A 56,800-nucleotide genomic window follows, 5' to 3' on the forward strand; every position below is an offset into this window, starting at 1 on the left:
TCAGAGGCTGCTACAATGCTACAACCAAGAAACTTAATTGTAGTTGATGAAAATGCACACGTGCAAATTATAGAACGTCATCAAAGCTTAACATCAAACGCAGTTTTAACGAATGCAGTAACAGAAATTTATGCAGGCCGAAATTCTACTGTAGATGTTTATAAAATTCAGAATGATAAAATAAACGCTTCTTTAGTTGACAATACGTATATCAATCAAAAATCGAACAGTGTAGCTTCTGTGCATACTTTTTCTTTTGGAGGAAATATCACCAGAAACAATTTAAACTTCTATCAAAATGGAGAACATATTGATTCTATTTTAAAAGGAATTACCATTATTGAAGGAAAACAGCATGTAGATCATCATACTTTAGTGCATCATATAGAACCAAATTGTGAATCTCATCAAGATTATAAAGGTATTTTTGATGATCGTTCTACAGGTGTTTTTAACGGAAAAGTAATTGTAAATAAAGAAGCTCAAAAAACAAACGCTTATCAACAAAATAACAACGTTTTAGTAAGCGATAAAGCAACCATTAATGCAAAACCTCAGCTAGAAATTTTTGCTGATGATGTAAAATGTTCTCATGGTTGTACTATTGGTCAATTAGATAATGATGCTTTATTTTACATGCAACAACGTGGAATTCCGCAAAAAGAAGGGAAAGCCTTATTAATGTTTGCTTTTGCAAATACGGTTTTAGAAAGCGTAAAAATACCAGAAGTAAAAAGTAGAATTACTAAATTAATAGCGAACAAATTAGGGGTTCAAATAGGCTTTGATTTGTAAGCATATAAGTTAAATTAATTTTTGATTGCAATAAATACTAGCCCTTTTATTTCATAAGTTTGTAATCAATCTTTAAAACAACCAAATTATGAACAAAACAATAAAAGCGGTATTACTAGTTATAGGTATTATTTTACTGGCTTATGGAGTTTACACAATGGTAGTGCCAGAAACTCAAGTTTCTATTGGTGATGTTAGTTTAATAGAAGTACAAGACAACACAAACTCATTTATAATTATAAGCCTAGGAATTGTAGCTGTAGTTTTAAGTTTAATAAAAGGAAAAAATTAGAAAACGTTTATTTATAATATTACATAACCACTCAAGTTTGAGTGGTTTTTTTATTGAATACTTTCTAAAACACCTTTTAAAAATTCATTTTCTTCCATCCATGAAAGCGCCATTCTTACAATTACCAAATCTTGATCTGGTAAAATATAAACACGCTGACCTTGATACCCATCTGCAAAAAACATATTTTTTGGTACGTCTTTAAACTGACCTTCTGCATTTAACCAAAATTGAGCTCCATAAGTTCCGTTCGAACCTGGTGTTGGTTGCGTAACATAAGTTACCCAATCTTTTGCAAACACTTGCTCTCCATTCCAATAACCTTTGTGTAAATACAACAAACCAAATTTCCCCCAATCTCTTGGAGTTGCCCAAGCATAAGAAGAGGCTACATAATTTCCAGCCAAATCTGTTTCTAAAACCATGGAGTTCATCCCAATTTTATCAATTAAATTTGTGTACCAATAATCCAAATATTCTTGGTGCGTTTTAAACTGATTTCTAGCTATGCCAGACAATAAATTAGAAGTTCCAGATGAATAGTTCCAAGAAGTATTCATTTCGCCTGTTAAAGGCTTATTTTCTTGTGCTTTTGTCATGTCTCTTTCTAAAAACAACATTTTTGTAGCATCAGAAATTTCATCATAATTTTCATCCCATTCTAAACCAGAGTTCATTTGTAATAAATTGTGAATTGTAATGTTTTTACGCTCATCATTTTGCCAAGAATCAATTGGAGCTTTATCGTATACATTTATTTTTTTTTGATATTGCATTACCCCATAAACAGTACTTAACACACTTTTGGTCATAGACCATCCTAAAATTTTAGAATCTTTAGTAAATCCATCAGCATATTTTTCTGCTATAATTTGGTCTTTATAAATTACAACAACTGCTCTGGTTTGGTTTCTTCCAAAAACGGATGACACAGTTTCATTTAATTTAGCATAATTAACGTTTTCAAAAAGGGTGTCCTTTTGAGGTGCATTTCCATAAGGATATGGTGTTATGGTATCTTCTTTTAATCTTTTGGGTGATAAATAACTAGCAGTTTCATCTGCTTCTATTAATGTTAAAACGGTTCCTAAACCTTCTCTATAAATTGCTTTTCTAGTTAATAAGCCAAAAGCGGAAGATGTAGCAATTTTATTTTCTCTATCAACTGAATCATCAGCTAAATTTACTGGCGAAAAATTATTATCTGTTTTATCTGTAAATTCTAAACTTCTATGAGCAACAAAAACAGAAGAAGCCATATTTTTAGCAGAATAACCAGCGAGTATATTCAATTTTGGATAATTGAAAAAAACCAATAATATAATTGTTACAAATAATAAGAGAAGAATCCTTTTTAACATTTTCATAAAATAGCCTTTAGTTTTGTAAAAATAAGAAAATCCTATCGTCTTTTTAATAGGTTTAAAAAATCAACCTTTATCTTTGTAACTAAAATAGATTTTTATGTTTAATGTTGATAAAATTCGTGAAGATTTTCCGATTCTAAAAAGAAAAGTACATGGAAAACCTTTAGTGTATTTTGATAATGCTGCTACTTCTCAAACTCCTCAAATTGTAATAGATACCATTGTAGATTATTATAGTAATTACAATGCAAATATTCACAGAGGTGTGCATACTTTAAGCCAAGAAGCAACAGATAAATACGAAGAAGCTCGTATTAAAATACAAAAACATTTTAATGCAAAAGAGGCTTATGAAATCATTTTAACCTCAGGCACAACCCATGCAATAAATATGGTTGCTGCTGGTTTTGAATCTCTTTTAAAAAAAGGAGATGAACTTATTGTTTCTGCTTTAGAACATCATTCAAACATAGTTCCTTGGCAAATGTTATGCGAAAAAACAGGTGCTGTTTTAAAGGTTATTCCAATGACAGAAGAAGGTGCTTTGGATATGGAAACCTATCATAATTTATTAAATGATAAAACAAAATTGGTTTTTTGCAACCACGTTTCAAATGCTTTAGGAACCGTAAATCCAATCGTAGAAATTATTGATGCTGCTCATAAAGTAGGTGCTGCTGTTTTAATTGATGGTGCTCAAGCAACACCCCACATAAAACCAGATGTTCAAAAATTAAATGTCGATTTTTACGTAGCTTCTGCTCATAAATTATGTGGACCAACAGGAGTTGGATTGTTATATGGAAAACAAGAATGGTTAGAAAAAATCCCTCCTTATCAGGGTGGAGGAGAAATGATTGCTACTGTAACTTTCCAAAAAACTACGTATGCAGGCTTGCCTCATAAATTCGAAGCAGGAACTCCAAATATTTGTGGAGGAATTGCTTTTGGAGCTGCTATAGATTATATGAACGCGATTGGTTTTGATGCTATTTCAACATACGAAAATGAGCTTTTAGAATATGGTACATCAGAATTATTAAAAGTAGAAGGGCTAAAAATCTACGGAACTTCGTCTATAAAAACAGCTGTTATTTCTTTTAATATTGATGGTATTCATCCTTATGATATGGGTTCTATACTCGATAAATTAGGTATTGCTGTAAGAACTGGGCATCATTGTGCACAACCAATCATGGACTTTTATAAAATTCCTGGAACAGTTAGAGCTTCTTTCTCTTTTTACAATACAAAACAAGAAATTGATGTTTTGGTAGCTGGAGTAAAAAGAGCAAAAATGATGCTTTCTTAAAAAATTAAACTTTTACGAAACAAAAAAAAGGTTGAGAAAATTCTCAACCTTTTTTTATTAGTGTAATATTAAATTATCTCAAAGTTGGTGAGTAATTTGTCTGATAATCATCTGCTTTTGCCAAACCATTTGTAGCTACTGTAAAATTAGAACCGAATTTAGTATCTATAGCTCCTAAAATTTTATTTGCCATTAAAGCATAACCTCTACTTGTTAAGTGTACACCATCTAAACTTACCAATCCACCTCTAACTAAAGCAGTTGTCATTGTATATTGATCAAATGTAATACCGGTTCTAGCTTGTTGTAAAATTGCATTTAAATCTATTAAAGCAACATTTGCATTAGAACTTGCAACACTGGTAATAGTAGCATTGTAAGAAGCTGTAGCAGCTTGTACTTGAGCTAACTCTGTTTCAGTTAATACCCACTGATCAGCTAAAGCAACTCCAACTCCATTTACGCTTGCTGGGTTGTTTGGAACTGCTAAAGTTCCAATAAAAGAAGAACTAGGTAATACTAATAAATCTTTAGCTGTTGTTTGTCTTAATTGAGGTAAAGCCGCAAAAGCTGGATTAATAGCGCCTAAATTTGTTAAGTGTTCATCTACTATAACCACTGCATTTTGACCTGCTTTAAAATTAATTGTTCTTTTTAAAACTTCTGCATCTGCTTGAGCTTTAGTCATTACATTTAATTGTACCAAAACACCAAAAGCTTGTTGTATTCCTCCATTATATGCTGCATAAGCACTATTAACAGATGCTGCTGTTGCTGCATTCATAGGCACTGGGTTGTAAGGTACTGTAGTAAAATATGGTAATAATGTAATATCTGGCACAGTGGCAATAACTCCTTTTGCTCCACCAGCTGTCATAGCAGTTACCATTCCTCTAAATACTTGATCGAAAACTACTGGACTTGTAATATCATTTGGTCCATACGTTGCTGGGTTAAAATTGTTTTTTTGATCTACTCCAGAACCTCCAGAAGTTGCAAATCCTAAAACATCATTTCCTCCAACTTCAGATAATGTAAAAAATGTTGGTTGTTGAGCCATTGCATCTCCTAAAACAGTAGCAGATGCACTTGATGCCATTCTACCAAAGTAAGGATTTAAAGCTCCATAACCTGGAAAGGTTAAATGAAAACTTTTTGCTCCTGGAATACCATAATTGTTAAATGATGTTCCAGCAGCTCTTCCTGTTAAACTTGTTGTAGAAGTTGCATTTAATCTTACTGGTCCAGCTCCATTAAAATAAAGTCTTGGCAGTAAGCTTGGAATTTGTTGACCTCCCATCATAAAACCGCCAATGTTGTCTCCCATTAATGGTTGATTAAAATCACCTCCACCAACTAATTTAAATTTAGATGCCATAATATTTGGAAAAGAGTTTTCTTGTCCTTTAATAAAAAGCGCCCCATCTAAATAACCACCTGTAAAAGATGCACCAACTGCTATGTATTTAGAAAAATCTAATCCGTTTGCATTTGGAGTTATTTGTTCTACTTGTGGACCTTGAATTTCATCTAGTTCGTTATTTACATCACAAGATGCAAATCCGATAGATAAAACAAGTAATCCTATATATTTATAATTTTTCATAAAATATTCTATTTTTTATTAGTTATTAATTGTCCAAGAAAGGTAGTATTGAGAACCTACTGCTCCAACACCAGGTGCACTAAAATATTCTTGACCTGTTAAATTTGCTCCTCCTAATTTAAACACAGATTTAATTGATGGAACTGTATAATTTACTTGCGCATCAATAACAGTTCTAGCGTCTACAGTTGCATCTAAGAATGTAGATTCCCATAAAAATTCTGTTTGCCATCTTGCATTAACATTAAAACCAAAGTTTTTAAATAAGTCTGTTTTACCAAATTCGATTTTTACTTTGTGTTCTGGTGTGTTAAACCCTGCTTCAAAATCTGGATCTGATGCTTGATCAAAATCAAATTTAGCATACGTATAATTTAAACCAATATCAAAACCATTAAATATTTTTGAGTTTAAACCGATAGAAGCACCATAAGAACTAATTTCGGCAGCCGTATTTGTATATACTTGAAAAGCTTTAAAGTCTCCATTTTGAAGAGCTAAAAGAGATAAAGAATTATCCCCAACTGTTCCATAGAAAGGAACTAAAACGTTTTTTGCAGCGATAAAATCGTTATATTGATTGTAGTATGCGCTAACGTCTAACGTAATTCTGGAATCTCCTGCATTTATTAAACCTCTATACCCTAATTCGAAAGCAGTTACTTCTTCTGGTTTTACCAATTCAGCAATAGATGCTGTTGGAGCACCAGCTATAACAGAACTTGCTGCAAAAGAATTATCATAAGCCAATCTACCAGATAAAGTAGTTGTTGGACCTCCTAAAATTCCTTGACCTGCTGTACTTACATTTAAAGGTGTACTTGTATATCTATCTAAGTTATCTGGAGCAGAACCAACCAAAATAGCAGAACCTGCGTCTAAACCAATGTACTGATCCTGTGTTGTTGGGTTTCTAAATCCTTTTTGAAATGAAGCTCTAAAGTTATCATTTTTATTTTCACCAGCTGCATAAGCTAAAGAAACTCTTGGAGAAAAATTACCATCAAAGTTTTGTGCTTTGTCATAACGCACTGAAGCTGTTAATTTTAAACGGTCGTCTTCTAAAAAATTCTTTTGCATTTGGGTGTAAACACCATATTCATCATAATCAATAGGACCATCAAAATCTGTAAAAATACTTCCATTAGAGTTTAAAGAATATCTTCTGTAAGAACCCCCTATTTGAAATTCTGCCCAGTCTATAACATCTTGAAAATTATAATTTACATCTCCATGATATAATTTTGTTTGATCTTGAAATCTTGAACCAGTTGCTAAATTTGGATCTGAAGTAACATCATCGAAAGTTGCTTTAAATTCTGGAGTTCCAGGAATTAAACGCCCTGTGTCTGCTGCTGCTCTTGCTGCAACATGAGAGCCAGTAACAAAATAAGTTCCTGCATATTGTGTAAACCAAGCTGTATCCGATTTCCATCTTCTGTTAATGTTAATTGCAGCAAAACGTGAATCGTAAGAATTACCAGCATCTTCAGTAGTCATGTAACCTCTAACGAAAAAGTTCTTCCCTCTGAATTCTAGTTTATGTTGTGCTAAATAAAAATCTCTAATATTATATCTGTTTGCACCTTGATAAATTGTGTTTCCAGTTCCAAACTTAGAGTTGAAAATTACTTCTAATCTATCATCACCAAAAGGTCTATAATGTAAAGCAGTATTTAATTTTACACTTCTTGCTTGATAATCTAGCATTAAATCTTGCTCTTCATAACCTGTTCTACTTACTCTACCTGCAGCACCACCTAAACTAGTAGCAACCTCATCACCATAAATATTTAAACCATCAAAATCATTTAAAGATCTATCTCCAACAGCATATTCTCCATTTCTTGTATTTCTATGGTCTGTAGCAAACCATTCTGTACCTTGTAAGTAAGCTAAAGTTGCTTTTGCAGCAAATTTATCAGAAAAGGCATATGCCATTCTAATATTATAGTCATAAACATCATTTGTGCCTGCTGCTGCTTGCGTAGTAACTCCTTGTTTGTAAGAAAAACTAATTCCTTGATCGTTAAAAGGACTTCTACTAGTCATAAACATAATACCATTAAAAGCATTTGCTCCATAAAGTGCAGAAGATGCTCCTGGTAATAACTCAACCGTATTCACGTCTAACTCAGACATTCCTAAAAGGTTACCAATTGCAAAGTTTAATGCAGGTGATGAGTTATCCATTCCATCTACTAGCTGCATAAAACGAGTATTCGCAAAAGTTGCAAAACCTCTCGTGTTTACAGATTTAAATGTTAAACTGCTCGTGTTTATATCAACTCCTTTTAAGTTTTCTAAACCATCGTAAAAAGAAGGAGAAGAGGTGTTTTTAATAGCTCTTGCATCCATTCTTTCAATAGTTACTGGAGACTCCATAATACGTTCTGGAGTTCTCGACGCTGAAACAACAATTTCATCTAAAGAAGTTTCGTTTTCTGTTAAACTAACTTCGACTTTTTGATTGTTTTTTGTTATTTCTACTTGTTCCATTTTGTACCCTAACATCGAAATTTCTAATGTAAAAGGAGGGCTGTCTGTAACTTTTAACTCAAAATTTCCATCAAAATCAGTAGTTGTACCTACAGCTTTTCTAGAAACTTTGATATTTGCACCAGGGAGGGTATCTCCCGTTTTTGCATCTGTAACTATACCAGTAATAGTAGTTTGTGCTACCATTGCTAAACTGCTGAAAGCTATAAACGCAACTAATAAAATCTTTTTTGTCATAATTTGAATTATTTGTTAACTACGTGCAAAATACAAATTTTTTTGAATTTCTGAATATTTCATCACTTATTTTATGACTTTAACAAAAGAATAGTGATAAAATTGTTATTTAAACATCTAAAAAGCGAATATTTTTATTGTTTTTTTAAGACTCAGTTATTGTACATTTGTGATATAAATTATTGTTTTTTTGAAAATAATACAAAATACTTCTCAATTTTCGTCCAAAGAACAAACTTTTGTTACTATTGGCACTTTTGATGGCGTGCATTTTGGGCATCAAAAAATTATAGAAAAATTGGTTTTTGAAGCTAAAAAAGCAGGTAAAAAATCGGTGGTTTTAACCTTTTTTCCTCACCCAAGAATGGTTTTGCAAAAAGATGCTTCTCTAGAATTGATAAACACGATTGATGAACGTGCAAAACTTCTAAAAAAAACAGGTTTAGATTATTTAATTATCCATCCTTTTAGTAAAGAATTTTCTAGAATGTCTGCTTTAGAGTTTGTAAGAGACCTTTTGGTTAATCAATTAAATATATCAAAATTAATAATTGGTTACGATCATCACTTTGGAAAAAATAGAGAGGGAAATATTACACAACTTACAGAATATAGCCACCTATATGATTTTAAGGTTGAAGAAATTCCTGCACAAGATATTGACGATGTTTCTGTAAGCTCTACAAAAATAAGACATGCTTTGGTCTCTGGAAATCTAAAAACTGCGAATAGTTATCTAGGATACAATTTTATGCTAACAGGTAAGGTAGTAAATGGAAAACAATTGGGTGGAAAAATTGGCTATCCTACTGCAAATATAGATGTAAAAGAAACCTATAAGTTAATTCCAAAAACAGGTGTTTATGTTGTAAAATCTACTATTGATGATAAAACTATTTTTGGAATGATGAATATTGGAAGCAGGCCCACTGTAAATGGAAATCATCAAACTATTGAGGTTCACTTTTTTGATTTTAATCAAGATTTATATCGCCAAGAATTAACTATTGAATTGATGTATTTTTTGCGTGATGAACAAAAATTCGATTCTGTAGAATTGTTGATTCATCAGCTGAAAAAAGATGAAGAAACAGCCAGAGATTACTTAAAAAACAATCTATAAAACTACATTGCCAAAGTCTTAATCTTACTTTATCTTTGCGCTTTCCAAAACATCAAAAAATGTTACAAGTACAATTTATTAGAGAAAACAAACAGACTGTTTTAGAGGGTTTAGCAAAACGTAATTTTGCAAACGCAGAAACAATTATTGAACAAGTTTTAACTGCGGATGAAAACAGAAGAGCAACACAGGTTGAGTTAGACAATACTTTAGCAGAATCTAATAAACTATCCAAAGAAATTGGAAATCTTTATAAAACAGGACAAGCCCAAAAAGCAAATCTTTTAAAAGAAAAAACGGTCGAATTAAAAGAGAGTTCTAAAGAATTATCAGAAAAATTAACTCTTTTTACTGATGAGCTTCAGGCGCTTTTATACCTAATACCAAATGTACCTCATATATCTGTTAAGGCTGGGAAATCTGCAGATGATAATGAAGAAATTTTTAAAGAAGGTGCAATACCTAATTTAGGAGAAAACGCACTTCCTCATTGGGAATTGGCAAAAAAATACGATATTATAGATTGGGAATTAGGCACTAAAATAACTGGTGCTGGTTTCCCTGTTTATAAAGGAAAAGGAGCTCGATTGCAGCGTGCCTTAATAAATTATTTTTTAGATAAAAACACAGCAGCTGGTTATACAGAAGTACAAGTACCACATTTGGTAAACGAAGAATCTGGTTTTGGTACAGGACAATTGCCAGATAAAGAAGGGCAAATGTATCATACAGCTTTAGATAATTTATATTTAATACCTACTGCAGAAGTGCCAATTACAAATCTATTTCGTGGCAACTTAATGCAAGAAGCAGAATTTCCTATTTGTGTAACTGGTTATACACCTTGTTTTAGAAGAGAAGCAGGGAGTTATGGAGCGCATGTTAGAGGTTTAAACAGATTGCATCAATTTGATAAAGTAGAAATTGTACGAATTGAACATCCTGAAAATTCTTACCAAGCTTTAGATGAAATGGTAGAGCACATCAAAAATATTTTAAGAGAATTAAAATTACCCTATAGAATTTTGCGTTTGTGTGGTGGAGATACAGGTTTTACATCAGCATTAACTTTCGATTTTGAATTATTTTCTACAGCACAAGACAGATGGTTGGAAATTAGTTCTGCATCGAACTTTGAAACTTTTCAAGCAAACAGATTAAAATTACGTTATAAAAATAAGGAAGGAAATAGCGAATTGGCACACACATTAAATGGAAGCTCTTTGGCTTTACCTCGTGTTTTGGCTGGTATTTTGGAGAATTATCAAACAGAAAATGGAATTCAAGTTCCGGAAGTCTTGATTCCTTATACTGGTTTTGATATTATTAACTAATTTGCTACAATAGCAACCATTAATCTTTTGTATTTATTCATCTCTATTAAAGAATTTAAATAGGCACTAATTTGTCCGTTTTTCATAAACTCTATTGAGTTTTGTTTTGCGATTTCGTATTTGTTGGCTAGGTCTAACATAATTTGTTGTTTGATTCGTTATTTATTATATAGACAAGATTCATGCCAAAATGTTACAGACAAGTTTATGAAATAAGGCTGGTTTAATAAAAAATTAACATTTTTCTTACCTATATTTGAAACTCTATGAGATGTATTGTTTTTATTTTTTTCTTTTCTATAAGTAGTTTTCTTACTGCTCAAGAGTTTACTCAGGCTAGCTCTGAAAACGATTATTTCTTAGCAGAAAGCTATTACAGGCAAGGAGAATATGAAAAAGCAACACAAGTTTACAAAGGTTTGTATGAAAAAAGTCCTTTTAATACAACTTATTTAAGTCGTTTACTTTCTTGTTACCAAGAAACAAATCAGTTTTTAATTGCAGAAAATTTATTGAAAGATAGAATTCAGAAAAATGCAACACAAACTTATTTGTATGTTTTTTTAGGCTATAATTTTGAGAAACAACAGCTCCAAGAAATTGCAAATAGCAATTACGAAAAAGCTTTGAATTCTCTAGATATAAATGCTTCTTATGCTGGTATAATTGGAAATCTTTTTAAAGAATATAGCTTGCTAGACAATGCTATTTTAGCTTATGAAAAAGCGATGGAAAATAATGAAAACACCAACTACAATTTTCAAATTGCACAGATTTATGGAGAAAAAGGGGAGTTTCAAAAAATGTTTGAATCGTATATAAATTTAGTTGATAAAAACGAAAGTTACCTTAACTTAATTCAAAGATATGCAAGCAGATACATCACTGATGATGCAGAAAATGAAACGAATATATTATTCAGAAAAACCCTTTTAAGAAAAGCAGTTAGTAATCCAAAATACGAATGGAACGTGCTATTAAGTTGGTTATTTGCGCAACAAAAAGAATATGGAAAAGCACTGGTTCAAGAAAAAGCTTTGTACCAAAGAAGCCAATCATCGGACTTAACAACCATTTTTGATTTAGGTAAACTTGCCTTCGAAAATAAAGAGTATGAACCAGCAAAAAACTGCTTTGTTTTTGTTGATGAAAACGCCTCTCTACAAGAAGAAAAAATAGATGCAAACTTGTATTTAATAAAAATTTCTGTGGTTACTAAAAACCCAGAAACAGAAACTTTATTTCAAAAATTATTTACACAATTTGGCAAAGGAGCGCAAACTATAGAACTACAAGTAGAATATGCAGATTATCTAACTTTTAGTAAAAACGAACCAGAAAAAGCAACAGCTATTTTAGAAGAAGCAATTACTTACTCTAAATCTAAATTCGATGAAGCTCGCATTAAATTAAAATTAGGAGATGTGCTGGTTTTTAGAGGGCAATTTAACAAGGCGCTCATTTACTTTTCTCAAATACAAACGCAATTAAAAGGATCAGAATTGGCACAAGAAGCAAGTTTTAAGGTGGCACAAACCAGCTATTTTAAAGGTGATTTCGATTGGGCAAAAGCACAGCTAAAAGTACTAAAAGGCTCTACAACACAACTTATTGCAAACGATGCTGTAGATTTATTTTTAAAAATTACAGACAATGAGCCTGTAGATTCTATTCCATCAGGTTTAAAACAATTAGCAAGATCAGAATTACTCTCTTATCAAAATAAAAATAATGAAGCTTTAGAAGAGATTTCTAAACTATTTTCATCCAAAGAAATTCTTGCAAATGGCTTGATTCCTGGAGAGGTGATTTATGATGATGTGTTGTATTTACAAGCAAAAATTCTTATAAAACAAGAAAGATATTTAGAAGCAATTGAAAGTTTAGAGAAAATTATTGTAGCAGACAACCAGGGTTTTTTAACAGATGATATTTATTATTTAATGGCAGAAACATATAACCTTAATTTAAATAATGTTGAAAAAGCAAAAGAATATTATCAAAAAATTATCTTTGAGCATCCTTCTAGTATTTATTTGGTTGATGCAAGAAAAAAGTTTAGAAAATTAAGAGGAGACTCAATTAATTAAGCTGAAACCAACTTTATTTTTAAAAAAAATGAAAAAACTATTAAATGGAATAATTGGTGGATTTTTAGGAGGAATCATAGGTTTTTTCGTTATTTTAATTTTTTCTTGGAGTTATGATAAAATAAATCCACCTGAAAATAATACAGGAGGAATGATATCAGTAGGATGGATTTTTACGCTTTTCACAGTTCCTTTTTTTGGGATTATTGGATTTATTTGGTTTCTAATTTCATCTCCTTTTAAATCAAAAAAAAGCACAAAATAGGAGCAATTTTGTGTTTAATTTCAATAACATTTTTAAACAACTAAACGATTACAAAAAAATGTACATATATAACGTAACTATAAATATAGATGAAGCTGTTCATAAAGAATGGTTAACCTGGATGGAAACCCACATTTTAGACGTTTTAAATACAGGTAAATTTATATCCGCAAAATTCACAGAAGTTTTAGTAAAAGAAGATTTGGGTGGTAAAACGTATTCTGTTCAATACACAGCAAATACTAAACAAGATTTGGAAGATTATTACAAAGAAGATGCTGAGCGTTTAAGAATGGAAAGTGTCAAAAAATTTGGTAATAAAATCCTCGCTTTCAGAACGGAATTAAAATTGATCAAAGAGTTTTATCCAACTAATGTGAGCAATTAGACTTCAATAAATTCAAAGTAAACTTATTGAAGTTTTATAAGCTTTTAAAAACTAACCTCAACACCCAAAGAAAAAGTGTTAATTTTAGAAACACCTAATCTGTAATATTCATAGCCAGAAGAAATTCTATAATTATTAATGTGATATTTTAAAAGTAATTTTGTGTTTTTAATTCTTTCATTATTAATCGCTGTTGTTCTGTGAGAAAGCAATAAACTAATTGGTTTTTTAATAAACCATTCTCCTCCAAAACCAAAAGTAAAACCAGTTTCGTTTACACCACTTGCAACATGCGTTGCTCCCAAACCAAACCAAGCATCCAATTTCTGGGTTCTAATTCTATGGTATTTTAATAAGGCTGAATACATATTAAAATTATCTTTTTTACCATCCATGTTTTCAGAAAAAGTTACATAATCTGCATTGAAAGAGAAACGTTTAAAAAAAAGAAAATCGAAACCAAAATTATTTCCATATAAACTACTATTTTCTATCAAAAAACGATTGTAAATATCAAATCTGGTAATATTATAATTTATAGAATCTGTATAAATAAAATTTCCTTGATGAGGCAACTCGTAAGGAAAATGAGCAATTTCTGCACTATGCATGTTGCCTTTAAATTCCCAAGGACTTTCAAATGCAGCTCCATAAGCTGTGTAAGCTAGAAGTCTTCCAATAATATCTACAAAAAGAACTTGCAATAAAGTTCTGTCTTGATTATTTGTAGATATAGTTGTTGTGGTTGAAGTAGGTATTCTTAATGTTGCTGAGGTTGAAGAAGTTGTTTTAGTTTTCAAACTCTCTTTTCCTTTATCTAATTTAGCACTTTGAGAAAATCCTGAGATAGAAAATAAGAAAGTAACTAAACTTACTAGAAGTAATTTTTTAATCATTTTAGTTGATTTTATAAAACCAAAACCACCAATAATTATGCCGATTTTAGCTGTATCTTTGTTTTCATCCATTAAAATAAAAACAGTGTCTGTAAAAGCAAAAAAACATTTAGGTCAGCATTTTTTAACAGATGAAAGCATTGCAAAAAATATTGCAGATGCTTTAACAGAAGTAGGTTATGAAAATGTTTTAGAAATTGGGCCAGGAATGGGTGTTTTAACCAAATATCTATTACAGAAAAAGCCGAAAATTACGGTTATGGAATTAGACAGAGAATCTGTAGCTTATTTAAAAGATGTTTTTCCAATAGAACAAATCAACTTAAACACATCTAAAGGGAAGTTTGAAATTATAGAAGGCGATTTTTTAAAGAAAAATATTCCTGAAATCTTTAACAAAAAACAAGTTGCCATCATTGGTAATTTTCCATACAATATTTCTACACAAATTGTTTTTAAAGCCATAGAATATAAAGATTTTGTGCCAGAATTTGCTGGCATGTTTCAAAAAGAAGTAGCTATGAGAATTGCAGAAAAAGAAGGCTCTAAAGTGTATGGAATTCTATCTGTTTTAACACAAGCTTTTTTTGATGTTGAGTATTTATTTACTGTGCCTCCAAACGTATTTAATCCACCTCCAAAAGTAGATTCTGGCGTAATTAGGCTCATCAGAAAAAAAGATTATTCTTTACCTGTAGATGAAAAACTATTTTTTAGAGTGGTAAAAACGGCATTTAATCAGCGTAGAAAAATGTTGCGTTCTAGTTTAAAATCATTCAATCTTTCGGATTCTTTAAAAGAAGAACCTATATTTGCGAGAAGACCAGAACAATTATCGGTTTTAGAGTTTATTTCTCTCACGCAAAAATTAGCAGATCATGGTATTTGAAATTACTGAAGACTTTTTAGAAAACCTTTCTCAGCTTATTCAAAAGAATAACGAAAAAGCAATTACAAAGCTTTTTAAAGAGGTTCACTTTGCAGATATTGCAGAGGTTTTAGACGAAGTAAATTTCGAGGAAGCCATCTATATTATCAAACTTTTAGATAGCGAAAAAACTTCTGAAATTCTTACAGAATTAGATGAAGATATTCGTGAAAAAATTCTTGAAAATTTATCAGCTCAAGAAATTGCAGACGAAATTGGTGAAATGGATTCTGATGATGCTGCAGACATTCTTGGCGAACTTTCAGACGAACGTCAAGCAAATGTAATAAAAGCCTTAGAAGACGATGAATTAGCTGCAGATATTAAAGAATTACTTTCTTATAAAGAAAATTCTGCTGGTTCTTTAATGGCCAAAGAACTTGTAAAAGTATATGAAACTTGGACAGTAGCTGGTTGTATGCGAAGAATTCGTGGGCAGGCAAAAGAGGTTACAAGAGTGCACTCTATTTATGTAGTGAATAAAGAAGATAAACTCGTTGGACGTTTATCTTTAAAAGATTTAATAATTGCAAAATCAGATCAGCAAATTGCAGATATTTTAAAAGCACAAGTAGATGCTGTGAATGTAAATGAGGATGATGAAGAAGTTGCAAAAATAATGGCAAAGTACGATTTAGAAGCCATTCCTGTTGTAGACGACAATAACGTTTTAGTGGGTAGAATTACCATTGATGATATTGTAGATGTTTTAAAAGACGAAGCAGATAAAGATTATCAAATGGCAGCTGGTTTAACCCAAGATGTAGATTCAGATGATAGTATTTTAGATTTAACAAAAGCACGTTTGCCTTGGTTGTTTTTAGGCTTAATTGGTGGAGTTGGAGCATTCTTAATTATGGAAGGTTTTCAAGGCGTTTTCGAAAAATATGCAGCATTGTTCTTTTTTACACCCTTAATTGCAGCAATGGCTGGAAATGTTGGTGTGCAATCATCAGCAATTATAGTGCAAGGTTTGGCAAACGATGATGTAAAAGGAAGTATAAATAGTAGATTGCTTAAAGAAATGCTTTTAGCAGCTTTAAATGGCTTTATTTTAGCCCTTTTTCTATTCATTTTTGTGTGGGCTTATGAAGGCAGTATAAACACGGCTTTAGCAATCTCTGTTTCTTTAGTCGTTGTTATTATTGTGGCTGGTTTGGTAGGTACTTTTGTGCCATTATTTTTAAATAAAAGAGGCATAGATCCTGCAATTGCAACAGGTCCTTTTATAACCACTTCTAATGATATTTTCGGAATTTTAATTTACTTTTTAATTGCAAAAATGATTTTAGGGATATAGTTTTTGGAGCTATTTCCAGCTTTGAATTTATCTTGAGCGAAGACGAAAGGCTATATCTTTTTTCCGCGGTTCTCGATACAAATTTGTTCATACTTCACAAATTCACTCGAACTAACAGAAAAAAGGATGTCGTTTCAATCTGGGCTAGACAATTTTTCAAGCAAAAAGATTACTACAAAGAAATTTACAATTTATTTATTTTCGTAAACAAATCCCAAAGAACAACTCCAGTAGTTACAGAAATATTTAAAGAATGTTTGGTTCCTAATTGTGGAATTTCGATGCAAAAATCACTGGCATTTACCACTTTTTGTTGCACACCTTTTACTTCATTTCCCATAACAATAGCATATTTCTGACCTTTTTCTGGATAAAATGTATCTAGTTTTGTGCTGTTTTCTGCTTGTTCAATAGCTAATATTTGAATCTTTGAATCTTTCAATTCTTTAATAAGCGTAAGCGTATCTTCAGCATATTCCCAATCTACAGATTCAGTTGCACCCAAAGCAGTTCTATGAATATCTTTGTTAGGAGGCGTTGCAGAAATACCACACAAATATATTTTTTCTATCAAAAAAGCATCACTGGTTCTAAAAACAGAGCCAATATTATTTAAACTTCTAACATTGTCTAAAACTACAATTAAAGGTGTTTTTTCTACAGCTTTAAATTCCTCAACTGTAATTCTATTTAGTTCGTTGTTTTTTAATTTTCTCATAAATTTTAGTTTGTGGTTAATGGTTTTTAGTTGTTGGTGTCTTAACTAACAACCAAAAACTAAACACTAACAACTATATTTTATATCTTCGCAAAACTAACTGAAAATTTCTAAAAACTTGGCCAAATCCAATCCAAAAAAGGTAACTCCTTTAATGAAACAGTATAATGCCATCAAGAAGAAATATCCTGATGCCATGTTGCTTTTTCGTGTGGGAGATTTCTATGAAACCTTTGGAGAAGACGCAAAAAAAGCGGCTGGAGTTTTAGGAATTGTACTCACAAAACGTGGAGCAGGTAGTGAAACCGAAACTGCTTTAGCAGGTTTTCCTCATCATTCTTTAAATACCTATTTACCAAAGTTGGTAAAAGCAGGAATGCGTGTGGCAATTTGCGATCAATTAGAAGATCCAAAAATGACCAAAACCATTGTAAAACGTGGTGTTACAGAATTAGTAACTCCTGGAGTTTCTTTAAATGACGAAGTTTTACAAAGCAAAACCAACAACTTTTTAGCAGCTGTTCATTTTGTTAAAAAACAGCTCGGAATTTCCTTTTTAGATGTTTCTACTGGCGAATATTTAGTAGCGCAAGGAACTGCAGAATACATAGACAAATTACTGCAGAATTTTTCTCCAAGCGAAGTTTTAGTGCAAAAACAAAACAAACAACAATTTTTAGAATTGTTTGAGAACCGATATTATACTTTTTATTTAGATGATTGGGTTTTTCAAAAAGAATATGCTAATGAAACATTGCAAAATCATTTTGAAGTAAAAAGTTTAAAAGGATTTGGAATTGAGGATGTTAAATACGGAATTATTGCAGCTGGTGCTGTTTTATATTATTTGTCAGAAACGCAACACAATCAATTAAAACACATACAATCTATTAGCAGAATTGCAGAAGATAATTATGTTTGGATGGACAGATTTACAGTTAGAAATTTAGAACTTTACAATCCAAATTCTGTAAATGCAGTAACGCTTTTAAATGTTATTGATAAAACCATTTCACCTTTGGGTGGTCGTTTGTTAAAACGTTGGTTGGCTCTCCCTTTAAAAAATATAGATGAAATAAAAAACCGTCATGAATTGGTAAAATTCTTTATCAATTCTAATGATTTTTCAAAGACGGTTACCTATCAATTAAAGCAAATTTCAGATTTAGAAAGACTCATTTCTAAAGTAGCAACAGGTAAAGCTTCGCCAAGAGAAATTGTATTATTAAAAGATTCTTTAAAAGCCATTTTTCCCATAAAATTAGCAGCAGAAAAAAGTGAAAACGAAGTCGTTAAAGACCTTGGAAATCAATTACATGCTTGCAAAGATTTAATAGCAAAAATTTCTGAAACGTTGTTTGATGATGCTCCTGTAAACATCAATAAAGGAAATGCCATTGCCAAAAATGTGCATCAAGAATTAGATGATTTACGTGCTATTTCATCTACTGGAAAACAGTTTTTAGATGATATGTTGGCTCGCGAAACTGAACGCACAGGAATTACAAGTTTAAAAATTTCTTTCAACAATGTTTTTGGGTATTATATAGAGGTTAGAAACTCTCATAAAGACAAAGTTCCTACAGAATGGATTCGAAAACAAACGTTGGTTAATGCAGAACGATATATTACAGAAGAATTAAAAGAATACGAAACTAAAATTTTAGGTGCAGAAGAAAAAATAGCCAAATTAGAACAAGAAATTTTTTCTAAATTATTGCAATATGTAATTCAGTTTGTGCAAAAAGTGCAAGAAAATGCACAAATTATTGCAAAAATTGACTGTTTATTATCTTTTTCTGTTTTAGCTGTTGATAACAATTATGTGCGTCCAATAATGGATGAAAGCACAGATTTAGAAATTAAAAACGGAAGACATCCTGTGATTGAAAAGCAGCTTCCCATAGATCAAACCTATATTGCAAACGATGTTGTTTTAAATAGAAATCTGCAACAAATTATTATGATTACTGGACCCAACATGTCTGGTAAATCTGCCATTTTAAGGCAAACAGCTTTGATTGTTTTGTTAGCACAAATGGGCAGTTATGTGCCTGCACAAAATGCAAAAATTGGGATTGTAGATAAAATTTTTACAAGAGTTGGTGCCAGTGATAATATTTCTATGGGAGAATCTACATTTATGGTAGAAATGAATGAAACTGCCTCAATTTTAAATAATGTTTCTGAGCGTAGTTTAATTTTGTTAGATGAGATTGGTAGAGGAACTTCTACTTATGATGGAATTTCGATTGCTTGGGCCATTACAGAATTCTTGCATGAACATCCATCAAAAGCAAAAACATTGTTTGCCACACATTATCATGAACTGAATGAAATGACCACCACTTTTGAGCGTATTAAAAACTTTAATGTTTCTGTAAAAGAGTTAGAAGACAATATTATTTTCTTGCGTAAACTCGTTTCTGGTGGCTCTAATCACAGTTTTGGAATCCATGTTGCTAAATTAGCTGGAATGCCAAATATGGTGATTAACAGAGCAAATAAAATACTAGCCCAATTAGAAAAAAACAATAAAAACGCAGAAGTAAAAGACGTTTTAAAACAATCGCAACATGAAGATATGCAACTCAGTTTTTTTCAGTTAGATGACCCACTTTTAGAAAACATTCGAGAAGAAATACTAAGGATTAATATTGATACTTTAACACCTATTGAAGCGTTGATGAAATTAAATGAAATTAAAAGAATGCTGGTGAAGAAATAAAAAAAATAGCAGAAAAGTACAAAATTTATAGTTTTGACTTAACTGCTATTTTTTATATACGTGGTTATGCCACGTTATCTTGCTTAATTAACTTTAATAATTTATATCCAGAAAAAATGATTCCGAAAAAGATAATAGTATTAATTAAGTCAATCTTTAAATCTCTAATTATCAAAATTATTAAGCAACCTAAAAGAGATATTATTTCTAAATAAAAATAAACCTTCGTATTCCTTTTCATAAATTAACTATTAGTTGCAACACACGCTATAAAACCTATTGATCCTAATGCTGTAATTGCTCCACCTACAAAAGCGCAAGGCACGCATCCAAAAAAAGAACCGAACGCAATAACTCTTCCAGCTGCTGCAACTGTTGCAGCACCTGTTTTACAGTCGATTACATCGTAATCTGTCTTTGCATATGAATTGTTTGTGTTGCTTTTTGCCCATAAAATCTCATACTCATCATTAATAGAATTATAATTTGAAATATCAACTTCAATAGTATTAAATCTTATTCCAAATTCTTTTAAATATCCTGTTGTTACTTTTGTCATGTCAATATTGCCAAAAACATGTTGCATTCGGTTATAATACGCATTGTTTTGACCGTTAATTTGTAATAAAAGCGTACAAAGTATGCAAGATAAAATAATCTTTTTCATAGTTTTTTTGTTTTAAATTAATTGATTTATATGTATTATGGGATATACTTTAAGTCAAAAACCCCTTGAGTAATCTTAATATCCTCACAGTCGTCTGTTTTTGTGGAGAATTCGAATGTTCCCGAAATTATATAATTTACCCTATCGATTTTAGTAAATTTAACAAAGCCTTCATATGTATCTTTGTATTCGTAGAGACAGAATTTATTTTCTGATACTTTAGTTGTGTATTTTGCTCTAGAAACTCCTTCACCAATATCTTTAAATTCATAAGAGACACCTGTAGTAAAAGGGTCTAAAGCTACAATATAAACACCTGCAGAACCAAATTGTATAAACCCACCTTGGTAAATTGCAACTTGTGCAGAAGTATTAGTAATATTAACAACTTCTCCATTTACTATATACCCAAATGTACCTTTACCACTCTGTGTGGCTTCTGGGAGTTGAGGAGTATCGTTGTCTTCTCCAAAAAGTTCGCAGTTTTGAAAAAGTAATGCAATAGAAATAAATAAAACGTGGTAAATTTTGTTTTTGTGGTTTAAGTTTTTCATAATAATTTATTTTAGTTTCTTAAAATCAAATAATTTGTTTAATTAATTCGTGTTTTTATTTTAACTTATTGTTAAGGTTTTCTTGCATAATCTAAATTTTCGTTGGCTTTCCTTTACGAGGGATGCCTACAACCATTTATATCATAACAAAAACTTCTTTTATCCTTTTTAATTTTCGACATATTTTACTCTTAATTTTTAAAATAAAATACCCATTTTTTAAAATTGAAAAAAGCAATGTTTTTGTGTTTTGCTTTTTTATAAATTTTGTTTTATAAACTTAGCCGATAATTAGGTTGGTGCCAATACCTGTTTATGGTGAAATTTTCATCTCCCTGTAAACAGGGAGATGAAAAAAATTAAACTATTAATAATCAGAATATTATAAAACTTTAAAATCACTTTTTTTGCTCTTAAAAAAGTATGTTTTTACTCACCTTTTTAAAAAAGATTCTTAAAATGGTTTTTAAAGAAATTAGAAATCGAAAAAAAATACTGGCCCAATTAGAAAAAAACAATAAAAACGCAGAAGTAAAAGACGTTTTAAAACAAACGCAACATGAAGATATGCAGCTCAGCTTTTTTCAGTTAGATGACCCACTTTTAGAAAATATACGTGAAGAAATATTAACAATTAATATTGATACGTTAACACCTATTGAAGCATTGATGAAATTGAATGAGATTAAGAGGATGTTGGTGAAGAAATAGTTTATTCTTTATTTAAATTTTTTTTAAGTTCTCTATTCTTAAGAGTAAAAAATCGAATTGCTTTAATTAGCAACCAAACCATTAAAACCGCAAAAAGGAGGTAAAATGTCTGTGTGATGATAAGCATAGGGCTCATGTCATTTAATGATTCTTCCATTTTTAAATTTTTTTTAAATATAAAAAAATAAAACCTAAAAGCAATGTTTAGCCTTTAGGTTTTAGATTCTATGGGTACAAAAATTTTTTTTTATATAGACCTTTTTAAATCTAACAATTTGTTTGTAGACTTAATGTAGCTATTATAAATACTCTCGTATTTAATAAGGTCATTAAAACAATAAGGCATATTTACAGCACTTACCATTACTTTATCTCCAGTTAACATTTGTAAATCTTTTCCACAATCGCTAACAGTCACTTCTCCTTCAAAAATCATTGTAGTTCCTTCAAAATTAGGAACTTGAATAATTTCATTAGACAATAAACTTCTTTGGCCTGATTTCCTGTTTAAAACAAATACTTTGGCGTCAATGGAGTTAGAACCTCTTTCTTTTTTAATAAGACTTGTTTCTACGTAAAACATGAAATCAGATGTTGGTCTACATTCGTAACCTTGTTCTGAAAGCAGAGCAATTACGTTAATTTCTTCAAGATTTAAGTTGGTTTCTGTTGTAGTATTTTCTGCTTTGTTAAACGAAAAAATACCAATAAGTAGCATAAGAAGCGCTACAGCTTTTTTTAGGGGTTTCATATTAAGGGGTTTAATATTATTGGGTAAAAATACAAAATGTTTTTTATTTATCAACAAATAAAAAACAAATATTTTTATTACAATTAAAAAATGGTTTTAAGTTATTCATTATTAGTGTTTTAAAATTTTGTAAGGAAATCGTAAATTTTTATTTTGTGCATTCGTCAAAATAATTTTTAATAAAAACCACTTATAAAATATGAAATTTTAACTTTAACAAATTAAAATATATATTAGAATAACTATTATCTTTGTCTGCTATATGAATACAACATTTTTATTTATTAGCGGTCCAGAAATTTTTGTAGTGATGCTCATTGTAGTCATGTTTTTTGGTGCAGATAAAATTCCTGAAATTGCCAAAGGTTTAGGTAAAGGAATGCGTCAAATAAAAGATGCTACTAATGATATTAAAAAAGAAATTAACGATAGCGCAAAAAATCAAGGTATAGAAACAGATCTTACTAAAGACATCAAAAAAGAGATTTCTGAGGTAAAAGATAATATTGATGATTTAACAGGCCCTATAAAGCGTATGAGATAAATTTAAAATTATGCGTTTATAAAATCGTTTATTTTACTCTACTTAAGGTTAAGCCATCTCTTATTGGTAACAAAACAGTTTCTACTCTATCATCAGAATTTAATAGTTTATTGTATTCTAATAAAACTTTGGTATCTACATCTTTAAGGTCTAATTCTTCAATAACCTTTCCACTCCATAAAACATTATCAGATAGAATAATTCCGCCAGAATTCATTTTATCAATAATTAAATGAAAATAATTGATGTAATTCGATTTATCTGCATCAATAAAAACTAAATCAAACTTCTGGTTAATTGTTGGAATAATTTCTGTGGCATCTCCAACTATTTGCTGAATTTGGTTTCTATAACCAGACTTTTCGAAATATTTGTTTTGCAACGTTTCTAGCTCTTCGTTTTTATCTATTGTAATAATTTTTCCTTTTGTTGATAAACCTTCTGCCAAACATATTGCAGAATACCCTGTATAAGTGCCAATCTCTAAAATTGTTTTTGGTTGAATTAATTTTGATATGATTGATAAAACTCTGCCTTGAAAAGCACCACTTAACATTCTTGGGTTTAGTTCCTTTTGCCAAGTTTCTCTGCTTAATTCTTGCAATATTGTTGGTTCTTGCTGAGAGTGATTCACAACATAACTGTCGATTTTTTCTGGTAAAAAGTGCATCTTTTTAAAAGTTTAAAGAATCGCAAAAATATAGATTTATGTAGATATAAAATCTAAAAACCTAACTTTAAAAAAGTTTAAAATTGTTGTGTATTAACTTTATTAAATTCTCTTTTTAGCTCTTCTTTTTCTTCAATAGTTAAACAATGATGAACTTTTTTACAATTCTCAGAATAACTCTTGTAAAAAACGGTTAAAAGTACATTTTGTTTCGTGTATACAGGGCAAATTTTACAACGCAAAAAATGAATATTCAATTTTACTTTATCCCAAAAAGTAGCTTCACCATATTGATTTTTATCACAAATAGTTGTGACTTCATCGCAAGTTATTTTAAATTTCTTGAACATTATTTAATTGTTAAACCAGTTATCTTCCATACATTTTCTGAGTTGTGTTCTAGCTCTATGAATAATTACCCATAAGTTGGACGCTGTAATGTCTAACTCCTTACAAATTTCTTCAGTTTCAAAATCTTGAATGGTTTTTAATCTAAAAACCATGGCATATTTTTCTGGCAAATTATCTATACAGGCCTCTATTTGAGTTCTTAATTCTTCGTTTTCAATATCCTTTTCAGATGCATTATCCCAACTTTGTGGCACTCTTTCTTCTATCCAATTTCCTTCATTTTCACCATCATTATAAAAATTCATTCTTACTTCTGCTTGCCCTTTTTTGGAGTTACTTTTTCTGTAATAATCTATAACTTTTCTCTTTAAAATAGAAACTAACCAGGTTCTTTCTGTAGATTTTCCTTGAAAATTTTTAGCAGATTTTAAACCCGCAAAAAAAGTTTCTTGGACTAAATCTTTTGCTAAATCACTATCATTAACACGCACAACTGCGTAATTGAATAGATAATCTGCATAATTGTCTATCCATTTATTTGGGTTTAGTATAATTTTTTCTTCTGGCATTGTAGTGTTTAAAACTCAAATATAATGCTATTTTTTTTCTTCTAAAACCTTGCAATTATCTCTTCTTCTTATATCAATCAAAAAAACAATTTCCCAATTTCCGTTATTTTTAAATAATTGAAAAGAGTTGGCTCCACAATGACTAAATTTATCGTTAAAATAAAACTCATAAGGCGTCCAAACTGAAGCTAAATTTCCATCAATTTTAATATCAATAGAGAGCAATTTTTCTAAGTAAACGTGGTCTGATTTTTTATTGGCAATTGAAGTAAGTAGCTTTTTTTTTGAATCTGTTTGTAAAATATTCTTACCCTCTTTTGTGGTAGAAGTTGTTTGAATTTTAATGTCTTTATGCAATGTTGTTTTCATAAGAGTGCTATCTCCTTTATGCAAACCCTCGAAGAAAACTTCAATTACTTTTTTAATAGCTATTTCTTCTTCTTTTTCTTGAGCCATTATGGTTGATGAAAAAAGTAGCAACACTAAAAACACGATGAATTTTGTCATAATTGATTTTTTTGAAATATAAAATTACCTATTTTTTTTGTATTCATGATAACCAAAAAAACATTACAAACTTATCCACTTATAAAACATCTGCTTTAATTTATTACTTTTACGCAATCTAAATTTAAAAAATATGTCAGTATCTAAAAAACAGTATAAGAGAATTACTGTAAAATCTCTTGTAGAGATGAAAGCAAATGGAGAGAAAATTTCTATGCTAACAGCTTACGATTATACGATGGCAAAAATATTAGACAGTGCTGGTTTAGATGTGCTTTTGGTGGGTGATTCTGCTTCGAATGTAATGGCTGGCCATGAAACTACATTGCCAATTACTTTAGATCAAATGATCTATCATGCAAGCTCTGTAATTAGAGGTATTCAGCATTGTTTAGTGGTAGTAGATTTGCCTTTTGGTAGTTATCAATCAGACCCAAAAGAAGCTTTACGTTCTGCCATAAGAATTATGAAAGAAAGTGGAGCACATTCTATAAAATTAGAAGGTGGTAGAGAAGTAAAAGAATCTATAAAACGCATTTTAAATGCAGGAATTCCAGTGATGGGACATTTAGGTTTAACTCCACAATCTATTTATAAATTTGGAACTTACACAGTGAGAGCTAAAGAAGAACAAGAAGCAGAACAGTTAATGGAAGACGCTTTACTTTTAGAAAGACTAGGTTGTTTTGCCATTGTTTTAGAAAAAGTGCCTGCAAAATTGGCTAAGAAAGTTGCTGAGGCAATTTCTATTCCTGTAATTGGTATTGGAGCTGGAAATGGAGTTGATGGTCAGGTTTTAGTAACTCATGATATGATTGGAATGACACATGAATTTCATCCTCGTTTTTTAAGACGATATTTAGATTTATATGCTGATATGACAGGTGCTTTTAAACAATATGTTGCTGATGTAAAAAGCAAAGATTTTCCTAGTGATAAAGAGCAGTATTAAAGTAGATTGTTAGAAAGCCAGATTATTAGATGTTTAGATTTAAAATATACGCATTTTTCTAGAAATCTAATTTTATAAATTCCAATAGTCTATTAAAAATGCACAGATATAAAGATTTAAAGTTTTGGCAATTAAGTAGAGCTTTTTGTAAAGAAATTTATGAAGTAACAAATCTATTTCCTGAAACAGAAAAATTTGGTTTAGTTTCACAATTAAGAAGAGCGAGTGTTTCAGTTGCATCTAATATTGCCGAAGGCGCCTCAAGAAGTTCTAATAAAGATTTTAATCGTTTTTTAGTAATTTCTTTAGGTTCTTGTTATGAAATTGAAACACAACTTTTACTTTCTTTCGATTTAGGCTTTATTAATGAAAATGTACTTGAAAGACTAAATAATTCTTTACATCAAATAATTAAAATGATGTCAAAGTTCAGTTCAGCTCTAAAAATCTAAAATACCAACCATCTAAATATCTGACCCTTGAAAGTCCTTCACTTAGACACAAATCATCCTTTATTAATAAATAAATTAAACGACTTAGGTTTCGCAAATGATGAAGATTATACTTCTTCAAAAGAAGAAATTGAAGCTAAAATTCAGAACTATGATGGTTTTATCATCAGAAGTCGATTTAAAATTGATAAACATTTTTTAGACAAAGCAACCAATTTAAAATTTATTGGAAGAGTTGGTGCTGGTTTAGAAAACATAGATTGCGAATATGCAACATCAAAAAATATAGCTTTAATTGCAGCTCCAGAAGGCAACAGAAATGCTGTTGGAGAGCATTCTTTAGCTATGCTTTTATCCCTTTTTAATAAATTAAACAAAGCTGACAAAGAGGTTAGAAATGGAAATTGGTTGCGTGAAAAAAACAGAGGAATTGAACTTGATGGAAAAACAGTAGGCATCGTTGGTTATGGAAATATGGGAAAATCCTTTGCCAAAAAACTTCGTGGTTTTGATGTAGAAGTTTTGTGTTACGATATAAAACCGAATGTTGGCGATAATAATTGTAAACAAGTTTCTTTGCGAGAAATCCAAGAAAAAAGCGATGTTTTAAGTTTACATACACCACAAACAGAAATCACAAAAAACATGATAAATACTACTTTTATCAATAACTTTAAAAAGAATTTTTGGTTGATAAATACTGCACGTGGAACTTCTGTGGTTACCAAAGATTTGGTGGATTCCTTAAAATCAGGTAAAATTTTAGGTGCTGGTTTAGATGTTTTAGAATATGAAAAATCTTCTTTTGAAAATCTTTTTTCTGATGACAATATGCCTGAAGCTTTCCAGTATTTAATTGCATCCGATAATGTAATTTTATCTCCACATATTGCAGGCTGGACCATAGAAAGTAACCAAAAATTAGCACAAACAATTGTAGATAAAATTAAAGCAAAATTTTGTTAACTTGTTGGCTTCAAATCATCAACCAAAATAAAAATGACTTTCGAAGCAAGTACACCTGAAGAATATGTTTCTCAAATCCCAGAAGAACGCAGAATTCACGTTGATAAATTAAGAACTGCTATCAAAGAAAATTTGCCTTTAGGTTTTGAAGAAGGAATTCTATATAAAATGATTGGATTTTATGTCCCTCTTTCTAAATATCGAAAAGGCTATCATTGTCAGCCTGGAACACCTTTACCATTTATAAATATTGCTTCCCAAAAGAATTCAGTGAACTTATATCACATGGGTATCTATGCAAAAAAAGAACTTTTAGATTGGTTTGTAGCAGAATATCCAAAGCATTGCAACCATAAATTAGATATGGGTAAAAGTTGTATCCGATTTAAAAAGTTAGAAGAAATTCCTTATGATTTAATTGGTAAATTATGCACCAAAATAACTGTTAATGAATGGATTAACACTTACGAATATGCAATAAAAAAATAATTATGAAAAATAGAGTTACAGGAATTGGAGGGTTTTTTTTTAAAAGTGAAGATCCAAAAGCATCTAAAGAATGGTACAAAAAACATTTAGGTTTTAATACTGATGATTATGGTGCTACTTTTTGGTGGAAAGATAAAAATGGGAATGATGCTTCTACTCAATGGAGTCCTTTTGCTAAAAAAACCGATTATTTCGAGCCATCGAAAAAAGAATTCATGTTTAATTATAGGGTAGAAAATTTATTAGAATTATTAGCAGAACTTAAAAAAGAAGGTGTTACTATTGTAGGAGAAATGCAAGAGTTTGAATATGGAAAGTTCGGTTGGATTTTAGATAATGAAGGAAATAAAATAGAACTTTGGGAACCTATTGATAAAGCATTTTTATAAACTAAAATTTAACTATTATGTCTGAAGAAAAACCGGGTAAAGAAAAAAAAGATCTTATAGATACTTTAAAAGAAAAATCTAACGAATTTGTAACAGATGCTCAAGAAGCCTTAGATTCTGCAAAAGATTTAATTGATGACGCTTTTTCTGATGAAAATATAGAAAACGTTAAAAAGAAAACTACAGAATATTCTGATAAAGCTAAAGTAAAAGCCGCAGAATTTGCAGCAAAAGCTAAAGAAACTTTTGAGGATTTAAAAGGAAACGCTTCTGAACTTGCGAGTGAAGCTGCAGAACATTTAGCCGATTTTGCAGAAGAAGCAAAAGAAGATTTTAAAGAAGTAAAAGAAAAGTCTAAAAACTTTTTTCAACGTTTATTTAGTAAATAATATAAAAGCCAATTATGAAATTTTTATCTGAGCACCCAACAGAAGTGGTAACGCTTCTTTTTTTAATTGTTACTTTTTTACAATCTGGTATAGACAAATTATTAGATTGGAGAGGTAATCTTTCTTTTATAAAAGATCACTTTAAAAATTCTCCTCTCAAAAATAGTGTTCCTTTATTGTTAGCTATTATTTTAGTGCTAGAAATAGCTGCTGGTGTTTTAATGTTATTTGGTGTATATCAATTATACACTTCTGGCGCAAAAGAGATCGCTTTATTGGGTGTAGAGCTTTGTGCTGTAACTTTAATTTTTTTATTAATTGGCCAACGTTTGGCAAAAGATTATGCAGGCGCAATGAGCTTAGCTGTTTACTTTATTATCACACTTTGGGGTGTTTATTTGTTAAATAGTTAAAAACTATTTAATTTTTATAATTATAACTTTTTCTTATGAAAAACGAGCTTAAAACACGTGTTTTAAGCTCGTTTTATTTTTTGTTAAAGTGTTTATGTGTTTTTTGCGATTATCTTTAAACTTGCCTTTTTAAAATGGATTTTTAGCGCTTTTTAAGAACATAAATCGAAGAAGAATGCTCTTTGGTGCTTTTTGCTTTCCAATTTGATATAAAACCTACATAAAAAGATTTTAAAAGATTCATATTTCCGGTTTTATATTTTTCACTTAAAAGAGAAACATAATAACTGTCGAATTTCATTGGAAGTGTTTTTTCTACAATCATATTTTCTAATGAAAACAATTTTGTAATTGAAGTTTTAGAGAAATGCCAAACATGTCTAGGTACATCAAAAGCAGCCCAAAATTGTTTGTAATAGTTTGCATCGTAACTTTTGTAATTTGGGACAGCAATAATTAATCTTCCTTTTTCAGAGAGTAAATTATTTAAAATAGAAATATACTCTTGTAAATTTTCTACATGTTCTAAAACATGCCAAAGTGTAATTATTTCAAATTCTTTACCTTCCAATTTTGACAAATCTTCTTGCAGAATAATTCCTTTTTTTGAAGCAATAGTTCTTGCTCCTAAATCTGGTTCTGTTCCAAAAACATTCCAAGAATTATTTTGACAAACTTTTAAAAAATCACCTGTTCCTGCTCCAACATCTAAAATATTTTTTTCTGGTCTAGAAATACTCTCTTGACAAAGAAGGTATTTATTAACTAGTTTTAATTTTCTTTTTAAAGTAATATTTTTTACAGATTGATATACTTTATCTAAAACAGATTTTTTAGAATCTGTATGAGAAATGTAATCTTCACTTTTGTAATAATCTGATAAATTTTTAGGAACAGGAACTGTTGCTAATAAATCGAATTCAGTATTCTTTTTTACTTGATAAACTTCCCCAGAAACAGTATAATCTTTGCAGCTTAAAAAGGGTTCTAAATTTTTATAAAAGTCTATTTTTTGATTCATTTATATTTTTTTTAAAAAGAGATTCCTGCTTTCGCAGGAATGACAAATCATTTAAAATTTTAATTTTTTATTCGATTGTTCCTCGTGGAACAATTTAATTTTTTAAAAATTTATCTCCCCATATAAACTAACAAAACAGAAATATCACTTGGAGAAACTCCACTAATTCTGCTAGCCTGAGATATAGAAGTTGGCTGAATTTTACATAACTTTTCTCTTGCTTCAAAAGACAAAGATTTTACTTTTTGATAATCGAACAAAGATGGAATTTTTACATTCTCTAATCTATTTAATTTATCTGCATTGTTTTTTTCTTTTTCTATGTAACCAGAATATTTTAAATGAATTTCTGCTTGTTCTATAATCTCTTTATCAATGTTATTCTCTTCTAAAAACTTGCTTAATTTTTTGATGCTTTTAAAGTCAGAAAAATCTAATTGTGGTCTTGCAGCAATTTTAAAAAGCTTCATAGATTGATTAATTAAATCTAAATTTTTAGCTTCTAAAATCGGATTTATCTCTGCTTCTTTTACACTTGTTTCTTCCAGAAATTTAATTAACAAATCTGTTTTACGTTGTTTTTCTAAAACTCTTTCCATTCTTTCTTTTGATGCTAACCCTAATTCAAAAGCCATTGGCGTTAATCTTAAATCTGCATTATCTTGTCTTAAAAGAGTTCTATATTCTGCTCTAGAAGTAAACATTCTATAAGGCTCTTCTGTACCTTTTGTAATTAAATCATCAACCAAAACACCAATATACGCTTCATTCCTTTTTAAGATAAAAGGTTCTTTACCTTGTGTTTTTAAGGCAGCATTTATACCCGCCATTAAACCTTGTGAAGCAGCTTCTTCATAACCTGTAGTTCCATTAATTTGCCCTGCAAAAAATAGATTTTTAATCAACTTGGTTTCTAAAGAATGCGTTAATTGTGTTGGTGGAAAATAATCATATTCTATTGCATAACCATATCTAAAAAACTTCACATTTTCAAAACCTTCAATAGCTCTAATAGCTTTGTCTTGAATGTCTTCTGGAAGTGATGTTGAAAAGCCATTTACATACATTTCGCAAGTTGTCCAACCTTCTGGCTCTACAAAAATTTGATGTCTATCCTTAGTTGCAAATCGATTGATTTTATCTTCTACAGAAGGACAATATCTTGGTCCTGTAGATTTAATTCTACCATTAAACATTGGTGATCTATCAAAACCTTCTTTTAATAATTCGTGTACTTTTAAATTGGTATATGTTAACCAACAAGAACGTTGTTTTTGAAGTGCCTTCGTAGTTGGCAAGTAAGAAAATTTTTCTGTGATTTCATCTCCTGGTTGTTCTTCCATTTTAGAATAATCCAAAGATCTTCCATCCACTCTTGGAGGCGTTCCTGTTTTCATTCTACCAGCCTCAAAACCTTTTGCAACCAAATCTTCTGTAATTCCTCTTGACGCTCCTTCACCTGCTCTACCACCCCCAAAACTTTTATCACCAATATGGATCAATCCGTTTAAAAAAGTTCCTGCTGTAATTATAACTGTTTTTGATTTTATTTCTAAACCCAAAGCCGTTTTTACGCCAACAATTTTATCGTCTTCAAAGATTAATCCATTTACAGAATCTTGATAAAAATCTAGATTTTTTGTTTGCTCTAACATTGTTCTCCAGCATTCTGCAAATTGCATTCTGTCAGATTGCGCTCTTGGACTCCACATAGCAGGTCCTTTGGACTTGTTGAGCATCTTAAATTGAATCGCAGTTTTATCTGTTACAATTGCACTGTAGCCACCAAGCGCATCAATTTCTCTTACAATTTGACCTTTGGCAATTCCACCCATTGCAGGATTGCAACTCATTTGGGCAATGTTTTGCAAATTCATTGTAATTAGCAAGGTGTGTGCACCCATGTTTGCAGCAGCTGCAGCTGCCTCACTCCCTGCATGACCACCACCTACTACAATTACGTCATATGTTGTTGAAAATAAACTCATTATTTGATAAGTTCCACGTGAAACTTCTATTTTATTTATTTGATTATCAATATCTTAAATAAGATAAGGCTATATTTTCTTGCTTTCTCATTATCATTTTCTCATTATCAGATTTATCTTTAAAACCTAAATAATGTAAAACACCATGAATCATAACTCTGTGCAATTCTTCTTCGACAGTTACATTGTATTCTGTTGCATTTTCGCTTACTCTTTCTATAGAGATAAAAATATCACCAGATATTAATTTACCCAATGTATTATCGAAACTAATAATATCAGTTAATGTATCATGTTGTAAAAACTCTACATTCAATTTCAGAAGATAGGCATCATCACAAAAAATATAATTGATTTCTCCAACCTCAAAACCTTTCTCTGAAATAATGTTTTCAATCCAATTTGCTAGTGATTTTTCATTCTCTAATTTAAATTCTGTTTCATAATTAAACTCAATCATTATTCCTTCTTTTTATCATCAGAAAAGTATTCTCTGACCTTCTTTTTATAATTTTGTTGCAAAGGTAAGGATTGTCTGTTTAATATCTCTATTTGATTGTAAAACTGCTTTTTAAATTCTAATGCTTTTACTTTGTTTCTTTCGTTCTCTTTCTGATTGGCATTCGATTTTCGTTTTTCATCTTTTCCTTGCTCTAAATCTGCCTTTTCTAATTTTAAAAGCTCATAATTTAAGTTTTGCATTTTTTGTAAAGAACCAGCATTAAATCCTTTTTCAAGTATTTCGTTTTCTAGTTCTTCCATGGTTTTTAATGCTTTCTTTGCATTCGCATTATTTCCGGGTTTTCCATTATCATTTTCTTGAATGGCGTTTTGCAACTCTTGTCTTAATAGACTTTGTTGTTTAAAAATTTCATACAATTCACCATCTAAATCGTCATTAGAACCTCCTTCTCCTTCTCCATTTTTGTTTCCATTTTCACCAGATTTTCCATCTTTGCCATCTTTGCCTTTTTCTCCTTTCTCTCCCTTTTCTCCTGGTTTTCCATCAGAATCGGGTTTATTCCCTTCTTTTCCTTCGCCCTTCTTCATGCCTTTTTCCATCTTTTTAGACAAACCTTCTTGTTTTTTAATTAAGTCTGGTAAACTAAAACCTTGTCCTTTTCCCTTTTTTCCTTTGCCCATTTTCATGGCCATATTATTTTGCATTTCATTTAATATATTACTTAAATAATCTGCTAAATTATTGGTGGCTGTTATTACATACCGTTGATTGGAAACTCCATTATTGAATCTGTTTTCAGAAAAATTTTCTAAAGACTGCTCTAAATTGTAATGTGCAGAAGATAAATCGTCTTGAATTTTAGAAGATATTTTTGGTAAACGCATTGCCAAAACATACAAACTATCATCTATGTGTTCAAAATAAGTTTTAATTTCATTCTGCTTTTTAAGGTCTTTTCCAAAATCTGGATGTGCTATTGAAGTTTCACTAAACTTATTCATTAATTCCTCTTGCTGAAAAGAAAAAATAACTAAGTTTTCAAGTATTTTTCGCAAGTCTTCCATGTTTTCTTCTATGGATTCTCCTTGCATTTCCATCATTGATTTTTGCATTTTAGCACTCATTTCTTTCATCTTTTTAGATGATTTCTTTTGACTGCTTTTTGCTTCTTTCTGATCTTGATTCTTTAAGTTTTCTTCAGATTTACTCAACTCTTTATCAATGTCTTCCTTTTCTTGGTCAACATCTGGCAACTCCATTGGTTCTTTTAACTTTTCATTATCTTCATTTAATTCTTCCAACTCCTCTTTAATTGCCTCAAATTCTTTTTTGATTTCTTTTTGAGCCTCTAATGTGTTGTCTTCCTTCTTCTCTAACTCATCTTGTTTTTTGGAAAGTTCCTCAATCTTGTTAGCAATTTGCATGGTTTTCTGTTCTACATAAAAACGTTTTACCATTTCTAAAGTTTTCTCTAAACTGCGCTGTTGCTGTTTGTTTTGTTGCGCTAATTCCTTGGCTTTTTCTACTAAGTCTTCTTTGTTCAATTTATCAGCCATTTTCTGAATTTCATCCAATAGCTTTTGTTGTTTATCTAACTTTTTAAGCTCTTCTATTCGTTCTTTTAAATCTTCTTTTTTCTCTTGTAAAGTCTTATCTTTTTCTTGTTTTTCATCTATATTCTGTTGCAGCTTTTCAGTTTGCTTTTGCATCATTTGTTGATATTGTTCCTGACGCTTAATAAAACTTTCTACTTTCTTTTTATCGTTCCAATTAATGCTTTTTTTATTCTGTAATTCTTGCTGAATATTCTCTAATTGTTCTTGTTGCTTTTTCTGTTTCTGAACAGAATTTTCTAAATCATTAATCGTATTTCTTTGTTCTTGTAACAACTCCTCTTCTACTTCATCTTCAGTTTTTTGTCTGTAATTAAAAACTTTACTTTTTGCAGATTTATTTCCATTTACAGCATCATTATCAAAAACCTGAAAATACATTTCGTAATTCGTTCCTTTATTCAAATTTAATCCATCAGGAAATTGATAAAAAAAAGTTTGAATATTTTCCTTTGAAATTTGAAGATTAAAATTTTGTTTTTGTTCTGGTGAATCTTCATCATAATACACCAACTGTAGTTTTCGAATTCCATAATCATCAGAAATCTGTCCTGCAAATTGAGCTGTTCCACGTGAAATGCTATCGATATTCGATTGCACAGAAATTATCGGAAATTCATCTTTTACAACAGCCACAGAAAACTGTAAATTTTCGTAATCTTTTAAATTTTTATTGGAAGATGAAATTTGATAATTCAATGCATTTTCAATTTCCTTTTGAAATTCAAAATTATCATCAGCATACTTTGTAAAATTTTGTCTTTGCTCATTACTAATAAAAACAAGTTCATCTGTTTTAGTTGTTTGCACATTCCAATTAATATTTGTGCCTTCAGGAACTGTTAAATTTCCAGAATTTTGTATAGTTTCATTTTTACGGCCTAAATAATTTGGATACTGTAAATTCAAAGAAATATTGTTGATAGTTGGTGTGCCAATTACCTCTATTTGATAATCTTCAGACTGAATTCTGTTTGCTTCTGCATAAAATTTAATGGGTTCTTGCACATCCGAAAATGTATAAGAAAACGATCCATTTCCATTATTCTCTAAATAATATTGCTGGTTTTTAAAGATGATAATTGCTTCACTTGGGGTTACATTTCCAACAGTTTTTAAAGAAATTGTAATTGGTTTTCCTTGAATAACTTTTAAATTATTATTCAGTAAAGAAAAGGAAAAAGGTGAAGGAGGATTATAAGCTGTTCTATGATTTACAACACGATCTAAACTTTCTGAAAGTGATCCATTATTCACTGTAAATAAGCTAATTACATAAATTAAAACAGGGACAATTGCGTATTTTAAATACTTTTTGTTTTGTTTAAAATCGATTGCTTTGAGAAAAGGAATGGGTTTCAATTCTGCTGATTTTTGATTGATGCTTGCTAAAATTAAATCAGATTCCTGCCCATTTGCATTGAGTTGTAACACATTTAATAATTTGTCTTGAACTTCTGGGAAATGAGCACCAATAATTTTGGATGATTCTTCTAAAGAAATTCCTTTTCTAAAACCAATCAATTTAAAAATAGGAATGGCTATAAATTGTATCAATAAAAAAACTTCAACAGCAATAAAAACCCAGAATAAAATAGTTCTAGCTGTTGGTTTTAACCATAAAAAATACTCTATAAAGAGCGTGAAAAAAAGGTATAAAAAGCCTAAGGAAAAAAATAAAATAGCTCCTTTTATCAATTCATTTGTATAGTATTTACGTGTAAATTGATGTAATTTCTTCTGTATGTTTTCGAATTCGCTCATAATCAATTAATAAAAGTACTATTTTTGATTAAATACAAAACAAAATAATTGTTAAAACAATTTGTAAGTTTTAAAAAGACTTTACTACTAAAAATAAAAAAATAAAAATCATGAAACATTCAACCTTACTTTTAACTTTGTTTTTTACATCAACATTCTTTGCTCAAAGCCCTTGGACACAAGAAAAAGGACGTTTTTTTACAAACCTTTCTTTTTCCACAATCTCTGGTTATAACACACTTTTTGGAGATCCAAATTATAACACAGAAAGAACAATTTCAGATAGAACCTTTCAACTTTATGGAGAATATGGCTTGTCGGAAAAAACGTCTCTATTGTTTTCCATTCCATTAAAATCAATAGAAACTGGAGCGCCAACTGCTGGAACTAATTTTGTTCCAATTACAACAGCGAATTCAGAAACTTCTTTTGGGAATATTAATCTAGGTATAAAACATAATTTTTATAATGATGGTTGGGTACTTTCTGGGCAGTTTAATGTAGATGCAAATACAGGGAAATATGATGCAGCTTCTGGAATTAGAACAGGTTATGATGCTTGGTCTTTTACGCCACTCTTTTTAGCAGGAAAAAGCTTTGGAAAAAACTATTTTCAATCTTTTATTGGTGCAGATATTAGAACCAATGATTACAGCTCTAACTTTAAAATAGGTGGAGAATTGGGTAGAAAAATAACCCAAAATATTTGGTTAATTGGTTTTGTAGATGTTTCCAAATCTTTTAATAATGGAAACGTAATTTTACCACAAGAAAATATTTTAACGGGTTTGTATGTAAACAACCAAGAATATGCTGCTTATGGTTTAAAAGGTATTTTGGAGTTTTCTGATTTTGGTGTAACAGCAAGTTTTGGATCTGCTTTTTCTGGTAATAATGTGCCTCAAAAAACGGCTTTTTCTTTTGGGATTTTTAATAGGTTTTAAAAGAAGTCTTTAAATTTAAATTCACAATTTTTATCACATGTAATTTCTATTCTCTTTTTAGAAAAAGTATCTTTGCAATTCAAAAATAAAAGAAAATGGAATCTAATGTTCGTGTTCGTTTTGCACCAAGTCCTACAGGACCTTTGCACATTGGTGGTGTAAGAACAGCTTTATATAATTATTTATTTGCTAAAAAACACCAAGGAACTTTTATTTTAAGAATAGAAGACACAGACCAAACACGCTATGTAGCCAATGCAGAACAATATATTATTGATGCTTTAAACTGGTCTAACATTCCTTTTGATGAAGGTCCAAATAAAAACGAAAAATTTGGTCCTTACAGACAATCTGAGCGTAAAGAAATCTATAAAAAATATGCAGCTATTTTAATCGAAAATGGATGGGCATATTATGCTTTTGATACTTCTGAAGAATTAGATTTTCACAGAACAAATCATGAAGAAAATGGGAAAACCTTTATTTACAATTGGCACAACAGAGAAAAAGGAAAATTAGTTAACTCATTGGTTTTAAGTACTGAAGAGGTTAAAAAAAGAATTAATTCTGGCGAACAATTTGTAATTCGTTTTAAAACTCCTGCTGATGAAATTTTGGAAATGGAAGACGAAATTCGTGGAAAAATTACGATCGAAACCAAAACTTTAGACGATAAAATTTTATTTAAAAGTGATGGAATGCCAACTTATCATTTAGCAAATATTGTAGATGATCATTTAATGGAAATTAGCCATGTAATTCGTGGTGAAGAATGGTTACCATCTATGCCACTTCATATTTTATTATACAAAGCTTTTGGTTGGAATGCACCAAAATTTGCGCATTTACCCTTAATTTTAAAACCCGTTGGAAAAGGAAAATTAAGTAAAAGAGATGGAGATAAATTAGGGTTTCCTGTATTTCCTTTAGAATATACAAATGAAGAAACAGGAGATGTTTCACGTGGTTATAAAGAAGATGGTTATTTTGCAGATGCTTTTATAAATATGTTGGCTTTTTTAGGATGGAATCCTGGAACAGAACAAGAAATCTTTTCTTTGGATGAATTGGTTCAAGAATTTGATTTAAAGCGTGTTAGTAAATCTGGAGCAAAATTTAGCCCAGATAAAACAAAATGGTTTCAGCAACAATACATGCAGACCAAAAGTAATGCAGAATTAACAGATTTATATTTGCCTATTTTAACAGAAAAAGGAATTGTAAAAGATAAAGAATTTGTTCAAAAAGTAGTTTCAGCAATTAAAGAAAGAGCTGTTTTTGTCGATGATTTTTGGGAATTATCGTCTTTCTTTTTTCTAGCTCCAAAAGAATTTGATGAAAAAGCTACAAATAAAAATTGGAAACCAGAAACCAATTCTTTAATGCAAGAATTAATTGCTGTAATTTCATCAATAGAAGATTTTTCATCAGTAAATACAGAAAAAGTTATCAAAGAATTTATTTCTGGCAAGGAAATTGGTTTTGGTAAAGTAATGCAACCTTTACGTTTAAGTTTGGTTGGTAAATTAGCTGGCCCTCATTTGTTTGATATTATAGAAATGATTGGCAAAAAAGAAACTATTTATAGAATTGAAAACGCAATTAAAAATATATAATATGAAAAAATACATCATTTTAATTTTTACTTTTATAAGCTTTACTTCCTACTCTCAATTTCAAAATGGAGGTATGCAAGGTCAGCGTCAAAGACAAATGCCTCAAACACAAAGAGCTGCTCCTGAACCTAATTACGAGGTTGAAAAATATTTAGGAATTGTTGTTTATGATATTGAAAAAGCTGCAAAAAAATCGGGTGTAAAACTATCATCAGAAGAAGGGAAAAAGTTTTCTGAAGCTTTAACAGTTTACAACAAAAAGATAAAAGATTTAAGAAGAATAAATAGTTTTACGCTGAAAAGTACCAAAGAAATGGTTGAAAATTTTCAGAAAAAAGCAATAGAAACTGGAGATAATACAGGACAAATTGAAATTCAGAAAACAATGATGGAAGATTTAAAACCAATTTCTGAGGCTTTAAAAAATGAAGACCTAAAATTTGACGCTTCTATAAAAAGTATATTATCTGAGAAACAATATGAAAAATGGACAAAATACAACAGAAAGTTATATAAAGTTTTTCCTGAACCAGAAGACAAAAAGGAAGAGGAATAAAAAACTAAAAACCCTGAAAACTATAATTTTTTAGGGTTTTTTTATATTTCAGTGTAACATATTAAATATTTGAGCTTCTAATAATTACATCTTTTAAAAGGTTATATTTACAAGAAATAAAAATTTTAACAAAATAAAATCCTATGGCACCTACTTTTTTACTTACAGTTGTACTTATTTTAATTATTGTTTTTGCTGCTTTTTTTATGGTAAAGCAACAAACTGCTGCTATTATAGAGCGTTTTGGTAAATTTCACAGCATACGTCAATCTGGTTTGCATTTTAAAATTCCCTTAATTGATAAAGTTGCAGGAAGGTTGTCTTTAAAAATTCAGCAATTAGATGTAATTGTAGAAACTAAAACATTGGATGATGTATTTGTAAAATTAAAAGTTTCTGTACAATACAAAGTAATTACAGAAAAAGTATACGATGCTTTTTATAAATTAGATTATCCTCATGAGCAAATAACTTCGTATGTTTTTGATGTGGTAAGAGCAGAAGTTCCAAAAATGAAATTGGATGACGTTTTTGTTAAAAAAGATGATATTGCATTAGCTGTAAAAGCAGAACTAAATGATGCTATGGCTGATTATGGATTTGATATTATTAGAACTTTGGTTACAGATATAGACCCAGATCCTCAAGTTAAAATAGCAATGAACAGAATTAATGCTTCTGAACGTGAAAAAATTGCAGCTCAATTCGAAGGTGATGCACAACGTATTTTAATTGTAGAACGTGCTAAAGCAGAAGCAGAAAGCAAGCGTTTACAGGGACAAGGTATTGCAGACCAAAGAAGAGAAATTGCTCGTGGTTTAGAAGAATCTGTAGAAGTTTTAAATAAAGTGGGTATTAATAGCCAAGAGGCATCTGCATTAATTGTGGTAACACAACATTATGATACTTTACAATCTATAGGGCAACAAACCAATAGTAACTTAATTTTATTACCTAATTCACCACAAGCAGGAAGCCAAATGCTAAATGATATGGTTGCAAGTTTTACAGCAAGTAATCAAATTGGTGAAGCAATGAAAAACGCAAAACCAAAGTTGAAAAAATAGAAATTAACAACCATGTTTAATTATATTAAAAACTGGTTATCCACACCTTACTATTTTAATTCATCAATTAAATTTAAGTTTAAAATAAGCTTAGTTTTAGGTGTATTGGTGTTCTTATTCTTATATGTTTTTAAGCCTTTTACATTGTTTAGTTTGCAAGAAATCTTACTAAATTATACTTTGTTAATAGGCTTGGTTACTTTTTTAGGCAGTTTCTTTTTTTTAACAGTACCTCCTCTTATCTTTAAAAGTTATTTTAGTGAAGATAATTGGACTATTGGAAGAAATATTTTATTTATTCTAATAGGAATTTTTGTTACAGGTTCTTTATTGTGGTATATAGCGAAATTTTATAAAGATGAGAGAGGAATAGAAAATATTAGCTATTTTTCTTACATATTATACTCTAATCTTGTTGGTGTAATTCCTGTTTTATTTACAATTTTTATAAATGAGAAAACATTAAGAGAAAAAAGAATTAAAAGAGCGAAAGAAATTACTGACTTTAAACAAAAAGCGGAAAAAAACAACGAAGAGTTATCTGACAAGTTTGTAATTTTATCTGATAATAAAAGAGAAAGTTTAGAAATTAAAATTAGTGATTTAGTTTACATTACTTCTCAAGGAAACTATGCTAGTTTTTTTATAAAAAAAGAAGAAAATAAAACAAAAGAAAAAATTTTACGAGTTACTTTAACAGAAATAATTAAGGCTTTAAAAGACTATCCACATATTATTAGGTGTCATAAATCTTATATTATAAATACTAAATATGTTACTAGTTTAACTGGAAATGCAAGAGGCTATTTATTAAAATCAGAATATATTGATTTTAGTATTCCTGTTTCAAGATCCTTTAGCAAACAATCTTTATTAGCTATAATTAAATAATTGATTCCCATTTATCCCAAATACTAAAAAAAATTCCCATTTATAACATTTTATTAGAAATAATGATATACGATTTATATATTTACACCAAATAAATATAAGTTGGGGGACTATTATTTATAACAAAAAAAGCTCAATCTGATTAATCAAATTGAGCTTTATTTTTGTGTAAAAAAGATTTTTTACTTCTTCTCTTCTAACTTTTCTCCTGAATCTTCTTTAGAAGCGTTTTTAAATTCTTTAATTCCACTTCCTAGACCCTTCATTAATTCTGGTATTTTTTTACCACCAAACAGTAGTAAAACTACAACAACTATTAAAATAATAGAACCACCTCCAGGAATTGCTAAATATGTGTGTAAACTAGTCATTCTTTCTAAATTTTAGTGTAGCAAAGATACAAAAAGGTTTTTTATTAATTTCTTTTTTGTATAATACCTCCTACTACTTTTTTATCATTTAACACTTCTGGGTTTCCTTTGTAAAAAATAGAGCCACCAAAACTTACTTTTGCCTCTAAAGATTCGCCTGCTAATATTTCTGCTTTCGATCCTGAACCTGCAAAAACAAATGAGTTTTTTACAGCTTCTAAATTAAAGCCATTATATACTCCATATAAATCTAAATCTACTTTTTGATTGTCTGTTGTGCCTGTTAATTTTATAATACCTCCAGAAGACGCTCTAACTTCTAAATTTGTGGTTTTTACAACTAAATTTATAAAAGCTCTTTCTTGTGCATTTACTTCTAATTTATCTTGTTCTATTAACTTTGCTGTAATTGTAGCACCTTCATTCGCATCAATAAGATCGATATTAGTATTGTAATACAATTTGATTAAAACTTCACCTTCTGCTGAATTATTTTCTGGATTTAAAGAAAAAGGCAATGACAACTTTAATGTATTATTTACACTCTTTACTTTTACTTTTTCAGATTTATTACCTGTAATTTCTATCTTTTGTTCGGTAGATTTTATTAATTCTACTTCTATTCCATTATAGACTTTTAAAATAGAAAAGTCTACTAAGTTATTTGTAATTGTTGTTTGTGCTGTAACTGCTATTGTTAGCAATAACATGTATATAAAAACTATTTTTTTCATCTTTTTAAAGTTTGATGTAGATACTTAATCAACAAGTATACCATTATAAAGACTTTTTTTGTCTTTTATTGTGGCAAATGAATAATTAAAAAATTGTTAAATTAAGATGCTACTTTAACTGCAGTGCCAGTAATTGACACTAATAAAGTTGAAGAATTTGCAAGTGGCTCTACATCTAACTGAATTCCAACCACTGCATTTGCTCCTAATTTTATGGCATTATCTCTTAAATTTTGAAATGCTTTTTCTTTAATACTTTCTAATCCTAAAGTGTACATTTCTCTATACTTAGCCATACTAAACATGTCTGTAAAAGACATTTTTCTACCATTAGAAGAATAGCTAGAATCGTAAGCAGCACCTGTTACAATACCTAAATAATCTACTATTTTAAAGTTTTCTATGTTATTTGTTGTGGTTAAAATCATGGTTTTTGTTTTTAATAATGACACGAATCACACAAATTGGTGTCTTAAAATATTAATCTTCAATCAAATTAAAATCTAAATGCTTGCGTTCTAAATCTGTTTTCTTTACTTGCACTTTTACGTTGTTTCCTAATTGATAAATGTTCTTGGTAGATTGCCCAACAATGGCATATTGCTCTTCATTAAAAATATAATAATCGCTTTTTATATCTCTAATTCTAACCATTCCTTCACATTTATTTTTAGTGATTTCTACATAAATTCCCCATTCTGTAACACCTGTAATTACACCTTCGAAAACTTCATCTTTATGATCTTGCATGTATTTTACTTGCATGTATTTTATAGAATCACGTTCTGCTTTACTGGCTAATTCTTCTCTTTTAGAAGAGTGCTTACACCTTTCTTCGTACAAATCTGTTTTAGGTGTTTTTCCTCCATCTAAATAATATTGTAGCAATCTATGTGTCATTACATCTGGATAACGTCTAATAGGTGATGTAAAATGACTGTAGTAATCGAAAGCCAAACCATAATGCCCAATGTTTTGAGTAGTGTAAACTGCTTTAGACATAGTTCTAATGGTTAAGGTTTCAATCATATTCGATTCTGCTTTTCCATGCACATCACTTAATAATTGGTTTAAAGATTCTGAGGTAGATTCTTTTGTTTCTGTATTTATTTTATAACCAAATTTACCTATGATATTCTGTAAAGAAGCTAATTTCTCGATATTTGGTTCATCATGAATTCTATAAATAAAGGTGTTATTTGATGGTTTTCCTTGTTTTGTACCAATAAATTCTGCAACTTTTCTGTTTGCCAACAACATAAATTCTTCTATTAATTTATTAGCATCTTTAGATTCTTTAAAATAAACCCCAACAGGGTTTGCTTGTTCATCTAAATCGAACTTCACTTCTACTCTATCAAAAGAAATTGCACCTTCTTTCATTCGTTTTTTACGAAGAATTTTAGCTAATTCATCTAACTTTAAAGTTGCTTCTACAATTTCTGGGGTTACTGTGTACACAGAACCAGTTATAGAAACATCAATTGGAATTGTGCATTTTAAAGATTTCTCGATACTAATTTTCTCATTCTTCGAAAATTCACTCGAAATGACAGCATCTGATTTATCTTGGTTCTTGTCTCTTGATTCTTGATTCGCTTCTATTAAATACTGTGCCTCTTCATAAGCAAAACGTTGGTCTGAATAGGTTACAGTTCTTCCAAACCACTGATTGAGAATCTGTGCTTTTTCGTTAATTTCAAACACTGCAGAAAAAGTTAATTTTTCTTCATAGGGTCTTAAAGAGCAAACACCATTAGACAGCATTTCTGGCAACATTGGCACAACTCTATCTACCAAATAAACAGATGTTGCTCTGTCATAAGCCTCATCATCTAAAATAGTATTTGGTTGTAAATAATGAGAAACATCTGCAATATGAATTCCTATTTCGTAATTTCCATTTTCTAATTTTTTGAATGATAATGCATCATCAAAATCTTTTGCATCTTTTGGGTCGATAGTAAAAGTTAAATCGCCTCTCATATCTCTACGTTTGGCAATTTCTTCTTTGGTAATTTCAATAGGTAAACTTTGTGCTTCTTTTTCTACTTGAGGTTCAAATTCGTAAGGTAAATCGTACTCTAATAAAATAGAGTGCATTTCTGTATTATGATCTCCAGGTTTACCAAGAACTGTGGTAATTTTTCCAAACGGATTTTTAGATTTTTCTGGCCAATCTATAATGGTTGCTTGCACTTTATCTCCATGTTCTGCACCATTCATTTTATTTTCAGAAATAAAAATATCTGCATACATTTTATTGTTATCTGGTATTACAAAACCAAAGTTTTTACTTTTTTGTAAAACCCCAACAAAATCTGTTTTAGCACGCTCTATAACTTCTACAACATCAGCTTCATATTTATTGCTGCGTTTTCGTTTGTAAACATAAGCTCTTACAACATCTCCATGTAAACCTTTTCCTAGATTTACGTTTGGTATAAAAATATCATTTTCATAATCATCTGTCATAAAATATCCATTTCCATTCGATGTAATATCTAAGGTTCCTAAAGAATATTTTCTATCTTCATTAATTTGAAATTTTCCTCTGTCTACTTCTTTTATTTTTTGAGTTGCAGTTAACTCTGCTAATTTCTTTAAAATTTGAGTTTTTCCATCTGTATCAGAAATTCCCATTTTACCAGCAATTTGTTTGTAATTATAGTATTTACTGCTGTCTTCGTTTAATATTTTAAATATATTTCTTGTTAAATCTTTAATGATTTTACCTTTCTTTTTTACTATTTTATTCTTTTTTGTCATTAATTCTTACTTCTAATTTATATGATCCCAAATTACAATTTTTTAGATGATAATTTATTAAAAAATAGTTATCAAACTATTATTGTATTTTAGCTTTTCTTAATCTATTATTTATGCAACATTTCGCCAAGCTCAATGCAGGCTCTTGGTTTTTAATTGCTAATCCTACTTCTGGAAATCGGAATTTTTCTGAACAATGGAAGCGAATTCAGCATCATTTAAAAGCCAAGCAAATCGATTATTCATTTGCGTTTACAAAATATTCTAAACACGAAATTGAATTGGTACAAAATGCAATTCAACAAGGTTTTAGAAACATTATTACAGTAGGTGGAGATGGAACACTAAATTATGTAGTAAATGGAATAATGCTGCAAAGATATGTAAAAACTTCTGATATAACTATTGCAGTAATTCCTTTAGGAACAGGAAATGATTGGATTAAAACTTACCAAATACCAAATTCAATCGATAAAGCTGTCAAAATTATTTATCAAGGTAAAACCATTTTACAAGATATTGGAGTTTTAAAAACAGATGATAAAAGCATTTCTTATTTTAACAATGTAGCTGGTTTAGGTTATGATGGTTACATTGTAAATAAAGTAAATTCATTAAAAAAACTTGGTGCTGCTGCTTATATATTAGCAGGAATTGCTGGTTTACTTTTTTATAAAAAATCTACTTTTAAAATTATTTTTGATGATAAAACAATAGAAACCAAATGCTTAATGTCAATTATTGGAATTTGTAAATTTTCTGGTGGTGGTATGCAGTTTACAAAAAATGTAAATACTTCTGATGGTTTGTTGGATATTACCATTGCTAAAAATTTAAACTTTTTAGATTTGATTTTAAATCTACCAAAATTATATTCTGGTAAAATAGTACATCATAAAAAAGTAGAAACTTATAAAACGAAAGAGATAAATGTAATTCCTGTAAATTCAAAACCTTTCATTCAAGCAGATGGTGAATTGATTGGAAGTGGAAATGTTACTGCAACCATTGTAAAGAAAGCTATTAATTTTGTAATTTGTTAAAGAAAACTTAAAATTTTTGTAACGTTTTCTAAAATTACGCGTCTTTATAGAAAGAGTAACAAACTTTTAAGATGAAAAACCTTCGTAAAATAATCGCTTTATTCGCATTTATATTTGTTGCAGGTATATGTATTACTGTGATAACTGTAAATACTTCTTTGAATAAAACTGAGGTTACTAAAGAAACTGTAGAAATTCAAAAAGACACACTTTATCTTTTAAAAGCAGAAAAGAAAACAGTTTAATGTTTACGTTTATTAAAATTTTAGATTTCAACACTTATCAACATTATATATTATTATCATTTATCTTTTATAAAATTTTAAAAAACTATGGTGTTTATAATAGTATGTGAATAGCTACTATAAAATTATGTAATTCTATTTTTATAATTCACTTATTAAAAATAGTCGACATTTTATGAGTTATTTAAAAGCTTAAAAATCAACTTAAAAATAGACTTGTTAACAAAACTTATAAACAGTTATAAACAGTTATAAACCTATTTTTATCAATAAATTTCTATCTACTTAATGTAAATAAATTGTAAATTTTATGTTGATAAACTTTTATTAAAATCTTAAAATAAAATTTGCATATGTCGTCTATACTATTGTATTGTAATAAATTTTAAAACTACCAAAAAAACTTTTCAGACTTTACAGATACTTCTTAACATTCTCTTAAAACATTTAAAAGGTTTAAAAATAAGGAGTTATTAAAAAAGTATAAATTATTAATGTTTATAACTGTTCATAACCGTTAATTTCTATATTTTTGTTGATGTAACTATGTCATTGCGAATGAAATGAAGCAATCTGTAAATTAATAAAAGGATTACTTTATAAACTAGTAAAGACAATTAAAAAAGATATTATGACAATTGCAATTGGTAATGATCATGCAGGAACAGAATATAAATTCGAAATTATAAAACATTTAGAGAATAAAGGATATAAAGTTTTAAATTTTGGAACAGACACCAACGATTCTATGGATTATCCAGATGCAATTCATCCAACTGCAGATGCTGTAGAAAGTGGAAAAGCCGAATTAGGAATTATTTTATGTGGTTCAGGAAATGGGGCTCAAATGACGGCTAATAAACATCAAGGAATTAGAGCTGCTTTGTGCTGGAACAATGAGCTGGTTGCTTTAACAAGGCAACATAATAATGCAAATGTTTTAACGATTCCTGCACGTTTTGTTTCTCTGCAACAAGCTTTAGGTTTTGTAGATATTTTTTTAACTACAGAATTCGAAGGAGGAAGACATGAAGGCAGAGTTAATAAAATTTCATGTGCTGGGTAAAATAACTTACTATTTATTATTTCGAGTGAATTTTCGAAAAATGAGAAAATTTGTATCGAAAAATCTCTCTAAATAAATGAACTTCACAATAAAAACTTTTTCAGAATTAACCACAACAGAATTGTATCAAATACTTCAATTAAGAGCAGAAGTTTTTGTGGTAGAACAAGATTGTGTGTATCAAGATGTAGACTTTAAAGATCAAAAAGCTTTGCATGTTTTTGGTTTAAAGAATGATAAAATTGTGGCATACACACGTATTTTTAAACCTGGAGATTATTTCGAAAACTCAAGTATTGGTAGAGTAGTAGTTGCTGCTTTAGAAAGAAAATTTGGTTTTGGTCACGAAATAATGAAAGCTTCTATAAAAGTAATTAAAGATCATTTTAATGAAGATACAATTACTATTTCTGCTCAAAAATATTTAAAAAAGTTTTACGAATCGCATAACTTTATTCAAGTAGGAGAAGAGTATTTAGAAGATGGAATTCCTCACATTAGAATGGATACAAAATAAAAAAGGTTGAAACAGCTGTTTCAACCTTTTTTATTTTAAGATTCTTCTTTAGTACCAAATAATTTCTTTTTAAAGACTGTAAAAGCACCAACTACACCTAAAGCAATTATTTTCCAAAATTTTAAAATCAAAGCAAAAAAACCAGCTTTAGCTAATAACTTACCTGCAATTAAACCTCCAATTCCATAAGCAGCAACTTCATCTATATCTGGGTTAAAATCAGCATAAGTATTCCCTTTTGTAAAATGTACGCTATGTATAATTTCATTTACATCTTTTTCAAATTCTGGTAAAATATCAATATTTCCAATAGCATTAAGATTTAAATATCCTTTTCTTCCTAGAACTCTAATATTGTAATTTAAGGTATTTACTTCTTCACCTTCAAAACTTAGTTCTTTTGCCCAATGAAGTTTTTTTTCTGCTTCATCGTAGAAAGGTTTAGATGCCCAACCAATAAGTTTCATTTCTGGATATCCTAACTTTTTACGTTCTGGATTTTCTGAATTTGTATCCTCTTGCATTTCCTCTAAAAGATCATCATAATCTAAGTCTTTAGCATCTTCATCATCAATATAACCATCATTAGAGTAGGTAACTTCTACAGCATATGTAAAATGATCATCTATTGGAGAAATATCTTCTGGAAACAATAATCCTAGAACTTCAGATGGTGGATTACCCCACAAATCCGTTAAAACATAATTACTTTGCTCAGCGTTTAAAAACTTATATCCTTTGGGTACATTTATTTCTGCAAGACCATTTTCTAGAGAAATTTTACCATATTCATATCTAAATGACTTATTAATACTATCTAATGTAAACAGATAAGCTTTCTGCTCCTCATCAGTAAGAATTTCTTCTGTTTCTTGAGTAAAAATTGAGGTGCTTAAAAAGCAAAATAATGCAATTGTAAGTAATTTTTTCATAGTATTTTTTAAAAATAATTTACAATTATACAAAATAATACTATTATTTACTTTAATTATTTTTATAAAAACTAATCATTTTAATTGATGAGAAATTAAATTACTCACTTCTCTTACTTCCCCAACATTTAAATTCCCCAGTTTTATTTCGCCAATTCTAACTCGAATTAAACGCAAAGTTGGATACCCAACAGCAGCAGTCATTTTGCGAACTTGTCTAAATTTTCCTTCTTTAATAATGATAGAAACCCAGCTTGTAGGTCCATGCCTTTCATCTCTAATTTTCTGACTTCTTAATGGAAATTTAGGATCATCAATTAAAAAAGCTTTTCCTGGTTTTGTTGTGTATTTTTTACCATTAAAACCAATTTCTACTCCGTTTTTTAATCTTTCTACAGCTTCTTTATTTATAATTCCATCAACTTGCACATAGTATTCTTTTTCATATTTAGAACTTCTAATTTCTTCTGATATTTTTCCATCTGTGGTTAATAAAAGTAGTCCCTCTGAAGCAACATCCAATCGTCCAATTGCCATAGTTCCTTCTGGAAAATTGTATAAATCGCCCAATAATTTTTTCTTTCTTTTCGCGGGATTTACAAACTGAGAAATCATTCCCCAAGGTTTATGTGCGATAAAATGTTGATGTTTTTTTATCAATTTAAAGTACCTTAACTTTAAAAGAAAAGTGATTTTTACCTTCAGATAAACGCATGTTTTCTTCAGAAAATTTTTGATCTGTATAAGAGGTATATTGTGAAATAGGCTCTATGCAAAGCATATTATCAACTTCTGTCCAAAGCATAAAATTATTAAAACCTTTGGTAGTAATTTCTAAATTAGGTTTCTCAATATTTTTTAAAATAATAGTATCAATATTTAACACAGGAAACGCATTATGGCCTACTTTATAAATATCATGTAAGGTAATTTTTTGATCACCAGAAACCAATGTTTCTTTACCTGTATCAGATAATAAAAAAGCAGGATGATAGCCCAACATAAAAGGCATTCCTATTTCTGATAGGATGATAAAATCGATATTTAAAACATTATTTTTTAAACTAAAATTTTTCTCAAAAGTAAAATTGAAAGGCCAAAAAAGGAGTTCTTCAGTAGATTTTGCAGGAAATTTACTATTCTTAATTTTGGTGTTTTTTGTATATTTTTTTTTGAATTTTACGCTGTTTTCATCCGAAGAAATTAACGAATAATCTAATTCGCGCAGCAAACCATGTTGGTCTTGAATAGCATCTCCATTTTTGGTATGCATTCTAAAATTATTTTTATCTAAAGGCCCAATTACAGGAAACATTTCGTCATCAGATTTTCGCCAACCTTTATTTCCTTTTTGATGAATAAATTCATGTTCATCAACTTTAAAAGAAATAAGTTCTCCTTTTTCAATTTTTACAATTGATTTTTTATCATCAGAGATTAAAGAAATAATATTTTCATTCATATCTTAAAAGTAACAAAAAATTAGGAAATAAAACATTCTAATTTTGTAACTTGTAGCACTTTTTAAAAATAGAAAATTAAGTAGATTTTATGGCAAAAGATAAAGGAGTAGACAAGGATAAAGAAGCAAAATTAAAAGCATTACAACTTACTTTAGATAAGTTAGATAAAACTTATGGCAAAGGTTCTGTAATGAAATTGGGTGATGTAGTTACAGAAGACATAGCCTCTATTTCATCTGGTTCTTTAGGGTTAGATTTAGCTTTAGGAGTTGGTGGATATCCAAGAGGAAGAGTAATAGAAATTTATGGACCAGAATCTTCTGGGAAAACAACACTTACTTTGCATGCAATTGCAGAAGCTCAAAAAGCAGGAGGAATTGCAGCGTTTATTGATGCAGAACATGCTTTTGATAAATTTTATGCACAAAATTTAGGAGTAGATATTGATAATTTAATTATTTCTCAGCCAGATCATGGAGAGCAAGCGTTAGAAATTGCAGAAAATTTAATTAGATCAGGTGCCATTGATATTGTTGTAATAGATTCTGTTGCAGCATTAACACCTAAATCTGAGATTGAAGGAGAAATGGGAGACTCGAAAATGGGTTTACATGCTCGTTTAATGAGCCAGGCTTTGCGTAAATTAACAGGGACTATTTCTAAAACAAACTGTACTGTTATTTTTATCAATCAATTAAGAGAAAAAATTGGAGTGATGTTTGGAAATCCAGAAACAACAACTGGTGGAAATGCACTTAAATTTTACGCTTCTGTTCGTTTAGATATTAGAAGAAGAACGCAAATTAAAGACGGAGATAGAGTTATTGGAAACAGTACTAAAGTTAAAGTAGTAAAAAATAAAGTAGCACCACCTTTTCAAGTGGCAGAATTTGATATTATGTATGGAGAAGGAATTTCTAAAGTTGGTGAAATTTTAGATATTGGTGTAGAGTTAGGAATTATAAAGAAAAGCGGATCTTGGTTTAGTTATGGTGAAACCAAATTAGGGCAAGGTAGAGATGCTGTAAAAGGTTTGATAAAAGACAATCCAGATTTAGCAGAAGAATTAGAAGGAAAAATAAAATTAGCTATTGAAAATCAAGAATAATTATTAAAGGTTCTAATTATGTAAAACTGCTATAGAAATAATCAATCTATAGCAGTTTTTTATTTTTTAAAGATGATTCAAATATCAGAAAACATAAAATTAAAAGAAATTTCTATTTCAGATGATAACACTTTGTTTAATTTAATGAAAGAAATTTATCCACCAGCTTATCAGCATTTTTGGACAGACGCAGGCGAATGGTATGTGAATACACAATACTCTAAAGACAATATTTTTAAAGAACTTTCTGAAGAAAATACCGACTATTATTTTATTGTTTTTAATGATGAAATAGTTGGTAATTTTAGAATTATTTGGGATAAAAAACTAGCTAATTTATCCGAAGAAAAACAAGTAAAATTGCACAGAATTTATCTGCACCCAAAAACCCAAGGAAAAGGAATTGGTAAAAAATTAATATTTTGGCTAGAGGCTAACGCAAAACAAAAAGGCTATAAAATTATTTGGCTAGATACTATGAATGAGCAACCACAAGCTTTTCAATTTTATAAAAAGTTAGGTTACAAATATCATTCTCACACTTTTCTTCCTTTTGAATTAATGCTTGATTCTGTTAGAAAAATGAGTCAGGTTTATAAAATTATCTAAAGTTATTCTTTAGATAATATTTTTACCAGCCATAAAATAAAATAAACTCCTATGCCTAAACCAGCAAATAAAACAAGCAATACAAATAATAGTCTAATATTTTTTGCTGTAAAATTTGTTTTGGTACTTAACCATTCACATACTCCTAGAATCATAATTTTAATTTTTTAATTTTTTCGAAATGTCGGTTCGAGTGATTTCGATTTTCATCGAAATTGTATCGAGAACTAACTAAACATACCTAAACTCCTGTACTTCCAAAGCCTCCAGAACCACGTTCAGTTTCATTTAAAATGTCAACTTCCATCCAAGTAACTCTTTCGTGTTTTGCAATAATTAATTGTGCAATTCTTTCACCATCATTAATTACAAATGCTTCGTTTGATAAATTTACTAAAATCACTCCAATTTCACCTCTATAATCTGCATCTACAGTTCCTGGACTGTTTAAAACCGTAATTCCTTTTTTAGCAGCCAAACCACTTCTAGGTCTAACTTGCGCTTCAAAACCAACAGGCAAAGCTATAAATAAACCCGTTTTTACAATCGCTCTTTCTAAAGGTTTTAAAGTTATGGATGCCTCAATATTTGCTCTTAAATCCATTCCTGCAGCTCCTTCAGTTTCGTAGTTTGGAGTTGCGTGTTTTGATTTATTGATGATTTGTACGTTCATTATTCTAAATTATATAAAAATGTAATTACTTCTAAAAATTCTGTTTTCCAAAAAGACTCTGAATGTATACCATCAGCAACAATTTTTGTTTTAATATTTTTATCAGGAAAACCTGAATCTACTAATAATTTCGCCATATTTTCAGTATCAGGAACCATAGTATCTCCTTCTTTTTCACCTACTAAAAAGTAGATTTTAGAGTTTTGCTGATTTCCATTTTCTTTGGCAAAATCATTTACTTTATCAGAAAACCAAAACGAAGTAGAAAGTGCCCCAACTTTACCAAAAACTTCAGGATTTTTTAAGCCCCCGTAAAAAGAAATTAAACCCCCTAAAGAGCTTCCAATAATTGCTGTATGCTCTGCTGCAGTTTTTGTTCTATAGGTTTTATCAATAAAAGGCTTTAATTCATTTACTAAAAAATTAATGTAAATAGCCCCTTTTCCTCCTCCATATTTTTCGTGTTTCCAAGGTGTATACTCTTCAATTCTTTTTTCGCCACCATTTTCTACACCCACAACAATAAAGCTTTTTCCTGTTGTTTTGTATAATTCATTTAAAGTTTCATCAATTTGCCATTCACCAGCATAAGAAGTTGCATCATCAAATAAATTCTGAGCATCGTGCATATAAATCACAGGATAACTGTCTTCTGAATCATTATAATTTGGTGGTAAATACAGCCAAGCTTTATGCGAAATATCATTTAATCCATCAATAATAAATTCTTTTTCTAATATCGAAACATTGGCTGCTTTTGTAGATTTTTTCTGTTTTACTTCAGAGAGTGAAGTTTGTTTTTTATCAATTATTTTTTTGCAAGCAAAAATCAAAAGAAGAAAAGAAAAAAAGGCAAATAAAATTGTTTTCATTATTGATGTAACTTTTAAACAAATATAATAAATCAGCCAAGTTTTCATCAATACTTAATAGTTTTCTTATTTTTGGAGCCTAAACAATCTTAAATGAGTAAAGATCAAAAAATAGCGGTTTTTGGAGGTGGAAGTTGGGCAACAGCGATTGTAAAAATATTGATGGAAAACCTAAAAACGATAGGTTGGTATATGCGAGATGAGCAATCCATTTTACATATCAAAGAAAACGACCATAATCCAAAGTACTTAAGTTCTGCAGAGTTAGATGCTACTTTATTAGATTTATCTGGCGATATTAATTACATGGTTGATAATTATGATGTGCTAATTTTTGCAATTCCCTCTGCTTTTTTAACAAGTGAGCTCGAAAAAATACATATATCTTTAAAAGATAAAATTATTTTTTCTGCTATTAAAGGAATTGTACCAGAAACAGGATTAATTGTGGGCGAACATTTTAATCAAAAACACAAAGTTCCGTTTAAAAATATTGGTGTAATTACAGGTCCATGTCATGCAGAAGAAGTTGCAATGGAGCGTTTGTCTTATTTAACTGTGGCTTGCAAAGATGATATAAAAGCCAAAAACATGGCTAAAGTTTTAGAAAGTTGGTATATAAATGTAAAAACTTCTGATGATATTATTGGAACAGAATATGCAGCAATGCTAAAAAATATTTATGCTATTGCAGCAGGAATTGCTCATGGATTGGGATATGGAGATAATTTTCAATCTGTGTTAATGAGCAATGCAATTCGCGAAATGAAACGCTTTATTAAGAAAGTGCATAAAATGAAACGTAACATAAACGACTCTGCTTATTTGGGGGATTTATTAGTGACAGGTTATTCTACTTTTAGTAGAAATAGAATGTTTGGAAATATGATTGGCAAAGGCTACACAGTAAAATCTGCACAACATGAAATGAGTATGATTGCAGAAGGGTATTATGCTACAAAAAGTGCTTTTAAAATTAAGGAAGATAAGAAAGCAAATACGCCAATTATAGACGCTGTTTATAATATTTTGTATGATAATAAAAACCCTAAAAAAGAATTTAAAAAGTTGTCAGATAAATTGGATTAATTGTTTAATTTTGAACATTTAAAACTATTTTTAAACTTTTAGAATGAAAACAATACAAGAAGTTGTAGAAAGCACGATTAGAAAAACTCCATTTATAGAGGAGGCTTTAAACGAAAAACTTATAAATGTATCTTCTTTGGCTCGAATAATATTGCCAGAAGTTTCTCAAGTTTTAAAAAAGAATGTAAAAGTTGGTGCAGTAATGATGGCCATTAATAGGCTTTCACCTGCAAGTGAATTGCGCATCAGAAAAAACATAAAACGTTTAGCATTAGATTTAGGAGATGTAATTGTACGTTCTGATTTGTGCGATTTTACCTTTAAAAACACAACTTCGTTATTAAAAGAAATTGCAAAAGTTTTAAATAAATCCTCTGAAAGTCAAGATTACTTTTTAACGGTTTCTCAAGGAATTTTTGAAACAAACATTGTTACCAGTAAAAACTTAAGACCTTTTGTAGAAGAAATTTTTGAGGCAGAAACTTTAACACATAGTATGTTAGATTTGGCATCTATCACTATAAAATTACCAAAAGAAAACTTAGAACAATCTGGTATTTATTACTTTATTTTAAAGCAATTAGCTTGGGCAGATATTCCTTTACAAGAAATTATATCCACCACAAACGAGATGACCATTGTTGTAAAAGAGCAAGATATAAACCAAACATTCGCCATTTTAATGGATATGAAATTGAGTTGATTAAAAACAGTAACTTTGTCATGAATATAAACCAGGTAAAGCATGAATTACAAAATATCCTTTCAGGAAAGAGCAGCCATAGCTATGATGCAATTATCCAAGCAGTTACCAGTTACATTAGAACAAGCCAGAAATCAAGTCCTTTGGCTGAAGAAAAACACCAAAACAAATCAAAAGAAACAGAGAGACTTATAAATTTTGCCAATGAAAAAAATTTATTTTTTGCTAAGATTGATCAAAATAAATACATTGCGCAAGGAGCAGAACAAAAAGTTTACATAAAAAATCAGCAATATGTTTTAAAACTCAATGATGCTATTTATTATGCATCTTGGGAAGATTATTTTCTAAATCTTCTACTTCATAACTATTTTTTTTCTGATACAGCTTATCAATTTTTAGGATTTTATAAAGATGATGAAAAATTTTATTCGGTTGTAAAACAACCATTTATAAAGGCTGATAAACTTACAAATTTGAATCATGTAAAATTATTTTTAGAAAGTAATGGTTTTAAGAATACAAGAAATAATGATTATTGCAATCAAGAATTAGGTATTATTCTGGAAGATTTACATGATGAAAAAGTCCTAACAAAGAATAATATTTTTTATTTTATTGATACTGTTTTTTACATAAATCCAGAAATTTTTTGGGATAAATAATCTGAATATTGAAAAAGCAAGACCCTTATGCAGCACTAAGAATAAGAGAATTTAATATTTTTTTATTTGTTCGATTTTTATTGGTTTTTGGTTGGTCCATGCAATTTATTGTTATTGAATGGCAGGTTTATTCTATCACAAAAGATCCACTTTCTTTAGGAATTATTGGTTTAATGGAAATAATTCCAGCTTTTTCTATGGCTTTATTTGCAGGTCACATTGTTGATCAAAAAGAAAAAAGGAATTTATTAGCAACTTGTACAGCTGCTTTTTCTTTAATAAGTCTTGGGTTATTTTTTTTAACTACAGATTCAATAATTAACAGTTGGTCTACGAATTCAATTTTATATTGCATTTATGGATTGGTTTTTTTTGGTGGATTTTTAAGATCCTTTTTTGGCCCTACTATTTTTTCTTTAGTAGCATTATTGGTTCCAAAAAAAATATATCATAATGCTGCAACTTGGAGCACAAGCACATGGAAAACAGCGAGTGTAACTGGAGCGCTTTGTGGAGGTTTTTTTATTAGTTGGATACAAGTAGATAAAACTTTATTATTAGTTTTTATTCTAGTTTTATTGTCTTTTATCACTCTTTTTCAAATAAAAAAGAAACCTATTCTAAATAAAAAAATAGGCGAGCCAATTACCGAAAGTTTAAAAGCAGGAATAAAATTCGTATTTCAAAATAAAGCAATTTTAGGTACATTGAGTTTAGATATGATTGCTGTTTTATTCGGAGGAACTGTGGCAATTTTATCAGTCTT

General features: G+C 29.6%; 61 protein-coding genes and 1 pseudogene (2 of these 62 cut by a window edge). 35 read left to right on the top strand and 27 right to left on the bottom strand.

All coding sequences use genetic code 11. From position 1 onward, the window contains the following. Positions 1 to 795, top strand: partial view of a Fe-S cluster assembly protein SufD gene (gene sufD, locus WAO74_RS04585; protein WP_422159992.1) — the 3' portion only. Its footprint begins 519 nt before the window's first position; the window shows 795 of its 1,314 coding nt (coding positions 520–1,314); its start codon lies beyond the left edge, outside the window; it ends in the stop codon at positions 793 to 795. Positions 796 to 883: 88 nt separating this feature from the next. Further along, positions 884 to 1,087 (top strand): hypothetical protein, encoded by a 204-nt coding sequence (locus WAO74_RS04590; RefSeq protein ID WP_422159993.1) that lies wholly within the window; start codon positions 884 to 886, stop codon positions 1,085 to 1,087. A gap of 50 nt (positions 1,088 to 1,137) precedes the next feature. On the opposite strand, the gene WAO74_RS04595 is transcribed toward WAO74_RS04590, so the two are convergent. After that, positions 1,138 to 2,454, bottom strand: a complete 1,317-nt coding sequence (locus tag WAO74_RS04595; RefSeq protein ID WP_422159994.1) for a serine hydrolase domain-containing protein — start codon at positions 2,452 to 2,454, stop codon at positions 1,138 to 1,140. A gap of 97 nt (positions 2,455 to 2,551) precedes the next feature. Between WAO74_RS04595 and WAO74_RS04600 the strand changes: the two genes are divergently transcribed. Continuing rightward, positions 2,552 to 3,766 (top strand): aminotransferase class V-fold PLP-dependent enzyme, encoded by a 1,215-nt coding sequence (locus WAO74_RS04600; RefSeq protein ID WP_422159995.1) that lies wholly within the window; start codon positions 2,552 to 2,554, stop codon positions 3,764 to 3,766. 73 nt (positions 3,767 to 3,839) lie between these two features. Here WAO74_RS04600 and WAO74_RS04605 read toward each other — a convergent pair whose 3' ends face one another. Continuing rightward, on the bottom strand, positions 3,840 to 5,372 hold the full coding sequence (locus tag WAO74_RS04605; protein WP_422159996.1) for a G-D-S-L family lipolytic protein: 1,533 nt from the start codon (positions 5,370 to 5,372) through the stop codon (positions 3,840 to 3,842). Between the two features lie 18 nt (positions 5,373 to 5,390). Next, positions 5,391 to 8,108 (bottom strand): TonB-dependent receptor, encoded by a 2,718-nt coding sequence (locus WAO74_RS04610; RefSeq protein ID WP_422159997.1) that lies wholly within the window; start codon positions 8,106 to 8,108, stop codon positions 5,391 to 5,393. A gap of 190 nt (positions 8,109 to 8,298) precedes the next feature. On the opposite strand from WAO74_RS04610, the gene WAO74_RS04615 reads away from it, so the two are divergent. Both WAO74_RS04615 and serS read left to right on the top strand, forming a co-directional pair. After that, positions 8,299 to 9,231 (top strand): bifunctional riboflavin kinase/FAD synthetase, encoded by a 933-nt coding sequence (locus tag WAO74_RS04615; protein ID WP_422159998.1) that lies wholly within the window; start codon positions 8,299 to 8,301, stop codon positions 9,229 to 9,231. A 59-nt stretch (positions 9,232 to 9,290) separates the two neighbouring features. Further along, positions 9,291 to 10,565: a serine--tRNA ligase gene (gene serS, locus WAO74_RS04620; RefSeq protein WP_422159999.1), complete on the top strand. Its 1,275-nt coding sequence runs from the start codon at positions 9,291 to 9,293 to the stop codon at positions 10,563 to 10,565. On the opposite strand, the gene WAO74_RS04625 is transcribed toward serS, so the two are convergent. After that, positions 10,562 to 10,705 (bottom strand): hypothetical protein, encoded by a 144-nt coding sequence (locus WAO74_RS04625; RefSeq protein ID WP_422160000.1) that lies wholly within the window; start codon positions 10,703 to 10,705, stop codon positions 10,562 to 10,564. The two genes, serS and WAO74_RS04625, sit on opposite strands and share 4 nt — an antisense overlap. A 126-nt stretch (positions 10,706 to 10,831) precedes the next feature. Here WAO74_RS04625 and WAO74_RS04630 point away from each other — a divergent pair, with 126 nt between their 5' ends. The 3 genes from WAO74_RS04630 to WAO74_RS04640 are packed head-to-tail and all read left to right on the top strand — an operon-like array spanning position 10,832 to position 13,308. Continuing rightward, on the top strand, positions 10,832 to 12,655 hold the full coding sequence (locus tag WAO74_RS04630; RefSeq protein ID WP_422160001.1) for a tetratricopeptide repeat protein: 1,824 nt from the start codon (positions 10,832 to 10,834) through the stop codon (positions 12,653 to 12,655). 28 nt (positions 12,656 to 12,683) lie between these two features. Next, positions 12,684 to 12,920, top strand: coding sequence for a hypothetical protein (locus tag WAO74_RS04635; RefSeq protein WP_422160002.1), 237 nt, complete (start codon positions 12,684 to 12,686; stop codon positions 12,918 to 12,920). A gap of 58 nt (positions 12,921 to 12,978) precedes the next feature. Then, a complete protein-coding gene (locus WAO74_RS04640; RefSeq protein ID WP_422160003.1) occupies positions 12,979 to 13,308 on the top strand; it encodes a DUF4286 family protein in 330 nt (109 codons plus the stop codon). A gap of 44 nt (positions 13,309 to 13,352) precedes the next feature. Here WAO74_RS04640 and WAO74_RS04645 read toward each other — a convergent pair whose 3' ends face one another. Further along, on the bottom strand, positions 13,353 to 14,276 hold the full coding sequence (locus WAO74_RS04645) for a hypothetical protein (RefSeq protein ID WP_422160004.1): 924 nt from the start codon (positions 14,274 to 14,276) through the stop codon (positions 13,353 to 13,355). 13 nt (positions 14,277 to 14,289) lie between these two features. Between WAO74_RS04645 and rsmA the strand changes: the two genes are divergently transcribed. Next, positions 14,290 to 15,093 carry a 16S rRNA (adenine(1518)-N(6)/adenine(1519)-N(6))-dimethyltransferase RsmA gene (rsmA, locus tag WAO74_RS04650; protein ID WP_422160005.1) on the top strand — a complete coding sequence of 268 codons (804 nt, stop codon included), beginning with the start codon at positions 14,290 to 14,292 and terminating at the stop codon, positions 15,091 to 15,093. Continuing rightward, positions 15,083 to 16,432, top strand: coding sequence for a magnesium transporter (mgtE, locus tag WAO74_RS04655; RefSeq protein WP_422160006.1), 1,350 nt, complete (start codon positions 15,083 to 15,085; stop codon positions 16,430 to 16,432). Before rsmA ends, mgtE begins: the two co-directional genes overlap by 11 nt. 184 nt (positions 16,433 to 16,616) lie before the next feature. Here the strand turns inward: mgtE and WAO74_RS04660 are convergent, their stop codons facing one another. Beyond that, on the bottom strand, positions 16,617 to 17,150 hold the full coding sequence (locus WAO74_RS04660) for an RNA methyltransferase (RefSeq protein WP_422160007.1): 534 nt from the start codon (positions 17,148 to 17,150) through the stop codon (positions 16,617 to 16,619). Between the two features lie 154 nt (positions 17,151 to 17,304). Between WAO74_RS04660 and mutS the strand changes: the two genes are divergently transcribed. Beyond that, positions 17,305 to 19,878 carry a DNA mismatch repair protein MutS gene (gene mutS / locus WAO74_RS04665; RefSeq protein WP_422160008.1) on the top strand — a complete coding sequence of 858 codons (2,574 nt, stop codon included), beginning with the start codon at positions 17,305 to 17,307 and terminating at the stop codon, positions 19,876 to 19,878. Positions 19,879 to 20,122: 244 nt separating this feature from the next. On the opposite strand, the gene WAO74_RS04670 is transcribed toward mutS, so the two are convergent. Further along, complete coding sequence (locus WAO74_RS04670; protein WP_422160009.1) at positions 20,123 to 20,545, bottom strand: hypothetical protein; 423 nt, start codon at positions 20,543 to 20,545, stop codon at positions 20,123 to 20,125. A 35-nt stretch (positions 20,546 to 20,580) separates the two neighbouring features. Further along, positions 20,581 to 21,099: a hypothetical protein gene (locus tag WAO74_RS04675; RefSeq protein ID WP_422160010.1), complete on the bottom strand. Its 519-nt coding sequence runs from the start codon at positions 21,097 to 21,099 to the stop codon at positions 20,581 to 20,583. A 483-nt stretch (positions 21,100 to 21,582) separates the two neighbouring features. Between WAO74_RS04675 and WAO74_RS04680 the strand changes: the two are divergent. Then, a pseudogene (locus WAO74_RS04680) lies at positions 21,583 to 21,810 on the top strand (hypothetical protein); the annotation flags it as partial. A 247-nt stretch (positions 21,811 to 22,057) separates the two neighbouring features. Here WAO74_RS04680 and WAO74_RS04685 read toward each other — a convergent pair. Then, positions 22,058 to 22,561 carry a hypothetical protein gene (locus WAO74_RS04685; RefSeq protein ID WP_422160011.1) on the bottom strand — a complete coding sequence of 168 codons (504 nt, stop codon included), beginning with the start codon at positions 22,559 to 22,561 and terminating at the stop codon, positions 22,058 to 22,060. A gap of 262 nt (positions 22,562 to 22,823) precedes the next feature. Here WAO74_RS04685 and WAO74_RS04690 point away from each other — a divergent pair, with 262 nt between their 5' ends. Continuing rightward, on the top strand, positions 22,824 to 23,105 hold the full coding sequence (locus WAO74_RS04690) for a Sec-independent protein translocase subunit TatA/TatB (protein ID WP_422160012.1): 282 nt from the start codon (positions 22,824 to 22,826) through the stop codon (positions 23,103 to 23,105). A 28-nt stretch (positions 23,106 to 23,133) separates the two neighbouring features. On the opposite strand, the gene WAO74_RS04695 is transcribed toward WAO74_RS04690, so the two are convergent. The 4 genes from WAO74_RS04695 to WAO74_RS04710 form a co-directional block, all read right to left on the bottom strand. Further along, the gene (locus WAO74_RS04695; protein ID WP_422160013.1) at positions 23,134 to 23,775 is read right to left on the bottom strand and encodes an O-methyltransferase; all 642 of its coding nucleotides are present in this window, start codon (positions 23,773 to 23,775) and stop codon (positions 23,134 to 23,136) included. Positions 23,776 to 23,852: 77 nt separating this feature from the next. Then, complete coding sequence (locus WAO74_RS04700; RefSeq protein WP_422160014.1) at positions 23,853 to 24,125, bottom strand: hypothetical protein; 273 nt, start codon at positions 24,123 to 24,125, stop codon at positions 23,853 to 23,855. 3 nt (positions 24,126 to 24,128) lie between these two features. Further along, positions 24,129 to 24,695, bottom strand: a complete 567-nt coding sequence (locus WAO74_RS04705; RefSeq protein WP_422160015.1) for a sigma-70 family RNA polymerase sigma factor — start codon at positions 24,693 to 24,695, stop codon at positions 24,129 to 24,131. A 27-nt stretch (positions 24,696 to 24,722) separates the two neighbouring features. Beyond that, positions 24,723 to 25,202: a nuclear transport factor 2 family protein gene (locus WAO74_RS04710; protein WP_422160016.1), complete on the bottom strand. Its 480-nt coding sequence runs from the start codon at positions 25,200 to 25,202 to the stop codon at positions 24,723 to 24,725. A 133-nt stretch (positions 25,203 to 25,335) separates the two neighbouring features. On the opposite strand from WAO74_RS04710, the gene panB reads away from it, so the two are divergent. The 7 genes from panB (at position 25,336) to WAO74_RS04745 (ending at position 29,252) form a co-directional block, all read left to right on the top strand. Then, a complete protein-coding gene (gene panB, locus WAO74_RS04715; RefSeq protein ID WP_422160017.1) occupies positions 25,336 to 26,154 on the top strand; it encodes a 3-methyl-2-oxobutanoate hydroxymethyltransferase in 819 nt (272 codons plus the stop codon). Between the two features lie 98 nt (positions 26,155 to 26,252). Further along, positions 26,253 to 26,606, top strand: coding sequence for a four helix bundle protein (locus WAO74_RS04720; protein WP_422160018.1), 354 nt, complete (start codon positions 26,253 to 26,255; stop codon positions 26,604 to 26,606). Positions 26,607 to 26,633: 27 nt separating this feature from the next. Then, positions 26,634 to 27,572 (top strand): 2-hydroxyacid dehydrogenase, encoded by a 939-nt coding sequence (locus WAO74_RS04725; RefSeq protein ID WP_422160019.1) that lies wholly within the window; start codon positions 26,634 to 26,636, stop codon positions 27,570 to 27,572. Positions 27,573 to 27,605: 33 nt separating this feature from the next. Continuing rightward, the gene (locus WAO74_RS04730) at positions 27,606 to 28,061 is read left to right on the top strand and encodes a DUF1801 domain-containing protein (protein WP_422160020.1); all 456 of its coding nucleotides are present in this window, start codon (positions 27,606 to 27,608) and stop codon (positions 28,059 to 28,061) included. 2 nt (positions 28,062 to 28,063) lie between these two features. After that, on the top strand, positions 28,064 to 28,450 hold the full coding sequence (locus WAO74_RS04735; RefSeq protein ID WP_422160021.1) for a VOC family protein: 387 nt from the start codon (positions 28,064 to 28,066) through the stop codon (positions 28,448 to 28,450). A 17-nt stretch (positions 28,451 to 28,467) separates the two neighbouring features. Beyond that, a complete protein-coding gene (locus tag WAO74_RS04740) occupies positions 28,468 to 28,839 on the top strand; it encodes a hypothetical protein (RefSeq protein WP_422160022.1) in 372 nt (123 codons plus the stop codon). 14 nt (positions 28,840 to 28,853) lie between these two features. Then, entirely contained in the window at positions 28,854 to 29,252 is a 399-nt protein-coding gene (locus tag WAO74_RS04745; protein ID WP_422160023.1) for a DoxX family membrane protein, read from the top strand. Between the two features lie 142 nt (positions 29,253 to 29,394). On the opposite strand, the gene WAO74_RS04750 is transcribed toward WAO74_RS04745, so the two are convergent. From WAO74_RS04750 to WAO74_RS04765, 4 genes are all read right to left on the bottom strand, one after another. Then, positions 29,395 to 30,273 (bottom strand): class I SAM-dependent methyltransferase, encoded by an 879-nt coding sequence (locus WAO74_RS04750; protein WP_422160024.1) that lies wholly within the window; start codon positions 30,271 to 30,273, stop codon positions 29,395 to 29,397. 110 nt (positions 30,274 to 30,383) lie between these two features. Then, positions 30,384 to 32,261, bottom strand: a complete 1,878-nt coding sequence (gene mnmG, locus WAO74_RS04755; protein WP_422160025.1) for a tRNA uridine-5-carboxymethylaminomethyl(34) synthesis enzyme MnmG — start codon at positions 32,259 to 32,261, stop codon at positions 30,384 to 30,386. A 46-nt stretch (positions 32,262 to 32,307) separates the two neighbouring features. Further along, on the bottom strand, positions 32,308 to 32,721 hold the full coding sequence (ybeY, locus tag WAO74_RS04760) for an rRNA maturation RNase YbeY (protein ID WP_422160026.1): 414 nt from the start codon (positions 32,719 to 32,721) through the stop codon (positions 32,308 to 32,310). Further along, positions 32,721 to 36,101, bottom strand: coding sequence for a DUF4175 family protein (locus tag WAO74_RS04765; RefSeq protein WP_422160027.1), 3,381 nt, complete (start codon positions 36,099 to 36,101; stop codon positions 32,721 to 32,723). Before WAO74_RS04765 ends, ybeY begins: the two co-directional genes overlap by 1 nt. Positions 36,102 to 36,211: 110 nt before the next feature. On the opposite strand from WAO74_RS04765, the gene WAO74_RS04770 reads away from it, so the two are divergent. From WAO74_RS04770 to WAO74_RS04790, 5 genes are all read left to right on the top strand, one after another. Beyond that, positions 36,212 to 37,045, top strand: a complete 834-nt coding sequence (locus WAO74_RS04770) for a hypothetical protein (protein ID WP_422160028.1) — start codon at positions 36,212 to 36,214, stop codon at positions 37,043 to 37,045. A gap of 95 nt (positions 37,046 to 37,140) precedes the next feature. Next, complete coding sequence (gltX, locus tag WAO74_RS04775) at positions 37,141 to 38,661, top strand: glutamate--tRNA ligase (RefSeq protein ID WP_422160029.1); 1,521 nt, start codon at positions 37,141 to 37,143, stop codon at positions 38,659 to 38,661. Position 38,662: 1 nt separating this feature from the next. Continuing rightward, positions 38,663 to 39,217 carry a hypothetical protein gene (locus WAO74_RS04780; RefSeq protein ID WP_422160030.1) on the top strand — a complete coding sequence of 185 codons (555 nt, stop codon included), beginning with the start codon at positions 38,663 to 38,665 and terminating at the stop codon, positions 39,215 to 39,217. Positions 39,218 to 39,360: 143 nt separating this feature from the next. Further along, complete coding sequence (locus tag WAO74_RS04785) at positions 39,361 to 40,284, top strand: SPFH domain-containing protein (protein ID WP_422160031.1); 924 nt, start codon at positions 39,361 to 39,363, stop codon at positions 40,282 to 40,284. 12 nt (positions 40,285 to 40,296) lie between these two features. Continuing rightward, the gene (locus tag WAO74_RS04790; RefSeq protein WP_422160032.1) at positions 40,297 to 41,175 is read left to right on the top strand and encodes a LytTR family transcriptional regulator DNA-binding domain-containing protein; all 879 of its coding nucleotides are present in this window, start codon (positions 40,297 to 40,299) and stop codon (positions 41,173 to 41,175) included. A gap of 182 nt (positions 41,176 to 41,357) precedes the next feature. On the opposite strand, the gene tatA is transcribed toward WAO74_RS04790, so the two are convergent. The 4 genes from tatA to WAO74_RS04810 form a co-directional block, all read right to left on the bottom strand. After that, positions 41,358 to 41,546 (bottom strand): twin-arginine translocase TatA/TatE family subunit, encoded by a 189-nt coding sequence (tatA, locus tag WAO74_RS04795; protein WP_422160033.1) that lies wholly within the window; start codon positions 41,544 to 41,546, stop codon positions 41,358 to 41,360. A 44-nt stretch (positions 41,547 to 41,590) separates the two neighbouring features. After that, positions 41,591 to 42,280, bottom strand: a complete 690-nt coding sequence (locus WAO74_RS04800) for a head GIN domain-containing protein (RefSeq protein WP_422160034.1) — start codon at positions 42,278 to 42,280, stop codon at positions 41,591 to 41,593. A 101-nt stretch (positions 42,281 to 42,381) separates the two neighbouring features. Then, the gene (locus WAO74_RS04805) at positions 42,382 to 42,708 is read right to left on the bottom strand and encodes a YbjQ family protein (protein ID WP_422160035.1); all 327 of its coding nucleotides are present in this window, start codon (positions 42,706 to 42,708) and stop codon (positions 42,382 to 42,384) included. Between the two features lie 52 nt (positions 42,709 to 42,760). Continuing rightward, positions 42,761 to 45,049: a ribonuclease R family protein gene (locus WAO74_RS04810; protein WP_422160036.1), complete on the bottom strand. Its 2,289-nt coding sequence runs from the start codon at positions 45,047 to 45,049 to the stop codon at positions 42,761 to 42,763. A gap of 113 nt (positions 45,050 to 45,162) precedes the next feature. Here WAO74_RS04810 and WAO74_RS04815 point away from each other — a divergent pair, with 113 nt between their 5' ends. From WAO74_RS04815 to WAO74_RS04830, 4 genes are all read left to right on the top strand, one after another. Next, positions 45,163 to 46,092: a diacylglycerol/lipid kinase family protein gene (locus WAO74_RS04815; RefSeq protein ID WP_422160037.1), complete on the top strand. Its 930-nt coding sequence runs from the start codon at positions 45,163 to 45,165 to the stop codon at positions 46,090 to 46,092. A 71-nt stretch (positions 46,093 to 46,163) separates the two neighbouring features. Next, the gene (locus WAO74_RS04820; protein WP_422160038.1) at positions 46,164 to 46,337 is read left to right on the top strand and encodes a hypothetical protein; all 174 of its coding nucleotides are present in this window, start codon (positions 46,164 to 46,166) and stop codon (positions 46,335 to 46,337) included. A gap of 631 nt (positions 46,338 to 46,968) precedes the next feature. Further along, positions 46,969 to 47,403 (top strand): ribose 5-phosphate isomerase B, encoded by a 435-nt coding sequence (rpiB, locus tag WAO74_RS04825; RefSeq protein WP_422160039.1) that lies wholly within the window; start codon positions 46,969 to 46,971, stop codon positions 47,401 to 47,403. A gap of 76 nt (positions 47,404 to 47,479) precedes the next feature. Continuing rightward, complete coding sequence (locus WAO74_RS04830) at positions 47,480 to 47,920, top strand: GNAT family N-acetyltransferase (protein WP_422160040.1); 441 nt, start codon at positions 47,480 to 47,482, stop codon at positions 47,918 to 47,920. A 35-nt stretch (positions 47,921 to 47,955) separates the two neighbouring features. Here WAO74_RS04830 and WAO74_RS04835 read toward each other — a convergent pair whose 3' ends face one another. The 3 genes from WAO74_RS04835 to WAO74_RS04845 form a co-directional block, all read right to left on the bottom strand. Continuing rightward, positions 47,956 to 48,852, bottom strand: coding sequence for a DUF2167 domain-containing protein (locus WAO74_RS04835; RefSeq protein ID WP_422160041.1), 897 nt, complete (start codon positions 48,850 to 48,852; stop codon positions 47,956 to 47,958). 75 nt (positions 48,853 to 48,927) lie between these two features. Further along, entirely contained in the window at positions 48,928 to 49,509 is a 582-nt protein-coding gene (locus tag WAO74_RS04840) for a pseudouridine synthase (protein ID WP_422160057.1), read from the bottom strand. A gap of 4 nt (positions 49,510 to 49,513) precedes the next feature. After that, on the bottom strand, positions 49,514 to 50,314 hold the full coding sequence (locus WAO74_RS04845; protein WP_422160042.1) for an aldose 1-epimerase: 801 nt from the start codon (positions 50,312 to 50,314) through the stop codon (positions 49,514 to 49,516). An 89-nt stretch (positions 50,315 to 50,403) separates the two neighbouring features. On the opposite strand from WAO74_RS04845, the gene recA reads away from it, so the two are divergent. Then, positions 50,404 to 51,423, top strand: a complete 1,020-nt coding sequence (gene recA / locus WAO74_RS04850) for a recombinase RecA (RefSeq protein ID WP_422160043.1) — start codon at positions 50,404 to 50,406, stop codon at positions 51,421 to 51,423. 72 nt (positions 51,424 to 51,495) lie between these two features. Next, positions 51,496 to 52,032, top strand: coding sequence for a GNAT family N-acetyltransferase (locus WAO74_RS04855; RefSeq protein ID WP_422160044.1), 537 nt, complete (start codon positions 51,496 to 51,498; stop codon positions 52,030 to 52,032). 2 nt (positions 52,033 to 52,034) lie between these two features. Here the strand turns inward: WAO74_RS04855 and WAO74_RS04860 are convergent, their stop codons facing one another. The 3 genes from WAO74_RS04860 to WAO74_RS04870 form a co-directional block, all read right to left on the bottom strand. Next, complete coding sequence (locus tag WAO74_RS04860) at positions 52,035 to 52,187, bottom strand: PspC domain-containing protein (RefSeq protein ID WP_422160045.1); 153 nt, start codon at positions 52,185 to 52,187, stop codon at positions 52,035 to 52,037. An 86-nt stretch (positions 52,188 to 52,273) separates the two neighbouring features. After that, positions 52,274 to 52,705 carry a dUTP diphosphatase gene (gene dut, locus WAO74_RS04865; RefSeq protein ID WP_422160046.1) on the bottom strand — a complete coding sequence of 144 codons (432 nt, stop codon included), beginning with the start codon at positions 52,703 to 52,705 and terminating at the stop codon, positions 52,274 to 52,276. Continuing rightward, positions 52,705 to 53,577 (bottom strand): alpha/beta hydrolase, encoded by an 873-nt coding sequence (locus tag WAO74_RS04870; RefSeq protein WP_422160047.1) that lies wholly within the window; start codon positions 53,575 to 53,577, stop codon positions 52,705 to 52,707. Before WAO74_RS04870 ends, dut begins: the two co-directional genes overlap by 1 nt. Before the next feature lie 93 nt (positions 53,578 to 53,670). Between WAO74_RS04870 and WAO74_RS04875 the strand changes: the two genes are divergently transcribed. The 4 genes in view from WAO74_RS04875 to WAO74_RS04890 are tightly spaced (at most 43 nt apart) and all read left to right on the top strand, a layout consistent with a single transcriptional unit that may run on beyond the window. Further along, complete coding sequence (locus WAO74_RS04875) at positions 53,671 to 54,666, top strand: NAD(P)H-dependent glycerol-3-phosphate dehydrogenase (protein WP_422160048.1); 996 nt, start codon at positions 53,671 to 53,673, stop codon at positions 54,664 to 54,666. A 43-nt stretch (positions 54,667 to 54,709) separates the two neighbouring features. Beyond that, complete coding sequence (locus tag WAO74_RS04880) at positions 54,710 to 55,369, top strand: hypothetical protein (protein ID WP_422160049.1); 660 nt, start codon at positions 54,710 to 54,712, stop codon at positions 55,367 to 55,369. Further along, entirely contained in the window at positions 55,366 to 56,034 is a 669-nt protein-coding gene (locus WAO74_RS04885; RefSeq protein WP_422160050.1) for a hypothetical protein, read from the top strand. Before WAO74_RS04880 ends, WAO74_RS04885 begins: the two co-directional genes overlap by 4 nt. A gap of 8 nt (positions 56,035 to 56,042) precedes the next feature. Continuing rightward, a protein-coding gene (locus WAO74_RS04890) for an MFS transporter (RefSeq protein WP_422160051.1) crosses the window boundary here: on the top strand, positions 56,043 to 56,800 show its 5' portion. 511 nt of this gene lie beyond the right edge of the window; 758 of the gene's 1,269 nt are visible here — the first part of the coding sequence; its start codon is at positions 56,043 to 56,045; its stop codon lies off the right edge, out of view.

Source organism: Polaribacter sp., from assembly GCF_049276715.1.
In the GTDB taxonomy this organism is placed as follows: domain Bacteria; phylum Bacteroidota; class Bacteroidia; order Flavobacteriales; family Flavobacteriaceae; genus Polaribacter.

What these genes read in the sequence shown, in the direction of transcription:
- WAO74_RS04590 (WP_422159993.1), top strand. Translation starts at nt 884, where the DNA reads ATGAACAAAACAATAAAAGCGGTATTACTAGTTATAGGTATTATTTTA.
- WAO74_RS04595 (WP_422159994.1), bottom strand. Translation starts at nt 2,454, where the DNA reads ATGAAAATGTTAAAAAGGATTCTTCTCTTATTATTTGTAACAATTATA.
- WAO74_RS04600 (WP_422159995.1), top strand. Translation starts at nt 2,552, where the DNA reads ATGTTTAATGTTGATAAAATTCGTGAAGATTTTCCGATTCTAAAAAGA.
- WAO74_RS04605 (WP_422159996.1), bottom strand. Translation starts at nt 5,372, where the DNA reads ATGAAAAATTATAAATATATAGGATTACTTGTTTTATCTATCGGATTT.
- WAO74_RS04610 (WP_422159997.1), bottom strand. Translation starts at nt 8,108, where the DNA reads ATGACAAAAAAGATTTTATTAGTTGCGTTTATAGCTTTCAGCAGTTTA.
- serS (WP_422159999.1), top strand. Translation starts at nt 9,291, where the DNA reads ATGTTACAAGTACAATTTATTAGAGAAAACAAACAGACTGTTTTAGAG.
- WAO74_RS04625 (WP_422160000.1), bottom strand. Translation starts at nt 10,705, where the DNA reads ATGTTAGACCTAGCCAACAAATACGAAATCGCAAAACAAAACTCAATA.
- WAO74_RS04630 (WP_422160001.1), top strand. Translation starts at nt 10,832, where the DNA reads ATGAGATGTATTGTTTTTATTTTTTTCTTTTCTATAAGTAGTTTTCTT.
- WAO74_RS04635 (WP_422160002.1), top strand. Translation starts at nt 12,684, where the DNA reads ATGAAAAAACTATTAAATGGAATAATTGGTGGATTTTTAGGAGGAATC.
- WAO74_RS04640 (WP_422160003.1), top strand. Translation starts at nt 12,979, where the DNA reads ATGTACATATATAACGTAACTATAAATATAGATGAAGCTGTTCATAAA.
- WAO74_RS04645 (WP_422160004.1), bottom strand. Translation starts at nt 14,276, where the DNA reads ATGGATGAAAACAAAGATACAGCTAAAATCGGCATAATTATTGGTGGT.
- mgtE (WP_422160006.1), top strand. Translation starts at nt 15,083, where the DNA reads ATGGTATTTGAAATTACTGAAGACTTTTTAGAAAACCTTTCTCAGCTT.
- WAO74_RS04660 (WP_422160007.1), bottom strand. Translation starts at nt 17,150, where the DNA reads ATGAGAAAATTAAAAAACAACGAACTAAATAGAATTACAGTTGAGGAA.
- mutS (WP_422160008.1), top strand. Translation starts at nt 17,305, where the DNA reads ATGAAACAGTATAATGCCATCAAGAAGAAATATCCTGATGCCATGTTG.
- WAO74_RS04670 (WP_422160009.1), bottom strand. Translation starts at nt 20,545, where the DNA reads ATGAAAAAGATTATTTTATCTTGCATACTTTGTACGCTTTTATTACAA.
- WAO74_RS04675 (WP_422160010.1), bottom strand. Translation starts at nt 21,099, where the DNA reads ATGAAAAACTTAAACCACAAAAACAAAATTTACCACGTTTTATTTATT.
- WAO74_RS04685 (WP_422160011.1), bottom strand. Translation starts at nt 22,561, where the DNA reads ATGAAACCCCTAAAAAAAGCTGTAGCGCTTCTTATGCTACTTATTGGT.
- WAO74_RS04690 (WP_422160012.1), top strand. Translation starts at nt 22,824, where the DNA reads ATGAATACAACATTTTTATTTATTAGCGGTCCAGAAATTTTTGTAGTG.
- WAO74_RS04695 (WP_422160013.1), bottom strand. Translation starts at nt 23,775, where the DNA reads ATGCACTTTTTACCAGAAAAAATCGACAGTTATGTTGTGAATCACTCT.
- WAO74_RS04700 (WP_422160014.1), bottom strand. Translation starts at nt 24,125, where the DNA reads ATGTTCAAGAAATTTAAAATAACTTGCGATGAAGTCACAACTATTTGT.
- WAO74_RS04705 (WP_422160015.1), bottom strand. Translation starts at nt 24,695, where the DNA reads ATGCCAGAAGAAAAAATTATACTAAACCCAAATAAATGGATAGACAAT.
- WAO74_RS04710 (WP_422160016.1), bottom strand. Translation starts at nt 25,202, where the DNA reads ATGACAAAATTCATCGTGTTTTTAGTGTTGCTACTTTTTTCATCAACC.
- panB (WP_422160017.1), top strand. Translation starts at nt 25,336, where the DNA reads ATGTCAGTATCTAAAAAACAGTATAAGAGAATTACTGTAAAATCTCTT.
- WAO74_RS04720 (WP_422160018.1), top strand. Translation starts at nt 26,253, where the DNA reads ATGCACAGATATAAAGATTTAAAGTTTTGGCAATTAAGTAGAGCTTTT.
- WAO74_RS04730 (WP_422160020.1), top strand. Translation starts at nt 27,606, where the DNA reads ATGACTTTCGAAGCAAGTACACCTGAAGAATATGTTTCTCAAATCCCA.
- WAO74_RS04735 (WP_422160021.1), top strand. Translation starts at nt 28,064, where the DNA reads ATGAAAAATAGAGTTACAGGAATTGGAGGGTTTTTTTTTAAAAGTGAA.
- WAO74_RS04740 (WP_422160022.1), top strand. Translation starts at nt 28,468, where the DNA reads ATGTCTGAAGAAAAACCGGGTAAAGAAAAAAAAGATCTTATAGATACT.
- WAO74_RS04745 (WP_422160023.1), top strand. Translation starts at nt 28,854, where the DNA reads ATGAAATTTTTATCTGAGCACCCAACAGAAGTGGTAACGCTTCTTTTT.
- WAO74_RS04750 (WP_422160024.1), bottom strand. Translation starts at nt 30,273, where the DNA reads ATGAATCAAAAAATAGACTTTTATAAAAATTTAGAACCCTTTTTAAGC.
- mnmG (WP_422160025.1), bottom strand. Translation starts at nt 32,261, where the DNA reads ATGAGTTTATTTTCAACAACATATGACGTAATTGTAGTAGGTGGTGGT.
- ybeY (WP_422160026.1), bottom strand. Translation starts at nt 32,721, where the DNA reads ATGATTGAGTTTAATTATGAAACAGAATTTAAATTAGAGAATGAAAAA.
- WAO74_RS04765 (WP_422160027.1), bottom strand. Translation starts at nt 36,101, where the DNA reads ATGAGCGAATTCGAAAACATACAGAAGAAATTACATCAATTTACACGT.
- WAO74_RS04770 (WP_422160028.1), top strand. Translation starts at nt 36,212, where the DNA reads ATGAAACATTCAACCTTACTTTTAACTTTGTTTTTTACATCAACATTC.
- gltX (WP_422160029.1), top strand. Translation starts at nt 37,141, where the DNA reads ATGGAATCTAATGTTCGTGTTCGTTTTGCACCAAGTCCTACAGGACCT.
- WAO74_RS04780 (WP_422160030.1), top strand. Translation starts at nt 38,663, where the DNA reads ATGAAAAAATACATCATTTTAATTTTTACTTTTATAAGCTTTACTTCC.
- WAO74_RS04785 (WP_422160031.1), top strand. Translation starts at nt 39,361, where the DNA reads ATGGCACCTACTTTTTTACTTACAGTTGTACTTATTTTAATTATTGTT.
- WAO74_RS04790 (WP_422160032.1), top strand. Translation starts at nt 40,297, where the DNA reads ATGTTTAATTATATTAAAAACTGGTTATCCACACCTTACTATTTTAAT.
- tatA (WP_422160033.1), bottom strand. Translation starts at nt 41,546, where the DNA reads ATGACTAGTTTACACACATATTTAGCAATTCCTGGAGGTGGTTCTATT.
- WAO74_RS04800 (WP_422160034.1), bottom strand. Translation starts at nt 42,280, where the DNA reads ATGAAAAAAATAGTTTTTATATACATGTTATTGCTAACAATAGCAGTT.
- WAO74_RS04805 (WP_422160035.1), bottom strand. Translation starts at nt 42,708, where the DNA reads ATGATTTTAACCACAACAAATAACATAGAAAACTTTAAAATAGTAGAT.
- WAO74_RS04810 (WP_422160036.1), bottom strand. Translation starts at nt 45,049, where the DNA reads ATGACAAAAAAGAATAAAATAGTAAAAAAGAAAGGTAAAATCATTAAA.
- WAO74_RS04815 (WP_422160037.1), top strand. Translation starts at nt 45,163, where the DNA reads ATGCAACATTTCGCCAAGCTCAATGCAGGCTCTTGGTTTTTAATTGCT.
- WAO74_RS04820 (WP_422160038.1), top strand. Translation starts at nt 46,164, where the DNA reads ATGAAAAACCTTCGTAAAATAATCGCTTTATTCGCATTTATATTTGTT.
- rpiB (WP_422160039.1), top strand. Translation starts at nt 46,969, where the DNA reads ATGACAATTGCAATTGGTAATGATCATGCAGGAACAGAATATAAATTC.
- WAO74_RS04830 (WP_422160040.1), top strand. Translation starts at nt 47,480, where the DNA reads ATGAACTTCACAATAAAAACTTTTTCAGAATTAACCACAACAGAATTG.
- WAO74_RS04835 (WP_422160041.1), bottom strand. Translation starts at nt 48,852, where the DNA reads ATGAAAAAATTACTTACAATTGCATTATTTTGCTTTTTAAGCACCTCA.
- WAO74_RS04845 (WP_422160042.1), bottom strand. Translation starts at nt 50,314, where the DNA reads ATGAATGAAAATATTATTTCTTTAATCTCTGATGATAAAAAATCAATT.
- recA (WP_422160043.1), top strand. Translation starts at nt 50,404, where the DNA reads ATGGCAAAAGATAAAGGAGTAGACAAGGATAAAGAAGCAAAATTAAAA.
- WAO74_RS04855 (WP_422160044.1), top strand. Translation starts at nt 51,496, where the DNA reads ATGATTCAAATATCAGAAAACATAAAATTAAAAGAAATTTCTATTTCA.
- WAO74_RS04860 (WP_422160045.1), bottom strand. Translation starts at nt 52,187, where the DNA reads ATGATTCTAGGAGTATGTGAATGGTTAAGTACCAAAACAAATTTTACA.
- dut (WP_422160046.1), bottom strand. Translation starts at nt 52,705, where the DNA reads ATGAACGTACAAATCATCAATAAATCAAAACACGCAACTCCAAACTAC.
- WAO74_RS04870 (WP_422160047.1), bottom strand. Translation starts at nt 53,577, where the DNA reads ATGAAAACAATTTTATTTGCCTTTTTTTCTTTTCTTCTTTTGATTTTT.
- WAO74_RS04875 (WP_422160048.1), top strand. Translation starts at nt 53,671, where the DNA reads ATGAGTAAAGATCAAAAAATAGCGGTTTTTGGAGGTGGAAGTTGGGCA.
- WAO74_RS04880 (WP_422160049.1), top strand. Translation starts at nt 54,710, where the DNA reads ATGAAAACAATACAAGAAGTTGTAGAAAGCACGATTAGAAAAACTCCA.